Here is a 57,671-nt window from a genome sequence, read left to right on the forward strand (position 1 = left end):
TGGAAGAGACCATCTCCCGCATGGCCGGCTCCCAACACGGCTCCGCCAAGACCATCGACGAACTCACCACCATCGCCCACGGCATCAACCGACCCGTCCACCAACGCACCACCCTCTACCAACCCACCTGACACACCCACCGGCCCCTCGACGGATGGCCCTCGTGCGGTAGGTAAAGCCTTCCCCGAACGCACCGGGCCGGGCCGCGCGGGCCCCTATCCTCGTCGCGGCGAACGGAGCATCTTCATCAAGCCCAAGCTCGTCATCGGCAGCGAGGTCGACGGCTGGCTCAACCGCGTCATGCGCCGGCAGCACGTCGGCGATCCCGCGCTCGGCGGCGCCGCGCCCGCTCCCCCCGCGCTGGATCAGCGCACCGACGACGACCCAGGTGGCGACCCCGGCGGCGCCCTGGCGGGACCGACGGCGGACGTCCTCAGCCTCGACGTCGACCGGGTCCGCGTCGACGAGACGACTCGCGACTGAGCCGCCTCACTCGACACCGACACGCCCGCCGGCGCGGCGCTCCCGCCACGCGCGGAACCGGGCCCAGCCGCGACGCACCGTGCGCCAGGCGAGCCAGAGCAGCACCAGCCCCGCGACCAGCAGGACCGCGGCGATCGACGCGGCGGCGTACGGGTGCTCGATCGCGAACCAGACCACCGCGAGCACCGCGACGTCCTCGCCGAGACTGATGCCGATGTTGCTGAACGGCTCGGGCACGGTGTTGACCGCCATCCGGGTGCCGGTCTTGACCGAGTGCGACGCGAGGGCGCTGCCTCCTCCCACGACACCGCCGACGAGCTCGTCCAGCGACGTCGAGTCGCCGGCGACCAGCACGCCGACGACGCCGCCCACCAGCGGGCGGATCGCGGTGGAGACGACGTCCCATGCGGAGTCGACGTACGGGATCTTGTCGGCGACGAACTCGAAGGCGTACATCACCGCGGCGACGGCGAGCACCTCCCAGCGGCCGAGCACATCGGGGATCGACGCGAACGAGCCGACCCGGTCGGCCAGGCCGAGCACCAGCACGACCAGGTAGCTGTTGATCCCGCTGGCCCAGCCCGAGGAGAACGCCAGAGCGAGTGATTCCACGACGTCAGCGTAGGTCCCCGCGGCCTCCGGGTACCGCACCTCGCATGAGCACCAACGATCCCGAGCAGTACGAGGGCTACAGCGTCGACGACGAGGACCAGCTCCAGCCCGAGGACACCCTCGCCGACGGGGATGTCGAGGACGAGCTGGACCGGGGCTACTCACCGCCCGAGAAGTACTCCGCGGCCCAGCGCTACGGCAACACCCCGTGGGAGCAGGCACACGACCGGCCGCTCGAGGACCGGCTGGCCGAGGAGGAGCCGGAGCCGGACCCCGACGCGGAGCGGTCGGCGGTCTCGGATCCGGAGGACCCGGAGGCGGAGGTCGGCGACGAGCGGGCCGGACGCCTCCTGGAGCCCGACGAGGGCGCCGGCGACGACGTCGAGAAGGACCTGGTCGCCGAGGACGTCGGCATCGACGGGGCGGGGGCGAGCGCCGAGGAGGCGGCCATGCACGTCATCTCCGAGGACGCGGACGACCTGCGCCCGTAGCGGCCGCACCGTCTGCCTCCCCCGCCGCGGGGTACCTCAGGTCCGGGCCGTGAGGCCCCTGACGAAGGAGGCAACTGTGGCACTCATCTTGTGGATCCTGGCCGTGATCCTGGTGGTTTCGGGCATCTTCAGCCTCTTCCGGGGTGAGATGCTCTGGGGGATCGTGCTGATCGTCGTGGGCCTGTTGGTCGGTCCGGGAGGCGTCAGCCTCTTCACCTGACCGCTCCCCCTCGAGCGAGATGTGCCGAGCCCGGGCCGTCCGGCCCGGGCTCGGCGCTGCCCTCCCAGGTCTCCGACGTCACGGCGCGCGCACGCCGCGGTAGATCCCTCGGCGCACGACCCATGGCTGGAGCACCTGCCGCACCGACCACGCGGGGAAGCGGAAGGGACGACCGGACGGCGCGAACACCCGCAGGCCGTCCGCCTCCGGTCCCAGCACGGATCCCCAGCGCCGGCCGGACGGCCGGAACGCGTGCAGCGGTCGGCCGGCCAGCTCCGCGCGGATGTTGCGCGCCAGCAGCGTGTCGGCCCGGTTGCGGGCGGACGAGCGGAGCGGGTCGGTCGCGGCGACGTCGCCGATCGCGAACACCCCCGGCACCCCCGGCACCCGCAGCGTCGGCTCGACCCGGACGAAGCCGTCCTCGTCGAGGACCTCCGCGGGGAGCCACCCGGTGTTGGGCCGCACGCGGCCGATCGCCCAGACGACCGTGTCGGCCGACGTCGCGGGCTGCCCGGTCGTCCAGGCCACCGGGCCGTGGGTGATCTCGTCGACCGCGAAGCCCGCGGGTACGACGGCCCGGTGCCGCGGGAGCAGAGCGACTCCCGCGCCCAGCAGCCGACGACGGGCGACGTCCCAGACCCGGGGATGGTGCTGCGGCAGCGCCCGCTCCCCCGGGAACGCCAGCCGCACCGTCGTACCGGGCCACCGGGTGGCGGTCTGCAGAGCGGTGCTCACCGCCGCGGCTCCTCCGCCGATCACGAGGAGGTCCGTGGCCGCGGCGACCCGGGCGTGGGCCCGTGCCAGCGCGGCGGCGACATCGGCGTCGGTCTCGAAGCCGGGCCGGCGCCAGAAGCCGTTGCTCACGCCGGTGGCGATGACGAGCACGTCGTAGCCGATCCGTCGCTCGCCGACGGCCACGGCGCGCGCCGTGGCGTCGAGGCCGGTCAGCTCCCCGTGCACGATCTCGGCGCCGTCGAGACGGCGGAACCGGGGGAAGCCGATCCGGTAGTCCCGCGCCCACGCGTCCGGACGCGCCAGGCGCAGGCCGAGCTCCTGCCCGCTGACGAGTCCCGGCTTGCTGGAGACGCCGACCACGTCGACGTCGGCCCGCGCGAGGTGGATCGCGGTCAGCAGGCCGCTGTCGCCGAGGCCCGCGACGACGACCCGGGGCCGGCTCACGAGGCGCGGGTCCGACGGGGTGGCCGCGGGACCAGCATCGGCACCCGCTCGACGACCTCCTGGTACGCCGGTCGCCGATCGAGGCTGCGCCGCTCCATCATCGGGATGCTGGCGCCGAGGAACATCGCGATCATGGCCAGGCCGCCGACGCACAGCCACCACCAGTCCCCGGGCGCGGCGGCGATGCCGAACAGCGCCAGGCTCCACCAGAAGCCGATCTCGCCGAAGTAGTTGGGATGACGGGACCAGGCCCACAGCCCCTGGTCCATGACCTGGCCGGGAGCCCGCCGGGCGACGAAGTCGCGCAGCTGGGCGTCGGCGACGAGCGCCAGGAGCACCGCCGCCAGGCCGACCACCAGCGCGACGCCGTCGAGCCAGCCGAGATCCCGGCCCGGGCGGGTGAGCACGGCATAGGCCGGGACCAGACCGAGGAAGACCTGGAGGGTCGGCACCAGGTGGATGCCGACGAGGTCGGCCAGCAGCTCCCAGCGCCCCGCTCGCTCGCGCACCATCGGGTAGCGCCAGTCCTCGTGGTGCAGGCCGGGGAAGGTGCGCACCCAGTTGGCGGTCAGCCGCACCGCCCACACGACGATCACGCCGAGCACCAGCCAGGCACGCGGGTCGTCGAGGGCGACGTCCGCCGCGAGCCACCAGTAGACGGCGAGGTACGGCGGCAGCACGCTCCAGTACGCGTCGTAGAAGCTGGAGTTGTGGTGCAGCCGACTCGCGCCGAACACCACGAGCGTGGCCAGCACGTCGGCGATCAGCCCGTCGAGCCACAGCCACCGGGTGTCGGGTCCCCACCACAGCCAGGCGGTCGCGACGGCGAACGCGAGGACATAGACCAGCCCGACGCGGCTCAACGACGCGGTCCTGCTCACCCCGCGATGCTACTAGAACAGGTTCTAGCCCGGCAGGCCTCTCATCGCTCCGCCGACGTCACTCCCACTCGATGGTGCCCGGCGGCTTCGACGTGATGTCGACGGTGACCCGGTTGACCTCGGCCACCTCGTTGGTGATCCGGGTCGAGATCCGCTCCAGCACCTCGTAGGGCAGCCGCGCCCAGTCGGCGGTCATGGCGTCCTCGGAGGTGACCGGGCGCAGCACGACCGGGTGGCCGTAGGTGCGGCCGTCGCCCTGGACGCCGACCGAGCGGACGTCGGCGAGGAGCACGACGGGCATCTGCCAGATGTCGCCGTCCAGGCCGGCGGCGGTCATCTCCTCGCGGGCGATGGCGTCGGCCTCCCGCAGGACGTCGAGCCGCTCGCGGGTGACCTCGCCGATGATCCGGATGCCGAGGCCGGGCCCCGGGAACGGCTGGCGCTGGACGATGACGCTCGGCAGGCCGAGCTGGGCGCCGACGGCGCGGACCTCGTCCTTGAACAGCTCGCGCAGCGGCTCGACGAGCTCGAACTCGAGGTCCTCGGGCAGGCCACCGACGTTGTGGTGGGACTTGATGGTCGAGGTGCCGGCGCCGTGGCCGGACTCGACGATGTCGGGGTAGAGCGTGCCCTGGACCAGGAAGCCGACCGCTGCGCCCTCGGGGGCGTCCTTGATGACCTCCAGCTCGGCACCCTCGAAGGCCCGGATGAACTCGCGGCCGATGATCTTGCGCTTGGCCTCCGGCTCGCTGACGCCGGCGAGGGCCTCGAGGAACTGCTTCTCGGCGTCGACGATGACCAGCTTGGCGCCGGTGGCGGCGACGAAGTCGCGCTCGATCTGCTCGGTCTCGCCCTTGCGCATGAGCCCGTGGTCGACGTACACGCAGGTGAGCCGGTCGCCGATCGCCTTCTGCACGATGGCCGCGGCGACGGCGGAGTCGACGCCGCCGGACAGGCCGCAGATGGCGCGGCCGTCGGGCCCGATCTGATCGCGGATCCGGGCGATCTGCTCCTCGGCGATGTTGCCGATCGTCCAGGTCTGGCGACATCCGGCGATGTCCCACAGGAAGTGCTCGAGGACCTTCTGGCCGTGCTCGGAGTGCAGCACCTCGGGGTGCCACTGCACCCCGGCCAGGCCACGGTCGACGTCCTCGAAGGCGGCGACCGGGGTGACCTCGGTCGAGGCCAGGACGGCGAAGCCCGCGGGCGCGGCGGTCACGGAGTCGCCGTGCGACATCCATGCGTTGTGCTCGGCCGGGAGGCCGGCGAGAAGCGTGCCGGGCAGGCTGGTGATGACCCGGGTGCGGCCGTACTCGCGGGCGCCCGTCGCCGAGACGGTGCCGCCGAGGCCCTGGGCCATGAGCTGGAAGCCGTAGCACATGCCGAACACGGCGGGACCGGACGTGAAGACGGCCGGGTCGATCGCCGGAGCGCCCTCCGCGTAGACCGACGACGGGCCGCCGGACAGGATGATCGCCTTGGGCTTGCGGGCGACCATCTCGGCCACGGGCATCGTGTGCGGGACGATCTCGGAGTAGACCCGCGCCTCGCGCACCCGGCGGGCGATCAGCTGGGCGTACTGCGCCCCGAAGTCCACCACCAGGACCAGGTCGTGCTCGGGCTGCGTCTCCTCGTCCGTCATGTGCGAATCGTATCGGCGGGGTGCCTGGGGTCCCGAACTCGCGTCGCACCCGGAAAACGCACCAGGGCCCGGCCGGGGAGGGAGGGTGGCCGGGCCCTGATTGTCCACGCAGCTGATGGACAGTGCCTGGACCGAGCCCGGACTTCGGGAGGGAGCGTGAATACCCGGGCTCGCTCGTTCAACGACCCCCCGCAGGGTGGGTTACGCCGGCTCCGAACAAGTTCGGGGGAAAATTCCGGGAGCGGTCCAGGCGGGGCCTAGCTGACCCCGACGATCGGCAGCCGCAGCGCCGCGGGGGCGTCCGCGGGGACGACCGGCGCCTTGGGCGCGACCGGCTCGATCTGGCGGTAGGCCTCCCCCAGCTCCGGGCGGGTGTCGTGCTCGCCCTTGTTGGGCCAGTAGGCCATCGCCCGCTCGGCCTGCGCAGTGATCGTCAGCGACGGGTTCACCCCCAGGTTCGCCGAGATCGTCGAGCCGTCCACGATGTGGAGGCCCGGGTGGCCGTAGACCCGCTGGTAGCCGTCGACGACGCCGGTCGCCGGGCTGTCGCCGATCGTGCAGCCGCCGATGAAGTGGGCCGTCAGCGGCCGGTTGAACGGCTCACCGATCGTGCCGCCGGCGGTGCCCCCGCCCATCACCCGGGCCATGCGGCGTACTGCGTCGTTGGCGGCGGGGATCCACGTGGGGTTGGGCTCGCCGTGGCCCTGCCTCGACGACAGGATCCACTTCCCGGCGACCCGCTTGGGGAAGGTGGTGATGGAGTTGTCGACCGACTGCATGACGAGCGCGATGACGACCCGCTCGGACCAGTGCTTGACGTCGTAGAGGTCGCGCACGCGCGTGCGCTCCTTCCACAGCTCCTTGAGCCAGACCCTCCACCGCGGGTCGGGACCGTCACCGTCGGTGAGCACGGTCTGCATCAGCGACATGGCGTTGCTGCCCCTGCCGTAGCGCACCGGCTCGATGTGGGTGTGCTCGTCGGGGTGCCACGAGGAGGTGATCGCGACACCCTCGGTGTAGTCGACGTCGGCCCCCTGCGGGGCGATGGCGCCGAGGATCGACTCGGAGTTCGTGCGGGTCAGGTGGCCCAGACGGTCGGACACGTGGGGCAGGTCCCCGGTCGACTTGAGCCGGTGGAGCAGCTTCTGCGTGCCGAGCGCGGCGGCGGAGAAGACGACCTGCTCCGCGGTGAACGTCTTCGTCGCGGTACGACGCGACAGCTTCGCCTTGGTCCACCGGGTGTCGACGCGGTAGCCGCCCCCGGCCAGCGGCCGGACCCGGGTCACCGTGGTGAGCGGGTGCACCTCGGCGCCGTACTGCTCGGCGAGGTAGAGGTAGTTCTTGACCAGGGTGTTCTTGGCGTTGTGCCGACACCCGGTCATGCACTCGCCGCAGTCGCGACAGGTGTTGCGGGTCGGGCCGACCCCGCCGAAGTACGGGTCCGCGACCGGGGTGCCGGCGTCCTGCCCCGGCCCCCCGAAGAACACCCCGACCGGGGTGGCGTGGAAGCTGTCGCCGACGCCCATCTCCTCGGCGACCTTCTTCATCACCTCGTCCGAGGGCGTCATCCGCGGGTACTCGACGACGCCCAGCATCCGCTTGGCCTGGTCGTAGTAGGGCGCGAGCTCCGCCTTCCAGTCCGTGATGTGCGACCACGACGGGTCCCTGTAGAACGGCTCGAGCGGCTCGTAGAGCGTGTTGGCGTAGACCAGCGACCCGCCGCCGACGCCGGCGCCGGCCAGGATCAGGCAGTCCTTGACCATGTCGATGCGCTGGATGCCGTAGCAGCCGGCGGCCGGGGCGTAGAGGTACTTCTTCAGGTCCCAGGAGGTCTCGGCGAAGTCGGCGTCGGTGAACCGTGCGCCGGCCTCGAGCACGCCGACCCGGTAGCCCTTCTCGGTCAACCGCAGCGCGGTGACCGAGCCGCCGAAGCCGGATCCGATGACGAGGACGTCGTAGTCGAAGGTCATCGCTCAGGCCCTTCCCAGCTTGTCCATGATCCGCAGCGAGGCGGACATGAATCGCGCGTAGCCCTCGTCGGACATGCCGAGCATCGGACCGAACCGGATCAGCCGCTGGGTGGCGACCGACTGCGTCTCGGTGTAGCGGTGGATGCCCTCGCCGCCCTGGCGCCGACCCATCCCGGACTCGCGCATGCCGCCCATGGGTGCGTCGATGCTGGCGAAGGTCGCTCCGAACGCCTCGTTGACGTTGACCGTGCCGCACTTGATCTGCCGGGCGATCGCGCGGCCCCGCGCGGTGTCGCGGGTGTAGACCGAGCCGTTGAGGCCGTACTCACCGTCGTTGGCCCGGGCGATCGCGTCGGCCTCGTCGTGGAATCGGTAGACCGAGACGACCGGCCCGAAGGTCTCGTTGCCGAAGCAGGTCATCTCCGGGGTGACGCCCTCCAGGATGGTCGGCTCGTAGTAGTACGGCGCGAGGTCGGGCCGCGCCCTCCCGCCGGCGAGGACCCGCGCCCCCTTGGCGACCGCGTCGTCGACGTGGGCGGTGACGGTCTCGAGCTGGTCGGCCGAGATCAGGGTGCCCATGTCGGCGTCCCAGCTCATCGTCGCGCCGAGGCTCATCGCCTTGGTGCGGGCCACGAAGCGCTCGACGAAGCGGTCGTAGACCGCGTCCGCGACGAACATCCGCTCGGTGGAGACGCACAGCTGGCCGGCGTTGGAGAAGCAGGCGCGCACGGCCCCCTCGGCGGCGCGCTCGATGTCGGCGTCGCGGAGCACGAGGATCGGGTTCTTGCCGCCGAGCTCGAGCGAGCAGCCGATCAGCCGCTCGGCCGCCTGCCGGGCGATGATCCGACCGGTGGCGGTGGAGCCGGTGAAGCAGATGTAGTCGGAGCGCTCGATGATCGGCGTACCGAGCTCCCGCCCCGGGCCGGCGACGACCTGCCACAGGTCGCGCGGGAACCCGGCCTCCTCCAGCAGCTGGGCGCCGAGCAGCGCCGACAGCATGGTCTGCGCGTCGGGCTTGGCGACCACGGCGTTGCCCGCGAGCAGCGCCGGGAGCCCGTCGCACAGCGCCATCGTGAACGGGTAGTTCCACGGCGAGATGATCCCGACGACGCCCTTGGGCACGCGGTTGAGCTCGACCTTGGTGAGCACGGGGACCACTCCCGGCCGCCGCTGCGTGTCGAGGTGCCGGTGGGCGGTGCGCGCGTAGTAGCGCGCGGTCAGCGCGATGTGCAGCGGCTCGTCGAAGGCGTGCTTGCGCGCCTTGCCGGACTCGAGCTGGATGAGGTCCATGATCTCGTCCTGCCGGTCGAGCACGATGTCGTGCAGCCGGTGCAGGATCCGGGCCCGCTCGTCGATCGACACCCGCGCCCACGCCGCCTGCGCCACCCGCGCGCGCCGGAACGCCTCGGCGACGTCGTCGGTGCTGGACTGCGGGATGTTGGCCACCGGCGCGCCGTCGATCGGCGAGTGGACCTGGGTGGTGCGGCCGGTCGTGGCCAGGATCCGGTCGGTCAGCCGGGCGACGTGCTCCGGCTCGAGGGCGTAGGACGCCCGCGGGTCGTGCTCGGGGTCGTGCGGGCCGTCGAACGACTGCCCGCCCGGACCATCGGAGGACGCGCCGGAACCGGAGATCGCTTCGCTCATGTGACGAGAGTAGGTGAGCGGGGTCACCCGCGGCTACCGATCGGTAACGGATGTGTGGCTTTACACATCACGTCTTGATGTCAAGGGATCCGCGAGGACAGTTTCACCGGCCGGCCGGTGAAACTGTCGGGGTTGGACGACAAAACTCACGCTTGGACGAGGAAACTTCTTCGTCCCAGCGTGAGTTTCACCGGCCGGCCGGTGAAACTGGCGCCGATATATCGCGCTACATCGGCGGCGCCGACAGGTACACCGACTTCAGCTCCGTGTACTGCGCCAGCCCCTCGGGACCGAACTCCCGACCGAGCCCGGAGGCCTTGAAGCCACCGAACGGAGCGGCGAAGTCCATCGTGTAGGTGTTGACGCCGTAGGTGCCCGTGCGCACCGCCCGGGCCACCTCCAGGCCGGCGTCCTGGTCGGCGGTCCACACGGTGCCGGCCAGGCCGTACTCGGAGTCGTTGGCGATCCGCACGGCGTCGGCCACGTCGTCGTACGCGATGACCGAGAGGACGGGGCCGAAGATCTCCTCCTGGGCGATGCGCATCTTGTTGTCGACCCCGGCGAAGACGGTGGGGCGGACGTACCAGCCGCGGTCGAGCCCCTCGGGGCGACCCTCGCCGCCGACGAGCAGCTGGGCGCCCTCCTCCTGCCCGATCCGGATGTACGACGCGACGCGCTCCTGCTGGCGCCGCGCGACCATCGGCCCGATCTCGGTGGCCGGGTCGAGCGGGTCGCCGACCTTCATCCCGCCGATCGCGGCGGCCAGGGAGGCGGCGAAGGAGTCGTGCCGCTCGCGGCTGACGAGGACCCGGCTCTGCGCGACGCAGGCCTGGCCGGAGTTCATCACGCCGAGGAACTTCAGGCCCTCGATCGCGGCGGCCTCGTCGGCGTCGTCGAGGATGATCGCGGCGGACTTGCCGCCGAGCTCGAGCGAGACCCGCTTGAGCTGCTCGCCGCAGATCGCGCCGATCGTGCGGCCCGCGGCGGTGGAGCCGGTGAAGGCGACCTTGTCGACGCCGGGGTGGCGGACCAGGTGCTCCCCCACCTCCCGACCGCCGGCGACGATCGACACCACGCCCTCGGGCACCCCCGCCTCGACCAGCAGCTCGGCGAGCAGATAGCCGTCGAGCGGGGTCTCCGGCGCCGGCTTCACCACGACGGTGCAGCCGGCGAGCAGGGCCGGGATCACCTTGGACAGGATGGTGAACTGCGGGACGTTCCACGGCGGGATCGCCGCCACGACGCCGACCGGCTCGTGACGGACGACGACGTCCGCACCGAGCGCGCCGGGCCGGGTCGACTCCCACGGGAACTCTCGCGCGATCGCGAGGAACGCCTCGATCTGCATCCACGGCGCCGGCGCCTGGGCCAGCGAGCTGAACGAGATCGGCGAGCCCATCTCGGTCGAGATGATCGTGGCCATCTCCTCCAGCCTCGCGGCGTACAGCCCGGACAGGGCCTGCACGACGTCGATCCGCTCGGCCGGGCTCATCCGCGGCCACGGCCCCTCGTCGAAGGCCCGGCGGGCGGCGGCCACGGCGGCGTCGATGTCGGCCGCGCTGCCCTCGGGGACCCGCGCGACGACCTCCTCGGAGTGCGGCGAGACCACCTCCAGCACGGCGTCGGTGGCGGGCGTGGCCCAGGTGCCGCCGATGAAGAGGGCATCACGGTCGAGGGTCATGGGGTCTCCTTAGCTAGATCGAACCAGTCGTTGAATCCCGAGGGGTCGTGCCGACCCAGCGCGCCGTGCTCGAAGAGGCCCCAGCCCTCGGCGCCGTCGGGTACGCCGGCCCCGGGGCCGTGCACGGTGGCCCGGCCGACGTGGTCGATCACGCCGAACATCACCCGCCCTGCCACGGCGGGGTCCGCCAGGTCGTAGGTGAGCCGCTCGGTGAACGCCGGCCCCTTCCACATGCCGTGCGTCCAGTCCGAGTCGCCGCCGTAGCCACCGCCGACGTGGATCGGCACGGGCAGCTTGGAGGACACCTCGAGCACGAGCTCCTCGCCGCGGGGCGTCGTGCAGACGATGGTGGCCCCGGTGGGCACCCGGGTGCCCGGCGTGTAGCGGATCGAGACCCGCGGCCAGCCGAGCTGCTCGACCCGGCCGTCGCGCCAGACGCGGGTGCAGTCGTTGAGCGTGCGGAAGCCGTCGGGCGTCTCCTGGATGATGATGACGACGCAGAAGTCGTCGAAGCGCAGCGGCACGTAGAGCCACCACATGCCCTCGAACGCCGGGTCGGCCGGCTTGCCCGCGGGGGCGGCCTCGCCGACCGGACGGATGCCCCACGACCGGTCCCGCGATCCGAGCCAGCGATCGGGCGTGACCGTGATGTCGGTGCCGTCGACACTGAGCACGCCCTCCCAGGTGCCGAGCTGGGCGAAGCGCTGCGCGTCGAGCGTCGTACCGCTGCCTTGGCGCATCACGTGCGACAGCTCCTGGACGACCGGGAAGGAGCCCTCCCAGATCAGGTCCATCGCCACGCCCTCGGTCTCCTCGAGGACCAGCCGCAGCCGGTGCAGCGGCTCGATGATCTCGACGCGGTAGTTGCCGACCCGCTGCTCCATCCGGTCGGCGCCCCGCGGGTCGGCGGCATCGCCGAGGTGGACGGCGGTCTGCTCGCGGCGTCCCTCGACCTCACGGCTCAGCAGCACGAAGGCGTCCTTGGTGCCGAGGTTGGGATAGAACCCGAGGCCGGTGATCAGGAACAGGTCCCCGGTGCGGTCGTGGGCGTTGAGGTAGCAGCGGTCGTAGAAGTTGCGGTCGCTGCTGCCCGCCCACGCGACGGGGCGGGGCAGCTGGTGGATCGGGTACTCGTCGAGCGGACCGAGGCCGTGGTACTCGCCGTGCAGGCCGTGGTCGTGGTTCATGCGCCGACCTCCTCGAGCAGCCGCTCGAAGAGCGGACGGTGATGGAAGACCGACTCCGGGTCGTCGGGGCGCTCGATCTCGCCGAAGTGGATCTGCCGGGCGCTGGTGCGCAGGAAGACGCAGCCCCAGTTGACCGCCGCGTGCACGAGGTGCCAGGTCAGGTCGCCCGGCTCGACGCCGCTGATCTCCCGGTACGTCGCCACGACGTCGTCGGCGGCGAGGAAGTCGGGCATCCCGGGGAGCCCCAGCATCGTCGCGATCTCCTGGAAGACCTGGTGGGCGAAGACCAGCCAGGCCAGGTCCATCTCGCGCGGGCCGAGCGTGGCCATCTCCCAGTCGAGGACGGCGACCGGCTCGAAGTCGCGGAACATCATGTTGCCGATCCGGGCGTCGCCCCAGACCAGCACCGGCTCCCCCTCGTCGACCGGCAGGTTCGCCTCGAGCCAGGCGAGGCCGCGTTCGATGAGCGGCGAGCGGGGGCTGGCCGGCCGGCTCTCGCCGACGCCGTCCGCCTGCCGCGCGTCGGTGGCCGCGATCGCGTAGTCGTACCAGGCGCGGGTCTTCGCGAGGTTGCGGGCCAGCGGGGTCGCCCCGTCGTGCCCCGTGACCGCGGGGTCGAGGAAGGCGAATCTCGCCGCGGCGTCGGGGATGCCGTGCAGCCGCGCCAGGACCTCGACCGTGCTGCGCTGCAGGCGCGCCTGCTGCTCGGGCGAGGCGTCGAAGAGCCAGTTGTCGCCGAAGGGATAGGGCAGCACGTCGGGCGGCACGGCGCCGTCGAGGCGCGTCATCAGGAAGAACGGGGTGCCGAGCACGTCACCGGTCGGCTCGTTGAGGCCCACCGGCGGGACGGGGACGCCGGCGAGCTCGCCCGCGAGGCGCATCGCGTCGTACTGGTCGGTGAGGCGGTACTCCGGGAAGACGGGCACGTCGCCCGGCGCCGGGGCCACGCGCGCGACGTACTCCCGGGTGGCGCGCTCGCCGTCCTCGCTCGCGGTGATCGCGAGCAGCACGGTCTCGCTCGACATGCCGTTGGCCTGGATCCCGTCGTGGACGGTCACCGCGGGCCGGCTGTCCTCGGGCAGCACCTCGCCGAGCCAGGCGGTGAGCCGCGCCTGCAGGTCGTCGGCGTCGCGGCTCGACCGCTGCAGGGTCATCTCTGCCATCTCTGCGGGCAACGACTCGGTCACGGGGGCCTCCTGCCTGACACGCTACTAGAACGTGTTCTATGTCACGACGGGCGTTACGGTACCCTCGGTATCGAAACCAGGGAAGAGGCCATGGGGACGGACATCGCCGCCACGCCGACGGGACGGCCGCGGGACCCGCGGATCGAGCGGGCGGCCCTCGCGGCGGTCCGCGCCCTCCTGAGCGAGGGCGGCTACGCCGCCGTGACGGTCGCGGCGGTGGCCGAGCGCGCCGGGACCACGAAGGCGGCGCTCTACCGGCGCTGGCCCGCTCTCCCCCACCTCGTGCACGAGGCCGCCTTCCCCGGCGAGCTGGCCCTCGAGATGCACCTCGGCGCCGACCTCGCCACCGATCTGGCGGGCGTCGTCCGCGGCACGCGCGACGCGCTCTGCACGCCCGTCGCCGCGGCCGCCCTGCCCGCGCTCCTCGCCGAGGTGCAGACCTGGCCGGACCTGCACGCCGCGATGATCCAACGCTTCGCAGGCGTCTTCCGCGCGCTGGACGAGCGGATCCGGGTCGCCGTCGACGCCGGCGAGGCGCACCCCGACACCCGCGCGTACGACCTGCTCCAGCTGGTCCTCGGCGCGGTCATCACCGGCGTCATGCTGACACCCGGACAGCTCGACGACGCGTGGGCCGACCGCCTCACCGCCGCCCTGTGCCGGGGACTGCGGCCCTGACCGGCCCGGCGGGAGCGGCCCGGGGCCGCGGGTGGCCGCGGGTGGGTGGGGGTCAGGCGGGTGTGGGGTCGACGATGACGACGTGGAGTCGGCGGGGGCCGTGGACGCCTTCGACGCGGTCGAGCTCGATGTCGCTGGTGGCGCTGGGGCCGCTGATCCAGGTGAGGGGGCGGTGGGGGTCGAGGAGCGCGAAGGCGTCGGGTACGTCGGGCACCACCTGGCCGGCGTCGACCACGCACACGTGGTGGTCGGGGACCAGGGTGATCGCGCGGCGGCCCTGGTCCGGCTCGTGGTCGAGCACGATGGTGCCGGTCTCGGCGATGCCGACACGGCAGCGGGTGACGACCGCGTCGACGGCGTCCAGCTCGCTCGCGGAGAGGCCGGTGTCGGTGAGCGGGTCGGCGATGCCGGCGCCGACGTCGTCGGGCAGCCCCGGAGGCACGACCACCCGCGCACCCGCGGGGAGCGCGGCCGCGACCGCGGCGGCCAGGTCGTCGGGCGAGCAGCGCACCACGGTCGCGCGATAGTCGGCGACCCGCTCGGCGAAGAGAGCCACGAGCTCGTCGGCGCCGGCGTCCGCGCCGGCGCCCGGGGGCGCGGGGATGGGCGCGGTCGCACTCTCGGCGTCCCTGTCGACGTCCAGCAGCGCGGCGCGGACCCGGCCGAGGATCTCGCTCCGGGCGCTGCTGCGGGCTCGCGCGCTGGTCACGGGCGCTCCCCTCCGTCGGTGCGTTGCCACCAGTCGCGGAAGGACTCGGTGGGTGGGAGGGGCAGGTCGCGGGCGTCGGTCCAGGCCGCGGCGGGGCCGGGGAGCCGGCCTGTGGTGGTACGGCCGCGGCGGCGCAGCAGCCGGCCGGCGGTGGCGGCGAGCCGTTGGGCGCGGTCGAGGCGCTTGGCGTCGGCGAAGGCCCAGCCGGCGCCGCGGAAGGCGAGGGCCTCGGGCTTGGGGAGCCGGTCGTCGCGGTGGGCGTCGACGACCCGGGAGCGCAGGTGGACCAGGACCTCGGGGATGTCGATGCGGACCGGGCAGGCCTCGAAGCACGCCCCGCACAGTGTCGAGGCGTAGGGCAGCGAGTCGGTCTGGTCGTCACCGGTCCCCTTGAGGAGGGGGTTGAGGATCGCTCCGATCGGACCGGGGTAGACCGACCCGTAGGCGTGGCCGCCGACCCGTTCGTAGACCGGGCAGACGTTGAGGCAGGCCGAGCAGCGGATGCAGCGCAGCGCCTGGCGGCCGACCTCGTCGGCCAGGGCACGGGTGCGGCCGTTGTCGAGCAGGACGACGTGGACCTCCTGGGGTCCGTCGCCAGGCGTGATGCCGGACCAGGTCGAGGTGTAGGGGTTCATCCGCTCCCCGGTCGAGGAGCGCGGCAGCAGCCGCAGCAGCGGGTCGAGCTCGGCCCAGGTCGGCACGACCTTCTCGATCCCCACGATGCTGACCAGCACCTGCGGCAGGGTCAGGCACATCCGCCCGTTGCCCTCGGACTCCACCACGACCAGGGTGCCGGACTCGGCGACCGCGAAGTTCGCCCCCGAGACCGCCATCCGGGCGCGCAGGAACTTCTCCCGCAGGTGCTCGCGTGCCGCGGCCGCCAGCACCGCCGGCTCGTCGCCGAGCTCACCAGCCAGATCCGCGGGGGCGGGGCGGCCGACCTCGCCCATCCGCCGGGCGAAGATCTCCCGGATCTCGGCACGGTTGCGGTGGATCGCCGGGACCAGGATGTGACTGGGCAGGTCACCCCCGAGCTGGACGATCAACTCGGCCAGATCGGTCTCCCACGCGGCGATCCCCTCGGCGGCGAGCGCCTCGTTCAACCCGATCTCCTGGGTGAGCATCGACTTGACCTTGACGACCTCGTCGACCTCGTGGGCCCGGGCGACCTCGATCACGATCCGGTTGGCCTCCTCGGCGTCACGCGCCCAGTGCACCACCGCACCCCGCGCGGACAGCGACTCCTCGAGCCGGACCAGCTGGGTGTCGAGCGAACGCAGCGCGCGGTCCTTGACCGCCGCACCGGCCAGCCGCAGCTCCTCCCAGTTCTCCACCTCGCCGACCACCGCGGCCCGCTTGCCCCGGATCACACCCGTGGCGTGGGCCAGGTTGTGCCGCAACTGCGTGTCTCCCAACGCGCCGCGCGCCGCGACCGGGAACGCAGGCATCCCCACAAACGTGCCGGTCATGCGATCGGCCCCGAGCCGGCGGGCACGGACTCCTCGGTGGCGGCCAGGACCTCGGCCAGGTGCATCACCCGCACCCCTGAGCGACCACGACCCAGCACCCCACCGATGTGCATCAGGCACGAGTTGTCGCCCGCGACCAGCACCTCCGCACCCGTCTCCCGGACGTGGCGGGCCTTGTCGGAGCCCATCGCCACCGAGGTGTCGGCGTTCTTCACCGCGAACGTGCCACCGAACCCGCAGCACTCCTCCGCCTTGGGCAGATCCACCAGCCGCAGCCCGCGAACCGACTCGAGCAGCCGCCGCGGCCGATCCCCCACCCCCACCATCCGCAACGAGTGACACGTCGGGTGATAGGTCACCGTGTGCGGGAAGTACGCCCCCACATCGGTCCTCCCGAGCACATCGACGAGGAACTCGCTCAACTCGTAGGTCCGTGGCGACGTCGCCGCGACCGCAGCCACCAGCCCCGCATCACCCGACCGCTCCGCGACCAACCGATGCTGATGCCGCACCGACCCCGCACACGACCCCGACGGCGTGACCACCGCGTCGTACCCCTCGAACGCAGCCACGAACGAACGCACCGCCGGGACCGCCTCGTCCAGGTAACCGGTGTTGACCATCGGCTGCCCACAACACGTCTGCGCCCCCGGGAAGTCGACCTCCACGCCCAGCCGGCGCAGCAGACGGACCACCGCCCGCCCCGTCCCGGGGAACATGACGTCATTGACACAGGTGACCATCAGCGCGACCCGCATAGCGCACACTCTCCCACCATTGACACGATGAAACGATTCACACCGTACGCCGGAAACGGCCCCACCGCGAGTCACGGTGGGGCCGTTCCGGCGTCACTCCGACCGGGCCGTCAGCGCCGCCTGACCTTCGTGGCCGCGCTGGTGGCCGTGGCACTCTGGTGGCCGGCGAGCGAGACGGTGACCCGCACGCGGACCTTCTTGCCCTGCCACTTCCCCTTCAGCCGCAGCGTGGCCTTCGTGCCCTTCTTGATCGCCTTGCCACCGACGAGCCACTGGTAGGACACCGTGGCACCCGCGGGCACCGCGAGGGTCGCGGTCAGCTTCTTGCCGACACGCGCCTTCCCGGTGACGACCGGGACACCCACGGCGAGGTCGGCGGCGGTCACCGGGGCGGTCGCCGCCGAGTCCGCGACCCCGCTGGCATCCGCCTTCGTCGCCGTGACCCGCACCGAGAGCCGGGCGCCGAGGTCGGCCACGCCGACGACGTACGTCGCCCCGGTGGCGCCGGCGATCGGCGTCCCGTCCCGCAGCCACTGTCGGGTGAAGGACAGCCCCTTGGTGTTCCACGAGCCGTCGGTCGCGGTCAGGGTGGAGCCGTACTGCGCGACGCCGGTCACCTGGGGTGCCACGATCGCGGCCACCTGGTCGACGTCGGCCAGCGTCACCGTGGTGCGGTGCACCGCCTCGGTGTTGCCCGCGAGGTCGGTCGACAGGTACTCGACGACGTGGTCGCCGTAGCCCTCGACCTGGACCGGGCTGCCGTCGGCGCGCTGCCACGCTCCCCCGTCGATCCGGTAGCGGGTCTCCGCGACGCCGGAGAGGCCGTCCTCGGCGGAGAACTCCACCTGCGCGCGGTCGGAGCCCTCCACCCCGCTGTCCCGCTTCGCGGTGACCACGGTGACGGGCGGCGTCAGGTCGATGCCGACCGTCAGCTCCCCCGCCGCCGACCGGTTGCCCGCGGCGTCGGTCGCGCGGTAGGAGACGACGTGCTCGCCCTCCTCCGCGATGGCGACCGGGCCGGAGTAGTCCTGCCACCCCGAGGAGCGGCCGACCTGCACGACCGGTGCCGGGTCACGACCGTCCGCGGCCGTCACCTCGACGCTGACGGGCGAGGAGTACCAGCCCCCCGTGCCCGGCACACCGCCGGTGACACCGGCGGACACGTCCGGTGCCCGCGTGTCGTCGCTCAGCGGCAGCACCCACATGTCGGCGATCGACGGGTCGAAGTAGCCGGAGGCGTCGAGCGGGTACTCGTACTTGATCCGCGCCGTGCCGTCCGCGGGCCGCACCGCCGGGTCGTCGACGACGAGGTCGTAGACCTTGATGCCCGCACCGGTCGCGGTCCGCGGGACCAGCTGGGTCCGCACCAGGACGTCGTCGACGTAGACGTTGTACTTCTTGGTGCGCGGACCGTCGTAGGTCTCGACGTTGCGGATCAGGAACGGCTCCCCGGCGGGGACGTCCACCTCGACCGAGTACCACGAGCCCGGGTACGCCGAGTGCGCGTAGCGCCGCGTGTAGCCCGCCTCGGTGTTGGTGCCGCTGCTCGCCGACGCTTGCAGGCCGTGGGCCTGCTCCGACGCGGAGGCGCCGAAGTCGACGTGGTCGACGGCCTCGACCGTGGGCGGGTGCGGCAGGTCGACGGTCACGCTCGCGGCCTTGGACACGCTCACCCGGCCGGCCTGCCGGACGTCGACCGTCAGGTCCACCGCACCGCCGACCAGGTCGAGCGGCACGGACAGGGGCACGGTCGCGGTGACCGTCTCACCAGCAGGCACGAGGGTCTCGGTCGAGGGGACCGCTCGCCACCCCGCGGGAAGCCCGCGGACCGCCACGGACACCCGGGTGTCGCGGTCGCCGTCGTTGGTGACCGGGACGTCGAGGACCACGCGCTCGACCGGGTCCTCGTCGGCCGGCTCGGCGGTCACGTCGCCGATCGCGAGGCCGGAGTCGACCTGCACCCAGTCGGTGGTCGCGTCACTGATCTCGTAGGCCTTACCACCGAGGGTGAACGTGACGTCGAGCGTGGCGTCGTAGTCGCCGGCGGCCGCGTTCACCGGCACCGCCAAGGTCACCGGGACCTGGGCGTCCTCACCGGGAGCGAGGTCGGGCACGGGGACCGTGACCGGCGTCCAGCCGGCCACGCCGACGGTGGCCGCGACGTCGGTGACGTCGCCCTCTCCGTCGTTCGCGACGACGACGGTGCCTGTCGCCTCCGCGCCGGCGGACACCGGAGCGCCCACGGGCGGCAGGCTCACCGTGACGCCCTCGGTGGTCATCACGACCCGGGCCAGCGCCTGCTCGACGGCGGCCAGCCTGCTGTCGACGGCGCCGCGGACGGGGGCGTCCACCTCGCTGTCGCCGAGCCACGTGCGCAGCCCGCGGATCGCGTCGAGCGCGGCCACCAGGTGCTCCGTGACGGCCTCGTCCTCGGCGGTGCGGGCCGCGAGCACGGCGTCGCGGGCGTCATCGAGCCCGGCGGTCAGGTGCGTCCCGGCCTCCGCCGCCAGGTCCCCGCCGGCGACGGTGTCGCTCACGTGGTCACGGGCCGCGGCGATCAGGTCGAGGATCGTGCCGAGAGGCGCGTCGGCCGCGGTCACGAGGAACTCGTAGCTGCCGGAGCCGACGGTCACGACCACGTCACCGTCGGCGCTGGTCACGTCCTGGATGCCCTCGACGTCGGCGAGGAGCTCGCCGCCCTCGGTCACCGCCCAGACGTTGGCCGCCGGGAGCACCACCTCGGCGGTGGTGTTGACCGGTACGTCGACCGCGAGCCTCAGGTCGTCGCCCTGCCGCTCCCAGTCGGTCGCGATCGTGCCGTAGACCGAGTCCAGCTCGCCGCGGGCGTCGGTCAGCGCGCCGTCGACGGCCGGCGCCACGCGGAACCTGCGGTAGCCGGGCTCCAGTGCGCTGATGCCGCCGATGTGCTGGTACATCCAGTCACCGACCGCTCCGTAGGCGTAGTGGTTGAAGGAGTTCATCCCGACGTCGCCGAAGGAGCCGTCCGGCTTGATGGAGTCCCACCGCTCCCACATCGTGGTGGCACCCATCGCGACCTCGTAGCCCCACGACGGGTAGTCCTCGTGCAGGAGCAGCTCGTAGGCGAGGTCGTCACGGTCGATCGAGGTGAGGGCCGGCAGCAGCCAAGGCGTGCCGAGGAAGCCGGTCGTGAGGTGGTTGTTGCTCGCGGCGAGCTTGGCCACGAACTTCGCGGCGACCTTGTCCCGCATCTCGTCGGGCACCAGGTCCATGCCCAGCGCCATGGCGTAGGCGGTCTGGCTGTTGCCGGTGACGGTGCCGTCGGCGGCGACGTACTCCTCCGCGAAGGCCGCTCGGACGTCGGCCGAGCGCTGCGCGAAGGCGGCGGCGTCGGCGTCCTCGCCGATCGCGGCGGCCATCTCGGCCAGCATCCGGGCGTCCTCGGCGTAGTACGCCGTGCCGAGCACGCCGACCGGGGTGTCGTCGTTGAGGTTGAGCCAGTCGTTCCAGTTGCCGCGCGCCGTGTCGATCAGGTCGGGTCCCGCTCCGGCGACGACGAAGTCGAAGTACTTCGTCATCAGGTCGTAGTACTGCCGCACGATCGCGGTGTCGCCGAGCGCCCGGAAGACGGCGTACGGCACGGTGATGCCGGCGTCGGACCAGCCCAGGCCGGCGCCGAGGTCGATGCCCGGCGGCACCGGGGCGATGCCGGGCAGGTTGCCGTTGGCGTAGGCCGCGTCGCTCAGGTCGCGCATCCACTTCCCCAGGAACGACCGCGTGTCGCGCAGGTAGCTCGCGGTGGGGGCGAAGACGTTGATGTCGCCGGTCCAGCCGAGTCGCTCGTCGCGGGCCGGGGTGTCGGTGGGGATCGAGAGGAAGTTGCCGCGCTGACCCCACGAGATGTTGCTCTGCAACTGGTTGAGCATCGCGCTCGAGGTCTCGAGGTCGCCGATCGCGGGCAGGTCCGAGCCCCACACCACCCCGGTGACGTCACCCGCGGCGGGCGGCGTGCTGGCGCCGGTGATCTCGACGTAGCGGAAGCCGTGCTGGGTCAGGGTCGGCTCGTAGGTGACCGTGCCGGCGGCTCCGAAGGTGTAGTAGTCGGTCACCTTCGCCGCCCGGAGATTGGCGGTGTAGAGCGTGCCATCGGGGTTGAGCATCTCGCCGTAGCGCACGCGCACCGTAGTGCCGGCCTGGCCGGTCAGCACCATCCGGGCCACACCGACCATGTTCTGCCCGAGGTCGTAGACGAACGCGCCCGGCGTGGGCTCGGTGCGCTCGACGACGTCGATCTCCTCGGTCGTGCGGACCGGCTCGTCGGGCTGGGGTACGACGAGCTCGGTCGCGGACTCCCGCACCACGGCGGGCGTCCAGCCGCTGTCGTCGTAGCCGGGCTGGTCCCAGCCGGCCTGGGCCAGCCGGGCGTCGAAGGTCTCGCCGTCGATGTTGTCGGCGGCGAGGTAGGGGCCGGCGTGGGTGGTCCAGTCGTCGCCGGTGTCGACCCACTGCGTGCTGCCGTCGGTGTAGTCGATCCGCAGCCGGGCCAGCAGCGAGAGCCGGTTGCCGTAGACACCGGGTCCCCACATGCCGACCTTGCCACCCCACCAGCCGTTGCCCATGGTCGCGCCGAGGCCGTTGTCGCCGGCGCGGACCTGGTCGGTGACGTCGTAGGTCTGGTGCTGGAAGCGGGTGTTGTAGTCGGTCCAGCCGGGCGCGAGATGCTGGTCGCCGACGGGCTCACCGTTGAGGGTCAGCTCGTAGATGCCGCGTGCCGTCGCGTAGATCCGGGCCCGCTCGACGCTCTTGCCGCTCTCCGTGGCGAAGTCGGTGCGCAGCAGCGGCAGGTTGTCGTCGGGCGAGTGCCACAGGAACTCCTGGTTGCCCTTCACCTCCAGCCCGCCGGCGACCAGGGTTCCGCCACGGAACGGGTTGCCGTCGGAGAAGTCGGTGTCGAGCAGCACGTCGCCGTTCTCGGCCTCGACGCGGACGGCGTGGACGGTGAACGCCTCGGTGCCCTCGGTGGCCACGGAGGTGCGGAAGCCGACGTAGCCCTTGCCGAAGTTCGTCCGGGTCCGGCTGTCGATCTGCTCGCCGTCGATCGAGGTGGTGATCGTGTCACCGTCGACGGTCACGCTCATGCGGTGCTGCCCGGTCCGCAGCTCGTCGGCTGTGATGACCGAGCTGATGTCCACGTCGCCGAGCGAGGCGTAGTTGCCGTTGATCTTGGTGTGCGGGCGGAACAGGGCCTGGTTGCCCACGGCCTTGACCTGCCACATGTAGCCGTTGCTCGTGTTGGCGCTGCGGATCATCGCGGCGAAGACGAGGTTGTCGAGGGTGAAGTCGAAGTCCGCGGTGTAGTCGGTCCACCGGTTGACCTCGGTGTCGGCCGGTGCGCCGACCCACTCCGCGCCGCCCCAGTCGCTCGGGTCCAGCAGACCGGTCTCGAACCACGTCGGGTCGCTCCATGCGCTCGGCACGCCCGCGCCGTCCCAGACCCGGACCCGCCACGAGTAGCGGGTCTGCGATGCGAGCGCCGGCCCGGCGTACGCGATGTTCAGCTGCTCGGACGACTCCACCCGGCCCGAGGACCAGACCGCCGCTCCGCCGTCGGCCTCCGCGACCTCGAGCTCGTAGGCGCTCTGCACGGCACCGCGACCGCCGCCGGTCGACCTCCAGCCGAACACGACGTCGTCGGCACCGATGCCGAGCGGCGTGGTGCGCGCGTTGGTCTGCAGACCGGCGACGGCGAGCGGCTCACCGGCGGCGGCCGCGGCCGCGGCGGGCGGTGCGCCGCCCAGCAGCGGCCCTCCCGTCAGCATGCCGAGGGCCAGCGTGGCGGCCGCGACCGTGGAGGTCAGGTACCGGCGGCGTGGGGTCATGGATGCCTCCTGATTGAAACGTTGCAACAGCAACCTAGGAGTTCTGTGACGACCACCACAAGGAGGTTGTCCGGATCCGGCCTCGACCGATGCCGCAGCGTCCGGGGGAGACGGCCCGGTCAGATGAGGCCGGTACGGACGGCGTGGACGACCACCTCGATCGAGGAGTCGACGCCGAGCTCGTCCGCGATCGTGCGCAGCCGCCGCCGCACGGTCCGGTCCGACACGCCGATCCGGCGGCCGATCGCGTCGATCGTCAGCCCGCGGGCGAGCAGGCTCAGGATCTCGAGGTCGAGGCGGGTGGGTGCCCACTCCTCGTCCTGGCGGTCCGTCGGCCGCTCGTGGACCACCGTCATCCGACGCGCCGCTCGGCCGCCGCCCAGTCGGCCCCGTCGCGCGGCTCGAACCGGCGGACGTCGTACGAGCGTGCGACGAGGTCGCGCATCGCGGGCAGTCCGGGCAGGTCCGCACCGAGCGCCCGGCCCTGGACGAGGACGTTCCCGAGCGCCGCCGCCTCGACGGGGCCGGCCAGCACGGGAAGACCGCAGGCGTCGGCCGTCATCTGGCAGAGCAGCTCGTTCTGCGACCCGCCTCCGACGACGTGGACGACCTCCACCGGCACCCCGGCGAGCTCGGCGGCGGTGCGCACGTGACGGCGGTAGGCGACGGCGAGGCTGTCGACGATGCAGCGGGTCACCGCGACCGGGGAGTGGGGCACGACCTCCCCCGCCTCCGCAGCCAGGGACGCGATCCGCTCGGGCATCGGGTCCGTCGCCGTGCTCGGCGCGAGCAGGCGGGGGTCGTTGATATCGACCACCGTGCGCAGCGGCTCGAAGTCCGTGGCGGCCGCGACCAGCGAGCGCAGCCCGACGTCGGCGTAGCGCCGCTCCGACCACGAGCGCAACGACTCGGAGAGGACCCACAGGCCCATCACGTTCTTGAGGAAGCGGACCGTGCCGTCGATGCCCAGCTCATTGGTGAAGTCGGCCGCCCGGGCGTCCTCGGTGAGCACCGGGGCATCGAGCTCCAGGCCGACCAGGGACCACGTGCCCGACGAGATGTAGGCGAAGTCGCCGGTGGTGGCCGGCACGCCCACCACCGCCGAGGCGGTGTCGTGGGAGCCGACGGCGACGACGGGTACGTCGGGAGCGGCACCGATCTCGTGGGCGACGTCCGGGAGCAGCGGCCCCAGCACGGAGCCCGGGTCGCGCAGCGGCGGGAGGATCCCCCACGGGAGGCCGAGCCTGCGGCACAGCTCGATCGCCCAGTCGTCGGTGCGCAGGTCGTAGAGCTGCGTGGTGGAGGCGTTCGTGCGCTCGGCGCCGGGGACCCCCGTCAGCCAGTAGCCGAGCAGATCCGGCAGGAGGAGGAGCGTGTCGGCCGCCTCCAGCGCCGCGGTGCCGCGCGCCGCGGCCAGCTGGTAGAGCGTGTTGAACGGCAGCTGCTGGATCCCGGTGGTCGCGTAGAGCTCGCGCGCACCGAGCTCGGCGACCACCTTCTCCGCGACGCCGTCCGTGCGGGAGTCACGATGACTGAAGACCGACCCGAGGAGCTGGCCGTCGCGGTCGAGCAGTCCGTAGTCGATCGCCCAGGAGTCGATGCCGATGCCGTGCAGGGGCCCGGTCCGGGCCACCTCCCGGATCCCCGACAGGGTCTCGCGGTGGATGCCGAGCACGTCCCAGAACAGCGCGCCCCGTGCCCGCACCGCCCCGTTGGGGAAGCGGTGCATCTCGTTGATCTCGACGCGCTCGGTCGTGATCCGGCCGGACATCACCCGGCCGGAGGTGGCACCGAGGTCGACCGCGGCGACCCGGACCGCCCCGCTCATCGCGCCGGCCTCATCGCGGGCTCATCGGAGGAAGGCGGCCGCGACCCCGGCGTCGACCGGGATGTGCAGGCCCGTGGTGTGGGTGAGCTCGGGACCGCAGAGCACGAAGACCGCGTTGGCGATGTGGTCGGGCAGCACCTCGCGCTTGAGGATCGTGCGCTGGGCGTAGAACTTGCCCAGGTCCTTCTCCTCGACGCCGTAGACCGCGGCGCGGTTGGCGCCCCAGCCGCTGGCGAAGATGCCGGAGCCCTGGACCACGCCGTCGGGGTTGACGCCGTTGACCTTGATGCCGTGCTCGCCGAGCTCGGCGGCCAGGAGCCGGACCTGGTGGGCCTGGTCGGCCTTGGCGGCGCCGTAGGCGACGTTGTTGGGGCCGGCGAAGATCGAGTTCTTGCTGGAGATGTAGACGATGTCGCCGCCCAGCCGCTGCTCGATCATGACCTTCGCTGCCGCCTGGGCGACCAGGAAGGACCCCTTCGCCATCACGTCGTGCTGGAGGTCCCAGTCCTTCTCGGTGGTCTCGAGCAGGGAGCGCGAGAGTGAGAGGCCGGCGTTGTTGACGACGAGGTCGACGCCGCCGAAGGCCAGCACCGCGGCATCGACGGCGGCCTGGACGGCGGCCGCGTCGCTCACGTCGACCTGGACGCCGACCGCGACGTCGGCGCCGCCCAGCTCCGCGGCGGCGTCCTGCGCCTTCTCCAGGCTGAGATCGGCGATCACCACGCAGGCACCCTCGGCGGCCAGCTTGGCCGCGGTGGCCCTGCCGATGCCGGAGGCGGCGCCGGTCACGAACGCGACCCGGGTGGCGAGCGGCTTGGGCTTCGGCATCCGCTGGAGCTTGGCCTCCTCGAGCGCCCAGTACTCGATGCGGAACTTCTCCGCCTCGTCGATCGGCGCGTACGTCGACAGCCCCTCGGCGCCGCGCATCACGTTGATCGCGTTGACGTAGAACTCCCCCGCCACGCGGGCGGTCTGCTTGTCCTTGCCGAAGCTGAACATGCCGACCCCGGGCACCAGCACGATGAGCGGGTCCTTGCCGCGGATGGCCGGCGAGTCCGCCGTCGCGTGGCGGTCGTAGTAGCCCTGGTAGTCCTCGCGATAGGCCGCCGCGAGCTCGTGCAGGCGGGCGATGCTGTCCTCGACGCTCGCGCTCGGCGGGAGGTCGAGGACGAGCGGCTTCACCTTGGTGCGCAGGAAGTGGTCGGGGCAGGACGTGCCGAGCGCGGCGAGGCGGGGGTGCTCGGACGCGGCGAGGAAGTCGAGGACCACGTCGGCGTCGGTGAAGTGGCCGACCATCGGCCGGTCGGCGCCGGCGATGCCCCGGATCGTGGGGGCCAGCGCCGCCGCACGCGCCCTGCGCTCGGCGACCGGGAGGGCGGCGTACCCCTCGAGGACGGGGCCGAACGGCTCCGCCTTGCTGTGCTCGGCGATGTACGCCGCCGCCGTGTCGATGATCCACAGCGAGTTGGCCTCGGCCTCCTCGCTGGTGTCACCCCACGCGGTGATGCCGTGGCCGCCGAGGATGCAGCCGACCGCCTGGGGGTTCTTCTCCTTGATCTCGGCGATGTCGAGGCCGAGCTGGAAGCCGGGCCGGCGCCACGGCACCCAGACCACCTTGTCGCCGAAGATCGTCGCGGTCAGCTCAGGGCCGTCGGCGGCGGTCGCGATCGCGATGCCGGAGTCCGGGTGGAGGTGGTCGACATGCGCGGCGTCGACGAGGCCGTGCATGGCGGTGTCGATCGAGGGGGCGGCGCCGCCCTTGCCGTGCAGGCAGTAGTCGAACGCCGCGACCATCTCGTCCTCGCGCTCGGTGCCCGGATAGACGTCGACGAGGCTGCGCATCCGGTCGAGGCGGAGTACGGCGAGGCCGGACTCCTCGAGGGTGCCGAGGTCGCCCCCGGAGCCCTTCACCCAGAGCAGCTCGACGGGCTCGCCGGTGACCGGGTCGGTCTCCGTGCCCTTGGCCGAGGTGTTGCCGCCCGCGTAGTTGGTGTTCTTGGGGTCGGCGCCGAGGCGGTTGGAGCGCGCGATCAGCGCGGCCGCTGCGGGGTTGGTCATGGTGCCCTTCGTTCGGGTGGGTGGGTCAGGTCCAGGACAGCTGGGTGCCGCCGACGCGGTCCGCCTCGATCGCGGCCTGGTAGCCGGACTCGGCGTACGCCCGCATCGGGTCGCCCGGCAGCCCGCGCTCCTCGCGCCAGGCGGCGAGGTCGGCGCGGACGTCGGTGTAGAACGCGTCCATCAGCACGCCGTGCGCGCCGAGCACGTCGCCGGCGGACTGCGCGGCCGCCAGCGCGTCCCGGTCCACGAGCAGCGCCCGGGCGGTCATCTCCTGCACGTTGAGGACCGACCGGATCTGGCCGGGGATCTTGTCCTCGACGTTGTGGCACTGGTCGAGCATGAAGGCGACCTCGCTGTGCCCGTCGGGGTTGGCCGGGCCGTAGCCGCCGCCGCGCACCACCTCGAAGAGGATCCGGAACAGCTGGAACGGGTCCGCCGCCCCGACGATCAGATCGTCGTCGGCGTAGAAGCGGGAGTTGAAGTCGAAGGAGCCGAGCTTGCCGAGCCGCAGCAGCTGCATCACGATGAACTCGATGTTGGTGCCCGGCGCGTGATGGCCGGTGTCGAGGCAGACGACGGCCCGCTCGCCGAGCGCGGTCACCTGGGCGTAGGACGTGCCCCAGTCCGGGACGTCGGTGTGGTAGAACGCCGGCTCGAAGAGCTTGTACTCCAGCACCAGCCGCTGGTCGTCGCCGAGCCGGTCGTAGATCGCCGCCAGCGACTCCGCCAGCCGGTCCTGGCGGCCACGGAGGTCGGCCTGGCCCGGATAGTTGCTGCCGTCGGCGAGCCAGATCTTCAGGTCGCGCGAGCCGGTCGCGTCCATCACGTCGATGCACTCGAAGTGATGGTCGATCGCCTTCTGCCGGATCTTCGGGTCGACGTGGACCAGCGAGCCCAGCTTGTAGTCGTCGTCCTGGAAGGTGTTGGAGTTGATCGTGCCGAGGCCCACGCCCTGCTCCGCGGCGTAGGCCGCGAGCGCGGCGTAGTCGTCGACCCGGTCCCACGGAATGTGCAGCGCGACCTTCGGCGCCAGCCCGGTGAGCCGGTGCACGGTCGCCGCGTCCGCGATCTTCTCCTCGACGCTGCGCGGGGTCCCCGCGGTGCCGAAGACCTTGAAGCGGGTGCCGGAGTTGCCGAACGCCCAGGAGGGAAGCTCGATGGCCTGGCCCTCGAGCTGGGCGGCGATGGCGGCGAAGCCACCTTGACTGGTCATGATCGGTTGCCTTCGTTGAGATCGGGTCGGCGGGTGTGCTGGGCGAGCTGCTCGTCGAGGTTGAAGACCTCACGCAGCAGCACGAAGCCCTCGTCGGGCGCGCCCTCGAGCTGGGTGAAGTACGGCGCCATCTCGGCCTGCCAGCGGGCGTTGACGTCCGTGGCGGCCATGGCGGCCTGGGCGGCGGTCAGGTCGTCGGCCTCGACGTACCCGATCAGCAGCCCGTCCTCCCGCAGGAACAGGGAGTAGTCGCGCCAGCCGGTCGCGGCGAGTGCGGCGAGCATGTCCGGCCAGACGGCACGGTGGCGCTCGGCGTACTCCTCCGTCCGGTCAGGACGGACCTGGAGGCTGAAGCAGTAGCGGGGCATGGTGTTCCCTCCTCCCTGTTCCTGCGGAGTGACCTGGTGAGCGGTCGGCTCAGAAGTGGAACTCGTCGATGTTGTCGGCGTTGAAGCGGAACGGGTCGCCGAGCAGCACGGTGCTGTCCGCGCCGACGGTGAACTCGCCCAGGTCGCCGGCCTCGAAGGTGTCGCCCTCGGCGCCGGTGATGTCGCCGTCGGCGAGCGCCTTGCCGGCGTACGCCGAGAGGTAGCCGAGCTCCTCGGGGTTCCACAGCGCGAACTCGGTGACCGTGCCGTCCTTGACGTAGTCACGCATCTGGTCCGGCGTGCCGAGCCCGGTCAGCGCGACCTTGCCCTTCGACGCGGACGTCGACAGGTAGCGCGCTGCCGCGGAGATGCCGACCGTGGTCGGCGAGATGATCCCCTTGAGGTTCGGGTGGTCGGCGAGCAGGGCCGCGGTCTTGTCGAACGACGTCTGGTCGTCGTCGTCGCCGTAGACGGTGTCGACGAGCTTGATGTTCGGGTGGTTCGCGGCCAGGTCCTCCTTGATGAGGTCGATCCACGCGTTCTGGTTGGTGGCGTTCGCCGCCGCCGAGAGGATCGCGATCTCGCCGGCGTCGCCGATCTGCTCGGCGATCATGTCGACCTGGACCTTCGCGATGCCCTCCGCCGTGGCCTGGTTGATGAACAGGTCGCGGCACTCCGGGTCGGTGTCGGAGTCGAACGTGACGACCTTGGTGCCGGCGTCACGGGCGGCGTTGAGCGAGTCGCACAGCGCGGTCGGGTCGTTCGCCGAGACGATCAGCGCGTTGACGCCCTGCGCGGCCGCCGTGTCGATGTAGGACACCTGGGCGTCCGGGCCGGCGGTGTCGGGACCGACCTCGGCGAAGGTGCCACCGAACTCCTCGACGGCCTTCTTGCCACCGGCGTCGCTGGTCTCGAAGTAGGGGTTGCCGAGGTTCTTGGGCAGGAAGGTGACGGTCGTCTTGTCGCCGCCGCCCCCGCCTCCGTCCGAGCCACCGTCGTCGTCGCTGCCGCAGGCGGCCAGGCCCAGGGTGGCGACCAGCGCCAGTGCTGCACCGGCAGCGAACCGCTTGGAGTTGATCCTCATTGAGCTACCTTTCGGGTGTGGTCGCCGTTGACCGGCGTCTTCGACGTGACCTCGGGGAGGTCACTGAGCAATGCCGCCGTCGCGAGCGTCGCGAGGCGCGTGCGAGGGCAAGGCGTCGGAGTGAGGCGGCCTGGTTGGCCGTCGATCGACGACAACGCAGCCATCGTGCGTGCGTCGCGGCGCGGAGCAGGCGTCATTGTTCAGTGACCTCCCTTGGGGGTCACGGCCCGCCGCGGAAGCAGAGCCCGGATGCGCGGCAGGAAGTTGGAGGCGATCACCGACCCGACGAGCAGCAGGCCGATGATGATCTGGATGACCTCGGAGCCCTGCCCGTCGAGCTGCAGCGCCGAGTTGAGGACGGCGATGAGGAGCACGCCGGCGATCACGCCGTGCAGCGCCCCGCGGCCGCCGAAGATGGACACCCCGCCGAGGAGGACGCCGGCGATCACCTTGAGCTCGAAGCCCGCGCCGGTGTCGGTGGCGACGGAGTTGGCCTTGAGGGCGACGTACACACCGGCGAGGGCGGCCACGGCGCCGCTGAGGGTGAACAGGATCAGCTTGGTGCGCGCGACGTTGACGCCGGAGAAGTGCGCCGCCTCGTCGCTCAGCCCGATCTCGAAGACGCTGCGGCCGAAGCTGGTGAAGTGCAGCAGCAGGCCGAAGAGCACGGCCAGCACGATGATCGGGATGATGATGTTGGGGTACTGCGTGTCGCCGATCCGCTCGGTCGGCCAGGTGCGCAGGGCACCGGGGAAGCCGGAGATCCGCTTGTCCTGGATCAGGCCCTCGGCGAGACCGCGGTAGAGCGCCAGGCTGCCGATCGTGACCGCCAGCGAGGGCAGGCCGACGTAGGCGACGAAGAAGCCGTTGAGGGCCCCGAGCAGCGCGCCGACGAGGATCGCGACGACCGCCGCGGACGCCACGGACAGGTCGTGGTCCACGACCAGGACGCCCGTGATCGCGGCGCTGGCGCCGAGGGTGCTGGCCACCGACAGGTCGATCTCGCCGGTGACGATGATCAGCGTCATCGGCAGCGCCATCAACAGGATCGGCGCGTACTCCTTGAGCAGGTTGTAGATCGTCAGCGGGCCGTCGAAGTACTGCACGTTGCCCAGGGCGTAGAGGAACACCACGACCAGGGCCGCGATCACCGCGGCCTCGCGGTTGAGCAGCAGGCGGGCGAGCAGGTTGCGGGAGTAGGCCGGGTACGTGCGCGTCGGCGCCGAGGCGGGCGCGACGGGCGTGGCGGTGCTCATGCGTGGTCCCTCGCTTCCACGAGCTGGTGGGTACGGCGGATGCTGAGCACCCGGTCCAGGACGATCGAGCCGATGATGAGGGCGCCGACGACCGCGCCCTGCCAGAACTCGCTGATGCCCAGGATCGGGAGCGCCCGGTTGATGGTGACCAGGAGGAAGGCGCCGATGGCCGCGCCCCAGACGGTGCCGCTGCCGCCGAAGATCGCCACCCCGCCGATGACCACGGCCGCGACGGCCTGGAGCTCGATGCCGCTGCCGGTGCCGGAGAAGGCGGTGGCGTAGCGGGCGGCGGAGAAGACCCCCGCCAGGCCGGCCAGCGCGCCACAGAGCACGAAGGCGCCGAGCACGCGGCGTCCCGCGGGCAGGCCGTAGAGGTCGGCGGCGTCGGGGTCGGAGCCGATCGCGTAGAGCTCGCGGCCTCCGCGCGCGGTGTGGAGGTAGTAGCCGACGGCGGCGACCACGACGAGCGCGATGATCGTGAGCACCGGGATCGTCAGCACCTGCTGGGTGCCGAGCCGCTCGAAGTGCGCCGGGTAGTCCTGGGCGTTCAGCCGGTCGCTGCCGACCTCGTGCGTCAGCGCGCCGCGCAGGACGTACATCGTGCCCAGCGTGATCACCAGTGCCGGCACCTTGAAGAGGGTGACGAGGACGCCGTTGATCGCGCCGATCACGGCGCCGACGGCGAGGCCCGCGAGGAACACCACGACGACCGAGGTGTCGGGGTTCGCGACGAAGATCTTGCCGGTCACGTAGGCGGTGATGCCGAGCGTGGAGCCCACGGAGAGGTCGACGTTGCGGGTCACCACCACGACCATCTGGCCGACGGCGAGCAGCAGCAGGATCGACGGCGCCAGCAGGGTGTCGCGCCAACCGTCCGCGCTCAGCACGAAGGAGCTGCGCCGCGCGGTGGCGAGCAGGATGATCAGGCCGAGCACGATCACGATCGCCAGCTCCCGCGAGCGCAGCACGGTGTGCAGCGCGCGGGCGGCCGGGCTCTCCTGCGACGGGGCCAGGGTGGACGTGCTCATACCGGCTCCTTGGTCGCGGTCGCGGTGGACCGGGTGGCGGCGGCCATGACGTTCTCGGGCGTGGCGTCGGCGCGCGCGATGTCGGCGGTGATCCGGCCCTCGCAGACCACGAGCACCCGGTCGGCCATGCCGAGCACCTCGGGCAGCTCGGAGGAGATCATCACGATCGCGAGCCCCTGTCCGGCGAGGTCGGACAGCAGGCGGTGGACCTCGGCCTTCGTGCCGACGTCGATGCCGCGGGTGGGCTCGTCGATGATGAGCAGCCGCGGCCCGGTGGCGAGCCACTTCGCGATGACGACCTTCTGCTGGTTGCCGCCGCTCATCGTGGCCGCGCGCATGTCGAGCGCGCTGGTCTTCACCTGCAGCCGCGCCGCCCAGGGACCGGCCGCCCGGTTCTCGGCGCGAGCCGTGAGCAGGCCGGCCCGGGCGAGGCCGCCGCGGATCACCGCCCCGATGTTGCGGGCGACCGAGCTCTCGATCACCAGCCCCTGCTGCCGACGGTCCTCGGGGACGAACGCCATGCCGGCGCGGATCGCTCGGCGGGGACTGCCCTTGGGCACGGTCCTGCCGTCGAGGGTGACCGTCCCCTCGTCGTACCCGTCGACGCCGAAGACGGCCCGGGCGATCTCGCTGCGGCCGGCCCCGACGAGACCGGCGAGGCCGACGATCTCTCCCGCGTGGACCTGGAAGGACACGTCGTGGAACTCGCCGGCGCTGCTCAGGCCCTGCACGTCGAGCACGACGTCGCCGATCGGCGCGGGCGTCTTGGGGAACAGCTCGGCGACCTCGCGACCCACCATCTTGGCGACGATCTCCGCCTCGGTGGTCTCCGCGACGCGGGCGGTGGAGACGTAGGCCCCGTCCCGCATCACGGTGACGGTGTCGCACAGGTCGAAGACCTCGTCGAAGCGGTGGGAGATGAACACCAGGGCGCGGCCCTCGTCGCGCAGGCTGCGGGCAACCGCGAAGAGGCGGGCGACCTCGTTGCCGCTGAGCGCCGCGGTCGGCTCGTCCATCACCAGCAGCTTCGCGTCGAGCGAGATGGCCTTGGCGATCTCGATCAGCTGCTGGTCGGCGATGGAGAGGCCGTTGGCGACCCGGCGCGGGTCGATGCTGACACCGAGCCGGGCGAAGAGGGCGTGCGACTCGGCGTACATCCGGGACCGGTCGATGCGGCGGCCGCGGCCGCGCGGGTGGCGGCCCATGAAGATGTTCTCGGCGACCGACAGGTCGGGGAAGAGCGTCGGCTCCTGGTAGATCACCGCCACGCCGGCGGCCTTCGACTCGGCCGTCGAGCCGAAGTCGACCGGCTCGCCGAGGAGCCGGAACTCGCCCGCGTCGCGGCGGTGCACGCCGGCGACGATCTTCACCAGGGTGGACTTGCCCGCGCCGTTCTCGCCGACCAGGGCGTGGATCGAGCCGGGCCACACCTCGAGCGTTCCCGAGCGCAGCGCGGCCACGGCACCGAACGACTTCGCCACGTCGCGCAGCTGGAGGGTCGGCATCCGCTCCTCGCGGCGCTCCTCGTGGTCCGGCATCGCACTCCCTCGGTTCTCGACATCCGCACATTGAAAGGTTTCAATAGGGGATGCAACGGACACTAGGTGACCACGGTCACAGGCGTCAAGGCGTTCCGTGGAACTTTTTGAAACGAATCAAATGCGGCGGTCCGCCGCTGGGGTGGGCCTAGGGTGAGCCTCACACGACAGGAGGAAGCGTGACCACGAGCGAGGTGGCGAGGAGCGGCGACACGAGCCGCAGCGTCTCCGTCAAGGACGTCGCCGCGGCGGCAGGGGTCTCGGTGGGGACGGTCTCCAACGTCCTCAACCGGCCGGAGAAGGTCTCCCCCGCCACCCTCGAGCACGTCCAAGCGGTCATCGAGCAGCTCGGCTTCGTCCGCAACGACGCGGCCCGTCAGCTGCGGGCCGGCACCAACCGCGCGATCGGCATGGTCGTCCTCGACGTCCGCAACCCGTTCTTCACCGACATCGCCCGCGGGGTCGAGCTGCGCCTCGCCGAGCACCGCCGTCCCCTCATCCTCGGCAGCTCCGACCAGGACGCCGAGCGCGAGTCGACCTACCTCGACCTGTTCGAGGAGCAGCGGGTCAGCGGCCTGCTCATCACCCCCGTCGGCAAGGTGCTCCCCCGCCTGCGCCGGCTGCGGGAGCGGGGCACCGCCGTCGTGGTGGTCGACCGGCGCACCGGCAGCCGCGAGTTCTCCTCCGTCGCCGTCGACGACGTGCGCGGTGGCCGCCTCGCGGCGCAGCACCTGCTGGAGTCCGGTCGCCGCAGGATCGCGTTCATCGGCGGTCCGCGCGGCCTCACCCAGATCAAGCACCGGCTCCACGCGGCCCAGGAGGAGGTCGACGCGGTCGACGGCGCCCGGCTGCGCTTCGTCGAGACCGGCACCATGGACGCCGACGCCGGACGACGCGGCGCGGAGGACCTCCTCGCCGGGCCCGACCGACCCGACGCCATCTTCGCGGCCAACGACCTCGTCGCCCTGGGCGTGCTCCAGGCGTTGACGCTGGCGGGGGTGCGCGTCCCCGAGGACGTCGCCATCATCGGCTTCGACGACATCGACTTCGCGGCCTCCGCCGCCATCCCCCTCAGCTCGGTGCGACAGCCGCGGGCCGAGATGGGCCGGGCCGCGATCGACCTGCTGCTCGCCGCCATCGACGACCCCGCCGCACAGGTCCGCGACATCGTGCTCGAGCCCGAGCTCGTGGTCCGCCGCTCGACCGGCTGACCCGTCCCCGCCCGGAGCGCGACTCAGCCGATCCGGGCGAGCGCCAGGCCCTCCTCGTCGCCCAGTCGGGCCAGCGCCTCGGCATCGGGCGCGTAGACCGCCGAGCCGCCGACGAAGGCGTGCGCGCCGCACCGCCCGGTCAGGCCGGCGACGACCACGTGCAGACCGTGGTCGAGCGCGCGGGCGGCGTAGGTCACGTCGAGCCGGCGGGCGCCGCCGGCGAAGTAGGCGACCGAGGCCAGGTAGACCTGTGCCCCGGCCGCCGCGGCCGCCGCGGCGTGCGCGGGGACGCTGCCGTCGCGGCAGATCGAGAGCGCGAGCACGATCCCGTCGACGGTGATCGACGCCGCGTGGTCGCCGGCGACGAACCAGGTCGACTCGTCACCGTCGAGATGCTGCTTGTCGTACGGCGCCGTGGTGCTCCCGTCCGGTTCGACGACCACCGACGACAGGGTCCGCCCGTGGTCGCGGCGGAGGGCGGTGGAGGCGACCACCGTGGCACCCGCCGCGGCCGCCGCCTCCCGGAGCGGGTCCAGCACCGGCCCCACCAGGTCGGCGAGCGTCGGCAGGCCGCCGGAGAACGCGCCGGCGTCGTACCCGGACAGGAAGGCCTCGGGCAGCACCACCACCCGCGCCCCGGCCTCGCCCGCCGCGTGGACGAGGCGGGCGGCGGTCGCCACGTTGTGGGGCAGCGCACCGGCGCGCGCCTCGGCCTGCGCGGCGGCGACGATCATCGGCCGGCGGGCCTCAGTGGGCGACGACCTCGACGCGCTGGAACTCCTTGAGCTCGGTGTAGCCCGTGGTCGCCATCGAGCGCTTGAGCGCACCGACGAGGTTCATGGTGCCGTCGGCGACCCGCGAGGGGCCGAAGAGGATCTCCTCGATGGTGCCGATCTGGTCGAACTGCACCCGCTGGCCGCGCGGCAGGTCGGCGTGGTGCGCCTCGGCGCCCCAGTGGAAGCCGCGGCCCGGCGCGTCGGTGGCGCGCGCGAACGGCGAGCCCACCATGACCGCGTCGGCGCCGCAGGCGATCGCCTTGGCGAGGTCGCCCGACGTGCCGATCGAGCCGTCGGCGATCACGTGGACGTAGCGGCCGCCCGACTCGTCGAGGTAGTCGCGGCGGGCGGCGGCGACGTCGGCCACCGCGCTCGCCATCGGGACGGCGACGCCGAGCACGGTGCGCGTCGTGTGGGCCGCTCCCCCGCCGAAGCCGACCAGGACACCGGCGGCGCCGGTGCGCATGAGGTGCAGGGCGGCCTGGTGGGTCGCGCAGCCGCCGACGATGACCGGGACGTCGAGCTCGTAGATGAACTCCTTGAGGTTCAGCGGCTCGGCCTGGCTGGAGACGTGCTCGGCCGACACCGTCGTGCCGCGGATGACGAACAGGTCGACGCCCGCGTCGGTCACCGTCTTCGCGAACTCCTTGGTCCGCTGCGGCGAGAGCGAGCCCGCGACCGTGACGCCCGCGTCGCGCATCTCGCGCAGCCGCTCCGCGATCAGCTCGGCCTTGATCGGCTCGGTGTAGATCTCCTGCAGCCGGCGGGTCGCCTCCTCGCCCTGGAGGCCGGCGACCTCGTCGAGCAGCGGCTCGGGGTCGTCGTACCGCGTCCACAGGCCCTCGAGGTTGAGCACCCCCAGCCCGCCGTAGCGCCCGAACTCGACCGCGGTCTTCGGCGACATGACCGAGTCCATCGGCGCGGCCAGGATCGGCAGCGAGAAGCGGTAGGCGTCGATCTGCCAGTCGACGCTGACCTCCTCGGGGTCGCGCGTGCGCCGGGACGGCACGATCGCGATGTCGTCGAAGGAGTACGCCGTCCGGGCTCGCTTGGCGCGGCCGATCTCGATGTCGCTCACGCCGACGAGGATATCGGGGCGGGCCGTCAGGGCCGCATGCCGGCGAGGTCGAGGAACATGACATGCAGCCCGACGCAGCTGCCGTCGGGGCGCCGGAAGGCGCCGGGAACGGTGCCGATCACCTCGAAGCCGAGACTGCGCCACAGCGCGACGGCCACCATGTTGGTCGCGACCACGGCGTTGAACTGGATGCCGGCGAACCCCTGCGCACGGTGCCACGCGACGACGTGCTCGCCCAGCGCCCGGCCGACGCCCGTTCCCCGGGCGGCGCTCGCCACCATGAAGGACGCCGTACCGATGTGGCTGCCCTGGGCGGGCCGGTTCGGGCCCATCTTCGCCGTGCCGACCACGACGCCGTCGACCTCGGCCACCGCGACCGCACCGGGCTGGCCGAGCCAGAAGTCGCGGGCGTCCGCGTCGTCGAGCACGGGCAGGGCGTAGGTCTCCCCCGCCGCCAGCACCTCGCGGATGATCGCGGACACGGCGGGCCAGTCGGCGTCGCGGTAGGCGCGGAGGGCAGGGTCGCTCACCCGGCCCAGGCTAGTGCCGCGTCTCGGACCCGGCACGAGACCAGGCCCGGGGACCTCAGCGATCGTCCTGGTGCCGTCCCCGGGCCGGCGGGTCGAGCTCGTCGGCCTCTCTCAGCCGGGCCTGCTGCTCGGCGCGCTCGCGCTCGAAGAGGTCGCGCCTCTCCTGCGCCTCGGCCTCGAGCCGGTCGGCCTCGGCCCGCGCCTGCTCCGACTCCGCCGCGACGTGGCGCGCCTCGGCGTCGTGCCGGCGCAGCCGGCCCTCGCGCTCCCGCACCTGCGTGCGCAGCTCGTGCGCGCGGTGGCGGCTGCGCTCGCGCCGCTGCCTCATCGCGACCAGGACGAGCGCCCCCAGCACCACCAGCGCCACGACCACGTAGACGGCGATCCACCCGGGATCGCCCGCTTCCCCGAACCACTCCTCGGCGTCCATCTCGGCTCCCTCCTGCCCCTTCCGATGCGGTACCGCCGCATCGGCGCGGCATACCCGCGAGCGGGGACGCCGACGGGACTACCGGTGGTAGTTGGGCGCCTCGACGGTCATCTCGATGTCGTGGGGGTGGCTCTCCTTGAGCGAGGCGGACGTGATCCGGATGAACCGGCCCTTGTCCTGCAGCTCGGGGATGGTGCGGGCGCCGACGTAGAACATCGACTGCGACAGTCCACCGAGGAGCTGGTGGGCGACGCCGGCGAGGGGACCCTTGTAGGCGACCCGACCCTCGATGCCCTCGGGGACGATCTTGTCGTCGCTGGTGACCTCGGCCTGGAAGTAGCGGTCCTTGGAGTAGGACTTCTTGCCGCGCGAGGACATGGCGCCGAGCGAGCCCATGCCGCGGTACGCCTTGTACTGCTTGCCCTGGTGGAAGACGACCTCGCCGGGCGACTCCTCGCAGCCCGCGAGCATCGAGCCGATCATCACGGACTCGGCACCGGCGACGATGGCCTTCGCGATGTCGCCGGACTGCTGGAGACCGCCGTCGGCGATGACGGGGACGCCGGCGGGGCGGGCCGCGAGGGAGGCCTCGTAGACGGCGGTGACCTGCGGGACGCCGCAGCCGGTGACCACGCGCGTGGTGCAGATCGAGCCGGGTCCGAAGCCGACCTTGACCGCGTCGGCGCCCGCGTCGACGAACGCCTGCGCGCCCTCGCGCGTGGCGACGTTGCCGCCGATGACCTGGACGTGGCGGGTGGCCGGGTCGGACTTGAGCCGGCGGACCATGTCGAGCAGCAGGGTGACGTGACCGTGGGCGGTGTCGGCGACGAGCACGTCGACGCCGGCCTCGATCAGCGCGGTCGCCCGCTCCCAGGCGTCGCCGAAGTAGCCGATGGCCGCACCGACCATGAGCCGGCCGTCGGCGTCCTTGGAGGCCAGCGGGAACTGCTCGGACTTCACGAAGTCCTTGACGGTGATCAGCCCACCGAGGCGGCCCTCGTCGTCCACCAGCGGGAGCCGCTCGCGCTTGTGCTTGCGCAGCAGGGCGGTCGCGTCGTCGCGGGAGATGCCGACCTTGCCGGTGAACAGCGGCATCGGCGTCATCACCTCGTCGACCTTGGTGGTGGCCCACTCCGCGACGGGCGTGAACCGCAGGTCGCGGTTGGTGCAGATGCCGAGGAGGCGGTTGTCGGCGTCGACGACGGGCAGGCCGGAGACGCGGTACTCGCCGCAGATCCGGTCGAGCTCCTCGAGCGTCGCGTCGGGGCCGATGGTCACCGGGTTGGAGATGATGCCGGTCTGGGTCCGCTTGACGAGGTCGACCTGGTAGGCCTGCTCCTCCGCGGACAGGTTGCGGTGCAGGATGCCGATGCCGCCCTGGCGCGCCATCGCGATGGCCATCCGCGACTCCGTCACGGTGTCCATCGCGGCGCTGATCAGCGGCGACTTCAACGAGATCTCGCGGGTCAGCCGCGAGGTGGTGTCGATGTCGTCCGGCGCCAGGTCGGAATGACCCGGCAGCAGCAGGACGTCGTCGTAGGTGAGACCGAGTGCGGCGAACTTGTCCGGGACCTCCACCACACCATCGTAGTGCGTGACACCGGTCACCCCCTTGACGGGCCGGAGAGGCTGGAGGCATGAGCACCCCACGCCGCTCGTCGCCTCCGCTGCGCGCCGCCGCACGACGTCCCGAGGCCTCCGCGTGAGCTCGGACCTGGACCCCCACGTGCTGGTGCTCTTCGGGGCGACCGGCGACCTCGCCGCGCGCAAGCTCTTCCCCGGGCTCTACCGGCTGGCCGCGGCCGGACGCCTGCCGGAGCACTTCGAGGTGATCGGCAGTGGTCGCCACTCCCCCGGCGGCGACGACGAGTTCCGCGCACAGATCCGGGACGCGCTGGTCGAGTTCGTCGGCGACGTCGACGACGCCGTCGCCCGGCCACTGCTCGAGCGCACCCGGTTCGTCGCGTCCTCCGCGGACGACGGCGCCGCACTCGCCCGCGCCGTCGCGGACGCCGAGGACCGGATCCTCGCCTCGTGCGGCTGCCTGCTGGGCGACGTACGACGCCTGCTCTACCTCTCCGTGCCGCCCGGGGCGGTCAAGGGCATGGTCGGCATGCTCGACCGGGAGGACCTCGTGGACCGGTCGCGCCTGGTGGCCGAGAAGCCGTTCGGCACCGACCTCGCCACCGCTCGGGAGCTGCACGACGTGCTCTGCTCGGCCTTCGCCGAGGACCAGGTGTTCCGCATCGACCACTTCCTCGGCAAGGAGGCGGTGCAGAACATCCTCGCGCTGCGCTTCGCGAACGGCCTGTTCGAGCCGGCATGGAACCGCCACTCGATCGAGTCCGTGCAGATCGACGTGCCGGAGAAGCTCACGGTCGAGGGCCGCGGCAGCTTCTACGAGGGCACCGGCGGCCTGCGCGACATGGTCACCACCCACCTCGCACAGCTGCTGGGCTTCGTCGCCCTGGAGGACCCGCACGCGTTCCGGGCGTCCGCGATCCGCGCCGCGAAGGCCGCGACCTTCTCGGCCGTCCGACCGGTCGACCCCGAGCGCGTCGTCTTCGGCCAGTACGACGGCTACCGCTCCGAGCCGGACGTCGCGGAGGACTCCGACGTCGAGACCTTCGTGGCGGCCGAGATGTGGATCGACAACGACCGGTGGCGCGACGTCCCGTTCTACCTGCGCACCGGCAAGGCGCTCGCCGAGGGCAACCGCACCATCACCGTCCGCTTCCGCGACCCGCGGCACCGGTGGCTGAAGCCCGAGGGCGGCGGGGTGCCCGAGCCCAACGAGCTGATCATCGAGCTGGCCGACCAGCCGCGGGTCGCGATCGACGTGCGCGCCAAGCGCCCCGGGCCCGACATGGCCCTGGTCGAGGGCGTGTTCCGGCTCGACCTCGTCGGCGACGTACCGGGCGCCGATCCGCTGGAGGCCTACGAACGCCTGCTGCTCGACGTGATGCGCGGCGACCGGACCCTGTTCATCAGCTCCGAGGAGGTCGACCGGCTCTGGGAGATCTTCCAGCCGGTGCTGGACCGGCGCCCGCCCGTGGAGGCCTACGCTCCGGGGACCTGGGGCCCCGCCTCGGCGCTCGAGCTGCCGCTCGGCGGCTGGCGGCTCGGCAACCACCCCGCGGCCCCGAACGGTCAGTGACCGGGGCGGGACCACTCCTCGGACTGGGTGAGCCGGAAGAGATACGCCAGCGGCGGTACGACGACCACGACAGCCAGCCCGACCGCGACGAGCAGCCCCTGCAGGGTCGCGGTGGCACCGGCCGCGTCGGCGATGGTGACCTCGTCGACCAGCAGCCACGGGTACTGGCCCACGCCCCACCCGGAGACGACGGCGGCGACGGCGAGGACCGCCGTGATGCGCGCGACGGCGTACCGGCGAGTCCACAGCAGCGCCATGGTGGCGGCGCCCGCCAGGCCCGCGAGCGCCACGAGCGGCGCCGCCCGGCCCTCGAGCCCGGCGGCGAGCGTGGGCGCGTCGCGGTCGATCGGCACCAGGGCCGCGAAGACGATCGCGCCGGTGACCGCACCGACGGCGAGGGCCCGGACGCGCAGCTCCTCGGCCAGCCGGTCCTGCCCGCTGCGCCGCGCGTCGGCCACCAGGAAGACGCCGGCCAGGAAGGCGCAGGTGCCGACGGCGATCACGCCTCCGAACAGCGAGGTCGCGTTGACCCAGGACGACCAGCGGTCGCCCGTCCCGTCGAGCGGCACCCGGCCGGAGGCGATGCCGCCGGCGACCGTGCCGAGGAAGAACGGCGTGATGATCGAGGAGGTCGCGAAGACGATGCCGAACAGGCGGGCCTGGGCCAGCGTGGCGGCGTACTTGCGGAAGGCGAAGCTGGCGCCGCGCAGCACGATCCCGAGCAGGGCCAGCAGGAGGGGCAGCACGAGCGTCGACATCGCGGCCGCGAAGGACTCCGGGAAGCCGGTCCACCAGATCACCAGCACGTAGATCAGCCAGACGTGGTTGGCCTCCCAGACCGGTCCGATGCTGTGGTCGACCAGGGTCCTCAGCTCCGCGCCGCGGCGGCTGCTGCCGGCGGTGAGATCGAAGAAGCCGGAGCCGAAGTCGGCGCCGCCGAGCACGGCGTAGGCGATGACACCGACGAAGAGCGCAGCCGCGACGGCCAGCTCGAGGCTCATGCCCTCACCTCCGGGACCTCCGGGGCGTAGGGACTGGGCAGGTCCGCGTCGCCCGCGCGCCACCGGCGGGCCATCGAGCGGAGGACGACGACCGCGCCGACGGTCATCGCCGTGTAGACCACGGTGCTGATGCCGAGCAGCCACCACAGGCTCGCGGAGTAGTCCCCCACCGCCTCGGGCGTGCGCATGACGCCGTAGACGATCCAGGGCTGACGGCCGACCTCCGTGGCGACCCAACCGGCCTCGAGCGCGATCACCGCGAGCGGTCCGGCCGTCGCGGCGAACCGCAGGAACCACCGCCTCTCCAGCAGGTCGCGCCCTCGTCGGCGCTGGAACCAGAACCACACCACGGCCGCCGCCAGCAGCGTCCCGATGCCGACCATGGTCTGGAAGGCCAGGTGGGTCAGGTTGACCGGCGGATGGTCCTCCTCGGGGATGGTGTCGAGGCCGGGCACCGGCTCGTCGGGCGAGTTCATCGCGATGAGAGACCCCAGGTAGGGGATGTCGATCGAGTACCTCACCTCGCCGTCGACCAGGATCCCGCCCAACCGCAGGGGCGAGGGGCTCTCCGTCGTCTCGGCCAGCTCGAAGGCGGCGAGCTTGGCGGGCTGGCGCTCGTCGAGGCCGAAACCGAGGACGTGTCCCACGAACGGCTGGCTCACCGCGGCGATCGAGGCGAAGACGAAGGGCACCATGAATCCCAGGCGGTGGTGGGCGTCGCGGCGGCCGCGGAGCATGCCGACGGCGTACACGCCGGCGATGGTGAAGCCGGCCAGCATGTAGGCGCCGACCCACATGTGGGCGAACTGCACGAAGGTCTGCAGGTTGAACAGCACCGCCCAGGGCTGGACGTCGGTCACCTCGCCGTCGACGAGCCGGAAGCCGGTGGGCGCGTTCATCCAGGCGTTGACCGCGAGGACGCAGTAGGCGCCGACGACCCCGGTGATCGCCATGGGCAGGACCATCAGCACGTGTCGCTTCGGTGGCATCCGGCCCCAGCCGTAGAGGTAGATGCCGAGGAAGATCGCCTCGAGGAAGAAGGCGAGTCCCTCGAACGCGAAGGGCAGGCCGAGCACGTCGCCGTAGGTGCCCATCAGGCCGGGCCAGAGCAGGCCCATCTCGAAGCTGAGGACCGTGCCGGACACCGCGCCGATCGCGAAGAGCACGGCCGACACCTTCGCCCAGCGCTTCGCGAGCTCGAGCGCGACCGGGTCCTTGCGGCGGATGCCGATCAGGTGCATCGTGAAGATCATCGCGGGGAACGCGACGCCGAAGCAGGCCAGCACGATGTGCCAGCCGAGCGAGAGCGCCATCTGCTGCCGGGCGGGCAGCAGGCCCGCGGGTTCGGCCTCGGCGGCGAGGTGGGTGAGGGCGGTGACGACGTCGGGGGCCAGCACTCTTCGACCGTAACCCTTGTGAATGCGTTCACAAAGTCGCCGCAGGTGTCACTTCCGCCACACCGACCGAGATAGGGGTACGCCGACGGGCGGGTCAGCGGCGCAGGTCGGTGAGCGCGATCCGCACGGTCAGCGACTCCCCCGCCATCCGGATCCGGCCCCGCATGCCCGCGGCGAGCACCATCGGCAGGACCGCCTTGGTGTCCGACGGCGCGGTCAGCACGATCTCCTCCGCCCCCGCCGAGCGGGCCGCGCGCGCGACCTCGGCGAGCAGCCGGGTGCCCACGCCGCGCCGGTGCCAGGCGGGGTCGACCCACAGGTCGACCGGCCACGGGGCGTCGCCGTCGGCGGGCGTGTACTCCGCCCGGCCCGCGACCTTGCCGGCGGCGAGCGCGGACACGACCTCCCCCGCGGTCACGAAGTCCGGGTCGCCCGCCCCGGGCTGGTGCGGCGCCGGCGGGGTCTGGGCGTCGAGGACCTCGCCGACGAGCTCCGCCAACGCGTGGGCGCGCGCCCGCTCGGTCGGGGTGAAGGGGGTGTCGCGCCGGATCTGGATGGTGGCCGAGCCGCCGACCACCATCTCCAGCACGTCGTCCGCACCGGTGCTGGGGGCGATGTCGGCGTCGAACAGCCGGGCGGCCACGTCCGGGAAGCTCGCCGGCTGGGCGATGATCGCGCGCACCGCCTGGACGTAGCGGGTCGGCTGGTCCTCGAGGGCCGCGGTCGTGACGGGGTCGGCGGACACCGCCTCGCCGCCGGCGCGGGTCACCAGCTCACGGAGCTGGTCGCGGGTCCAGTCCTGGGGGACCTGGAGCACCAGCTCGTCGGTCACCGAGGGGCCCGCCGGGAACACCTGGACGGTGACGATGTTGACCCCCGCCCGCCCGCAGGCCGCGGCCAGCTCGGCCAGCGCTCCGGGGCGGTCGGCGAGTCCGGCTCGCACGCGCCACAGCATGTCGCCCACTATGCCGGACGAAGGTCACGCCGCGCGATCATCGATGTTTCATCGACCCGTCGCATCTAAACCCCAAAAACACGCCGACCCGTCGCGTTCGAACGCGACGGGTCGGTGTGGAGTGGATCAGTGGCCGTGGCCGTGCCCGTGGCCGTGACCGGCCGCCTCGGGCTCCTCCTCGACCGGCTTGTCGACGACCAGGGTTTCGGTCGTCAGCAGCATGCCCGCGACGGAGACCGCGTTGGCCAGCGCCGAGCGGGTCACCTTGACCGGGTCGATGACGCCCTGGGCGAGCAGGTCGCCGTACTCGCCGGTGGCGGCGTTGTAGCCGTTGCCGACGCCGAGCTCGCGAACCTTGTGGGTCACGACGTAGCCGTTCTCGCCACCGTTCTCGGCGATCCAGCGCAGCGGCTCCTCGACGGCCTTGCGGACGATCCGCACGCCGATCGCCTCGTCGCCGGTCAGGCCGAGCTCGTCGTCGAGCGACGCGGAGGCGTGGATGATCGCGGAGCCGCCGCCGGGGACGATGCCCTCCTCGATCGCGGCGCGCGTCGCGGAGACGGCGTCCTCGATCCGGTGCTTCTTCTCCTTGAGCTCCACCTCGGTGTGGGCGCCGACCTTGATCACCACGACGCCGCCGGAGAGCTTGGCCAGCCGCTCCTGGAGCTTCTCGGTGTCCCAGTCGGAGTCCGAGGCCTCGATCTCCTTCTTGATCTGCTCGACGCGGCCCGCGACCTCGCTCTCGGCGCCGGCCCCGTCGATGATCGTGGTGTTGTCCTTGGTGACCACGATGCGGCGGGCCTGGCCGAGCACGTCGAGGCCGACCTGGTCGAGCTTGAGGCCGACCTCGGGCGAGATGACCTGGCCACCGGTCAGGATCGCGATGTCCTGCAGCATCGCCTTGCGGCGGTCGCCGAACGCGGGCGCCTTGACCGCGACGGCGTTGAACGTGCCGCGGATCTTGTTGACGACCAGCGTCGAGAGCGCCTCGCCCTCGACGTCCTCGGAGAGGATGAAGAGCGGCTTGCCCGCGGCGATGACCTTCTCCAGCAGCGGCAGCAGGTCCGCGATGGCGCTGATCTTGCCCTGGTGGATGAGGAGGTACGGGTCGTCGAGGACCGCCTCCTGGCGCTCCGCGTCGGTGACGAAGTACGCCGAGATGTAGCCCTTGTCGAACTGCATGCCCTCGGTGAACTCGAGCTCGGTCGAGGGGGTGTTGGACTCCTCGACCGTGATGACGCCGTCCTTGCCGACCTTGCCGAAGGCCTCGGCGAGCAGCTCGCCGATGTGGCTGTCGCGCGAGGAGACGGTCGCCACCGAGGCGATGTCCTTCTCGTCGTCGACGTCGCGGGCCGCGGCCTTGAGGGCGTCGGCGACCGCGCCGGCGGCGGCGTCCATGCCCCGCTTGAGGCCCATCGGGTTGGCGCCGGCGGCGACGGCGCGCAGGCCCTCGTGGACCAGCGCCTGGGCGAGGACGGTCGCGGTGGTGGTGCCGTCACCGGCGACGTCGTTGGTCTTGGTGGCGACCTCCTTGGTGAGCTGGGCACCGAGGTTCTCGAAGGGGTCGTCCAGCTCGACGTCGCGCGCGACGGTCACACCGTCGTTGGTGATCGTCGGGGCGCCCCACTTCTTGTCGAGCACGACGTAGCGGCCCTTGGGGCCGAGGGTGACCTTGACGGTGTTGGCGAGGGCGTCGACACCGCGCTCGAGCGCGCGCCGGGCGTTCTCGTCGAACTCCAGGATCTTGGGCACTGCTTACTCCTTGGGTGTGGAAAGCCGAACGCCCGGGACGTCGAGCACCGGATCACTGGTGCGGGACGTCCCGGGCGGCGTGAGGCTTCGGGATCAGGCCAGGACCGCGAGGACGTCGCGGGCCGAGAGGATGAGGTACTCCTGGCCGGAGTACTTGACCTCGGTGCCGCCGTACTTGCTGTAGATGACCTTGTCACCCACGGCCACGTCGAGCGGAACGCGGTTGCCGTTGTCGTCGATGCGACCGGGACCAATGGCCAGGACCTCGCCCTCCTGGGGCTTCTCCTTCGCCGTGTCGGGGATGACCAGACCAGAGGCGGTGGTCTGCTCGGCCTCGAGGGGCTTGACGACGATCCGGTCCTCGAGCGGCTTGATGTTGACCGACACGATGTCGACCTCCACTTTCTAAGACGTCTGTGTGTCCTGCAGGGCGTCCTGCAGCTGTCCTGCACTGGCACACTCGCGGTGAGAGTGCCAGAAACGAAACTAGCACTCTCCGCAAGGGAGTGCCAGAGCACGCCCGCAGGAGGGCGCGATCACGACCAAAGTCGGTTGACCTGACGTCGGGGCAGGCCACTAGCGTTCTCGACATGTTTGCTGCGCTGGGCCGCTTCGTGACCCGTTTCCGTTGGTATGTGATCGGCGCGTGGGTGCTCCTCGCCGTGATCGTGGGCGCCACCGCGCCCGCCCTCGAGTCCACCCAGGACAACTCCGAGTTCCTTCCCGACCACTACGAGTCGATCCAGGCGCTGAAGCTGCAGGAGGACAAGTTCTCCGACGCCTTCTCCCCGGGCGCGATCCTCGTCATCGAGCGCGAGGACGGTGGCGCGCTCACCTCGGACGACCAGACCGCCGTCGCCGACCTCACCCAGGAGCTCGCGCCGACCCTCGGCACGAAGACCTTCCAGCAGATGGTCATCGCGCAGAACGAGGTCGGCGAGCCCAACCTGTCCGAGGACGGCACGGTCATGTTCGCGATCATCCCGCTCGCGGACGGCGCCACCGGCTTCGACCCGCAGGCGTTCGACGACGCCGAGCAGCTCCGCGACGACATCGACGAGCTGACCGAGGGCTCGGACCTCGAGGTCCGCGCGACCGGCGCCGTGCCCCAGGGCCTCGACTCCCAGGAGTCGAGTGAGAGCACGCTGCTCATCGTCGGCGTCGCGACCGTCGTGCTCATCGTCGGCCTGCTCGCCCTCATCTTCCGCAGCGTGCTGATCTGCCTCCTGCCGATCGTCGTGGTCGGGCTCGTGTCGTCCATCGCCACCGGCGCCATCGCCTGGGCCAACGACATCTTCGGGCTCAAGGCCGACGCCTCGGTGCAGCAGATCCTCATCGTCGTCCTCTACGGCGTCGGCACCGACTACATCCTGTTCTTCCTGTTCCGGCACCGCGAGCGGATGCGCCAGGGCGCGCCTGTCAAGGACTCGGTCGTGCACAGCCTCGACCGGGCCGGCGAGGCCATCGCCTCCGCCGGCGGCGCCGTGATCGTGGCGTTCATGGCGCTGATCCTCAGCTCGCTCAGCATCTTCCGGGCCATCGGCCCCGCGCTGGCGATCGCCGTGTTCGTGACCCTGCTGGCGGCACTCACCCTGGTGCCCGCCGTGGTCTCGCTGCTCGGCAAGGCGCTGTTCTGGCCGTCGAAGTCGTGGCAGAAGGAGCCCAAGCACGGCACCTTCATCAAGCTGGGCAACACCGTGGGCCGGCGCCCCGGCCTCACCGCGCTGGTGTCGGGCGGTGCGATGACGATCCTCGCGATCTTCGCCCTCAGCTTCAGCCCGTCCTTCGACTTCAACTCCAGCCTGCCCGAGGGCGTCGAGTCGACCGAGGCGATGGAGACGTTCCAGGAGCACTTCTCCGCGGGCGCCGCCGAGCCGGTGCCGGTGCTCGTCGACGCCGAGGGCGCCGAGGTGACCCCCGCCCAGCTCGAGTCGTTCAAGAGCGCGCTCGGCGAGGCCAAGGGCGTCGACCAGGTGACCGGCCCCGTCCCCTCCTCGGACGGCTCCGCCTACCAGTACTACCTGACCCTGCACGACGACCCCGTCTCGGACGCGGCCCAGGACAACGTCGACGGCCCGATCCGCGACGCCGCCCACGCCGCCGCCCCCGAGGGCACCGAGGCGTACGTCGGCGGCACGCCGGGCATCTTCGCCGACATGTCCGCGGCGATGGCCCGCGACTACAAGGTCGTCTTCCCCGTCGCCGCGGCCGTCATCCTGCTGATCCTGGCGCTCCTGCTGCGCAGCCTGGTCGCGCCGTGGTTCCTCATGGCGGCGGTCGGCCTCGGCTTCGCGGCCACCCTGGGCATCACCGTGATCGCCTTCCAGCACATCGGCGGCGAGTCCGGCCTGATCTTCATGCTGCCGATCTACATCTACCTGTTCGTCACGGCGCTCGGCACGGACTACAACATCTTGATGATCGCGCGCCTGCGCGAGGAAGCGCGCGAGGGCCGTGACCCGCACGGCGCGGCGGCCCAGGCCGTCACGCACGCCGGGCCGACGATCGCCGCGGCCGGCGTGATCCTCGCCGGGACGTTCGCGTCGCTGATGCTGGGTGGCAACACGCTGATCGTGTCCATGGGCTTCGCGCTCGCCGTCGGCATCCTCATCGTGTCGTTCGTGATGTCGATGTTCTTCACCCCGGCGCTGACGTCGCTGCTGGGCCACGCCGCCTGGTGGCCCGGCCACGGTGACGAGAAGCGCGACGACGAGCCGGAGAAGGAGCTCACGCCCACGGCCTGACAGGATCGGGGTGTGGACCTCGACGACTTCCGGTGGCTGCTGACCGATGAGGGCCAGGCCCTGCTCGCCGAGGCCACGGCCCTGGTCGCCGCGGGCACCGCGCCGCTCGCCGCCGGCTCCGCGCTGCGTCGTACGACGACGCCGGAGCGGGCGGCGACGGCGCTCACCCAAGTGGAGCTGCGTGGGCGAGCGATCGCGAAGTTCGGGGACCGCGCGCCGCGGATGTACTTCACGCCGGACGGGCTCGAGCAGGCGACCCGGCTCCGGGTCGCCGAGCACCGGGCGGGCCGCGCGGCGGCGTTCGGGGCACGCACCCTGGTCGACCTCGGCTGCGGGATCGGCGGCGACCTGGTCGCGGCCGCCGCGGCGGGCCTGGTGTGCGCCGGCGTCGACCTCGACCCGGTGCGGGTGGCGGTCGCCCAGGCCAACCTGGACGCCCTGGGCCTGCCCGGCGCCGTCCAGGTCGCCGACGCGACGACGGTCGACCACCGCGGCTTCGACCTCGCGTTCGCCGACCCGGCACGCCGTTCGGGGTCCGGCCGCACCTTCCGGGTCGAGGACTGGACCCCGCCGTGGTCGTGGGTCGAGGGACTGCTCGACCGGGACGCCTGCGTCAAGGTGGCGCCCGGCATCCCGCACGCGCTGGTGCCCGACGACGTCGAGGCCGAGTGGGTGAGCGACGACGGCGAGGTCAAGGAGGCCGCCCTGTGGGCCGGGCGGACCGCCACGGTCGCGCGCCGCGCCACCGTGATCGGCACCGGCGGCCTGGCGACGCTCACCGACGAGGACGACCCGGGCATCGACGCGGTCGGGGTGCGGGCGGTCGGCGACTTTCTCTACGAGCCCGACGGAGCCGTGATCCGCGCCGGGCTGGTGACCGGGGTCGCGGCGGGGGTCGGCGGCGGCCTGGTCGACCCGAAGATCGCCTATGTCACCGCCGACCAGCCGTTCCGGACGCCGTTCGCCCGCAGCTATCGCGTCCTCGAGACCCTCCCCTACCGGGAGAAGCAGCTCAAGGCGGCCCTGCGCGAGCGCGGCATCGGCCGGCTGACCATCAAGAAGCGCGGCGTCGAGGTCTCCCCGGAGGCGCTGCGCAAACGGCTCTCGCTGCACGGCGACGCCGAGGCGACCGTGGTGCTGACCCGCGTGGCCGGCGAGGGCACCGCCCTGCTCGTCGAGCCCTTGTGAGCCGGCCTCACCGACCCTGGCCGGGGAGGTCCATGGTGCGCCCGCCGCGCGCCAGCACGGCCCGCTCGCTGCGGATGACCGTCTTGTGCAGGTCCGCGTTGTCGCCGCGGCGCACCCACGCCGGCAGGGCGTGCCGCGAGGTCCGCGCGAAGGTCGTGGCCCCCCGCCAGGCCAGTGCGTGGGCCGCGGTCCAGCGCAGGCCGTAGAGGCGGCGCACCGGCGGCGGCAGCATCCCGACGACGAGCAGGTTGGTCACCGTGACGCCCGGTCGGGCGAGCAGCGGGACCGGCATGTCGCGGGCGATGGCCCGGCCCACCACGCGGGCCTCCTCGGTCAGGTGCATGCGGCCGGAGGCGAACCAGTCCGCCATCCAGCGCTCGAACTCCGCGGCCGTCGCCGGCGCCACCGACCTCGGCATGCCGAACAGCTCGCCGAAGCGGACCCAGTCGGCCCACAGGTCCTCCTTCTCCCCCGCGCTCAACGGACGCACCAGCGTCTCGAAGGCGACCCGGGAGGAGTCCGCCAGCATCGCCATCGTCCAGAGCATCAGCTCGGGGTCGAAGGCGTCGTACGGCGTGCCGCGGGCGAAGGAGCCCTCGTCGCGGGCGAGCTCGCCGCGGACCCGGGTGTGCAGGTCGTGGACGGCGGCGAGCAGCCGGTCGGCCTCGGCGCGCGGGGCGAAGAAGATGGTCTCGAAGGCCAGCGCGGTGCGGGCCAGCCGCTCGAACGGGCGCTCCTTGGCGAGCGTCGACTGGGAGGTCCCGACGTAGGGCACCGGGTGGGTGGCGCCGATGATCAGCGCCCGCTGGCCGTAGGTCTGCCCGACCGCGCGGTGCGACTGCACGAAGCGCAGCATCGACCCCTCGGGGAAGTACCCGTCGTCGCCGCGCGCCTCGTCCATCGCCTCAGCCTGCCAGGACCTCGGTCACCGGGAGGCTGGAATCGGCAGGAAGGTCGAGCGGCGAGGGCGCCCGCCCCCTCTCCACCATGGTCGCGCCGAGGGCGGCGACCATCGCCCCGTTGTCGGTGCACAGGCCGGGGCGCGGCACCCGGACCCGGATCCCGAGGCAACCCGCGCGCTCCTCCGCGAGCGCGCGCAGCCGGGAGTTCGCGGCGACACCGCCGCCGATCATCAGGTCCTCGATGCCCTCGGCACGCGCGGCGTCGAGCGCCTTGCGCACCAGGACGTCGCAGACCGCCTCCTGGAAGGACGCGGCGACGTCGGCGACCGGCACCGGCTCGCCGGAGCGCTCCCGCGCCTCGACCCAGCGGGCGACAGCGGTCTTGAGGCCCGAGAAGGAGAAGTCGAAGCGGTGCCGCTCCAGGTCGCGGCGGCTGGTGAGCCCGCGGGGGAAGTCGATCGCGACCTGGTCGCCCTCGCGGGCGGCGCGGTCGATGTGGGGACCGCCGGGGAACGGCAGCCCGAGCAGCCGCGCGACCTTGTCGAAGGCCTCGCCGGCCGCGTCGTCGATGGTCGCGCCCATCGGGGCCACGCCGTCGTCGTGCCCGGTGATGTCGGTGACCTTGAGCAGGCTCGAGTGCCCCCCGGAGACCAGCAGCGCCAGACACGGCTCGGGCAGCGGCCCGTGCTCGAGCTGGTCGACGGCGACATGCGCCGCGAGGTGGTTGACCCCGTAGATCGGCGTGCCGAGCGAGAGCGCGAGCGCCTTGGCGGAGGCGACGCCGACGAGCAGGGCGCCGGCGAGGCCGGGCCCGTGGGTCACCGCGATCGCGTCGACGTCGCTCAGCGCCACACCGGCGGTGTCGCAGGCCCGCTGGATGGTCGGGACCATCGCCTCGAGGTGGGCCCGGCTCGCCACCTCGGGTACGACGCCGCCGAAGCGCGCGTGCTCCTCGACGCTGCTCGCGACGGCGTCGGCGAGCAGGGTGCGGCCGCGGACGATGCCGACGCCGGTCTCGTCGCACGAGGTCTCGATGCCGAGCACCAGGGGTTCGTCGCGGGTCACGGCACCATTGTGACGGGTCTCGCCAGCACGACCGCGGTGGTGCCGTCCCGGTAGTAGCGGGCCCGCCTCCCCAGCTCGCCGAATCCGTGACGCTCGTAGAACAGCCGCGCCGGCGTGTTGTCCTCGCGCACCTCCAGCAGCAGCCGGGAGGCCCCGCCCCGGGCCGCGACGGCGTGGACGCCGCCCAGGAGCGCCGTCGCCACGCCGGCGCGGCGCAGCGGCACCGGGACCGCGATCCGCTGCAGCTCCGCGTCCACGTCCACCACGCTGACGACGGCATAGCCGGCGAAGGAGGCGTCGTGCTCGGCGACGACGACGGTGACCGTCGGGACCCGGCCGGCGACGCCCTCGTCGATCAGGTACGCCGACCACGGGTCGAGCGGGAACGCCTCGGCCTCGAGCGCGGCGATCACGGCGACGTCGGCAGGCGTCGCGGTCCGGACGGTGGTGGACCCGGTCATCCCAGGACGCTCATCGGGCCCGCTCGACCGCGTCGGGGCGACGCAGGTAGAGCGGCTCGGGCGCCAGCACCGCGACCCGGCCCTCGACGACGCCGCGCGCCAGCCAGGCGGCGGCCGGGCGCTCCGGACCGCGGGCGTCGGGGAACGCGTCGGGGTACAGGCGCGCGCCCTCCCCGACGGCGGGTCCGTCGGTGGCGAGCGCCGCCGGCCGGTCGACGACCGGCTCGTCGAGGCGCACGCCCCGGGCGTCGTACGACGCGCGGTAGACCTCCTTGCGCCGGGCGTCCGTCGCGACGACGAAGTCCCCCGAGACCGCGCCGTCGGCGACCGCCTCCAGGGCGAGCGCGTCGAGCGAGCACACCCCGTGGACGGGTACGCCGAGCACGTGGGCCATCGTGCGGGCGGTCACCAACCCGACCCGGAGTCCGGTGAACGGGCCGGGCCCGACGCCGACCGCGAGGGCGCTGAGGTCGGCCGGTCGCACGCCGGCCTCGGCGAGGACCCGCTCGATCAGGGGCGCCAGCTGCTCGCCGTGGCGCATGCCCCGGTCGGAGGTCGCCGTGGCGGCGATGCCGGTGCCGTCGTGGAGCGCGACGGTCACCGTCGGCGAGGCGGTGTCGAAGGCGAGCAGCACGCCCCGAGGCTACCGTCGCGGTCGCTACTTCCAGACCTTGACGTAGTCGACCTCGAGGGTCGTCGGGGTCCGGGCGCCGCCGAGGAAGGTGTTGACGCCGGTCCCGCTCAGCAGCTGGGAGAAGCTCATGATGAAGCGCTTGCGGAAGCTGGCGGCGCCGGCGGTGTTGGTCAGGCACGTCCGGCCGTCGACCGAGATCGTGAGCCGCTCGGCGCTCCACTCCAGCGCATAGGTGTGCCACTGCCCGCGCGGGGCCAGGCAGTTCCAGGCCGTGTTGAGTCCCGGGACCGGGCCACCGTTGTCGTTCCACGTGTAGTGCAGGAAGGGGATGGCGAGCTGCGGGTAGGCCGCGTAGGTCTCGACGATGTCGATCTCGCCGGAGGCGGGCCAGGTCGCGTCCGAGCTGTAGCGGGTGTCGGGCCACAGCCAGAAGGCCTCCTGGGGGCCGGCGAAGGAGACCGCCTGCGACCTCATCCGGGCCTCGAACCGGCCGTACTGCTGGCTCCACTTCCAGAACGTGTTGACCGAGCCGGTCACGTAGGAGGCACGAGTGCCGTCCTTGCGCAGCGGGCACTGGTCGGCACGCGCGGCCGGGCGCGCGGTGAGCCGCAGCGAGCCGCCGCTCACCTCGACCGTCTCGGGTGTGTCGACCATGCATGCGGCGCCGCTGGTGGTGCCGTCCATGACGTGCCAGGAGCGCAGGTCGAGGGCCGATCCGTCGAACTGGTCGACGAAGGAGCACTGGTAGGTGCCCCCGCCGGCCCAGCCGGGCCGGTCGAGCAGCGTCCCGCAGGCGTCGCTCGGCTTCGGCTTGGCGGTGGCGACGGGCCCCGCGGTCGGCCCCGCGGTCGGCTCGGTGGCGGCGACCGGCGCGACCGTGCGGGCCCGGCTGGTCCGGCCCTCGGAGACGACGCGATAGTCGCGCGCTCGGTCCACGGGCCGCGCGGTGCCCCGCACGGCGATCCGGAAGGTGCCCCGCCGCGAGGCGCGATCACGCCCGACCGCCTTCCAGCCGCCCCGGGCCCGCACCTGGAGCCGCACGTTCGCGCGCGGGCGGGCCTTGCCGGTGAACACGATGCCGGCCCCGCCCTGTCGCGGCTTGTCGAGAGCAGGCGCCTGGCGCCCACCGGCCGCGGCGGCGGGCGTCGCCAGGCCCCAGGCCACCAGGCACATCATCACCAGCACTGCCAGTGTCCTCGCGCGCACCATCACCATCGGTCCCCCAGTCGAGTGGTCTCGCGGACGACGCTAGGAAAACAGCGCCCCCGCGCGGCACCACCGTGAAGCCGGGATTCGTGGCCCCAAACGACGAGTGGTCCCGGGACGTTCGTCCCGGGACCACGCTGGCCGATCGGTCATCCGCCGGCCATCACCCAATTCGGTGAAGGGCGGCTCAGCGCGCTGTGCTCACTGCCACACGCTCACTGCCACACCTTCACGTAGTCGACCTCGAGGGAGGAGGGCAGGACGGAGGAGCTGGTGATCCGGTTGACGCCGGAGTCGCTGACCAGCTGCGAGAACGCCATGATGAAGCGCTTGCGGAAGCTCGCCGCGCCGTCGGTGTTGACCAGGCAGGTCCGGCCGTCGACCTTGATGATCAGCTTGTACGCCGTCCACTCCAGGGCGTAGGTGTGCCACTGCCCGCGGGTCGCGGCGCAGTTCCAGGCCGTGTTGAGGCCGTGGATCGGACCGCCGTTGTCGTTCCACGAGTAGTGCAGGTAGGGGATCGCCAGATCCGGGTAGGCGGCGTAGGTCTCGACGATGTCGATCTCCCCGGAGGCGGGCCAGAAGGCGTCGCTGCTGTGGCGGGTGTCGGGCCACAGCCAGAACGCCTCCTGCGCGCCGGGCCCGCGGGCGACGTCGGACTTCATCCGGGCCTCGAACCGGCCGTACTGCTGGCTCCACTTCCAGAAGGTGTTGACCGCGCCGGTCGCGTACGGCGCCCGGGTGCCGTCGGCCCGTTGCGGGCAGGTGGCGCTGCCGCCGGAGGGTCGCGCGGTGAGCCGGAGGATCCCCGAGCCGACCGACACGGTCTGCGGGTTGTCGAGGTTGCAGGCCAGGCTGCCGCTCGGACCGTCCATGACGTGCCAGTACTGGCTGTTGAGCGAGGTGCCGTCGAAGTGGTCGACGAAGGTGCACTTGTAGTAGCCGATCAGGTTCGGGCGACGCACCCGCTGCCCGCAGGCGTCGCCCGAGCCGGCCGCCGCCGCGACCGTCGCGGCCGCGACGGTCGCGGCCGGTGCGCCCGCCCGGGCCTGCGGCATCGCCTGCACCTGGAGGCCGAGCACCAGCAGCAGCAGTGCTCCGGCCAGTGACAGCACACGTGTGAACCCCATGATCCCCATGTCCCTCTGCTCCCCCTGAGCGTCGTCCACAGCGCTCGTCGCATGTGGGCTAACCCGGACCCTAGGGGAAAGGCACCGTCGACTGGAACCGGTTCCAGGCGCGATTGAGATGCCGGGTGGGCGCACGGACAGCGGGACGGGCGGCTCCGGCGGGCCTACAGGGCGAGGTCGGCGTCCAGCCATCGGGCGCCGACGGCGTCGATCTCGACGACGCGTGGATCGGCCTCCGGATCAGCCTCCCGATCGGCCCCCCGGTCGGTGGCGGGGCCCGCCTGCCCGGTCGCGCGGGTGATCCGGACCTCGAGCCGGGCGTCGGCCAGCCCCTCGGCCAGCCCGGTGCCCCACTCGACGACGGTCACGGCCTCGTCGAGGTCCGTGTCGAGGTCCAGGTCGTCGAGCTCGGCGCGACCGCCGAGGCGGTAGGCGTCGACGTGGACCAGTGCCGGCCCATCGCCCAGCGACGGGTGCACCCGGGCGATGACGAACGTCGGCGACGTGACCCCGCCGCGGACGCCGAGCCCCTCCCCGAGTCCCTGCGTGAAGGTGGTCTTCCCGGCGCCGAGCTCGCCGCTGAGGACGAGGACGTCACCGCGCCGCAGCCGACGGGCGACGCGCCGGCCCAGGTCGCGCATCTCGTCGGCACTGGCCACGTCGAGCCGCACGGGCACCGGCCGCGCCATCTCGACGTACGGCGCGCGTCGGTCGGTCTCCGTGAAGCCCATGTCGCGCCAGAACCGCGCGGTGCGGGGCAGCTCCTCGCGGGCCAGGATCACCACCCGGCGGGCTCCGCGCCGCGCCGCCTCCCCCAACCCGGAGCGGACCAGGTCGCGGGCCAGACCGCGGCCCCGTGCGGCCGGGTCGATGCCGAAGCGGCGCAGGTAGACGGTGTCGTGCCGGTCGCCCGCCGGGTCGAGGATCACCGCTCCGACCGGCCGTCCGTCGTCGACCACCAGGAGGCCGCCGCCGGGCGCCAGCAGCGCGGCGACGGACTGCTCGGTCTCGGCGAGGGCATCGGCGGGCGGGTCGAGCGGCGGGCGGTCGGCGAAGGCGGCCTTGACGACGGCCAGCACGTCCGCGGCGGCCTCGGGGCCGACGCGCCGGGTCTCGAGGCTCATCGGGCGGCTGCCCTCGCGGAGGCGGCGGTGATGAGCTGGTCGAGCTCGGCGTTGACCAGCTCGTGGCGCTCCATGATCACCATGTGGCCCGCGCCCTCGCACTCGAGGAGGCGCGACCCCGGGATGCGGGACTGGAGCTTGCGGGAGTGACCGATCGAGGTCAGCCGATCAGCGGTGCCGCAGATGACCGAGGTCGGCACCCGACCGAGCGCCTCGACGAAGTCGAACTTGTCGAGGCCGGCGAAGTGCGGGAAGAAGTCGGCGACCACCTCGAACGGGGTGGCGGCGAGCATGGCGTCGACGAACTCGACGTACCCGTGGGGCACGTCGCTCCCGAAGGCGAAGCGGTCCGTGGCGACCGTCGCCACCGAGCCGCCGGCGCGACGCACCGAGTCGACGGCGCGATGGCCGAGGTGCAGCGTGCGGACGACGCCCCGGGCGACCGGTCCGGCCAGGCGGGCGGGGACCATGGGCAGCAGGATCCGCGTCGGGTCGAGGCCTCCGGCGGTGGTGGAGATCAGGCCGACCCCGACGACGCGCGGTCCGATCAGCTCGGGGAACTGCTCGGCGAAGGCGACGATCGACATCCCGCCCATCGAGTGCCCGACCAGGACCACGGGGCCGTCGGGCACCACCTCCTCGATCACCCGGTGGAGGTCGCGGCCGAGCTGCTCGATGGTCGAGTGGGCGCGGTCGGAGTCGCCGGAGCGGCCGTGGGAGCGCTGGTCGTAGTAGACGGCGCGGACCAGGCCGCGGTACGCCGCCCGCTGGAAGTGCCAGCAGTCGAGGTTGAGGCAGAAGCCGTGGACGAAGACGACGGTCACGGGGGGCGGGTCGCCCTTCGCGCGCCGCACCAGCCGCTCGACCGGCCCTCCCGCCGGGGCGGGCTCGAGCTCGTCGATCTCGACGTGCAGCGGCAGGCCGTCGTCGGCCACCACCGTGACCGGCGCCGAGCGCAGCGACCCGAACGGGATCTCCTCACCCGCCCGCCGGCTGATCGCCCGCTGCTGGCGCCGGATCCCGACGGCCGCCGTACCGGCCGCGGCGACGCCCAGGGCGCCGGCGAGCGACCCGACGATCCGACCTCGGCGGCTCACGCGCCCTGCTCGTCGCGCTCGTGGAGGTAGGTGCGCTCCATCCGGCCGCCGATCCGGGTCACGATCTCGTAGTTGATCGTGCCCGCCGCCTCCGCCCAGTCCTGGGCGGTCGGACCACCGGCGCCCGGCGGGCCGAGGACGACCACGTCGCTGCCCACCTCGGGCCGGTCGCCGCCGAGGTCGACGACGAACTGGTCCATGCAGATGGTGCCCCGGACCGGGCGGAGCTTGCCGCCCACGCCCACGGTGGCCTGCTGGGGGGCGCCCGGCGACGACGCGTGCCGGGGGATGCCCTCGCCGTAGCCGACGGGGACCAGGCCGACGGTCGTGGCCTGCTCGGCGACCCAGCGATGGCCGTAGGAGACGGCGTCGCCGGGGGCGAGGTCCTTGACCAGGACCAGCGGCGCGTGGACGGTCATCGCGGGCACCAGCCCGATGTCGGTGGCCTGCCCCGGCGCGGGGTCGAGGCCGTAGAGCGCGATGCCGCAGCGCACCGCGTCGAAGCGGGCGCTCGGGCGCAGCAACGCGGTCGCGGAGTTGGCGAAGTGCCGCAGCTCGGGCCGTAGGCCGTGCCCGTCGGCGAGCGCGAGCGCCTCGCGGAAGGCCTGCTCCTGCCGGTCGTTGGCCGGGTGCTCGGGCTCGTCGGCGCAGGCGGGATGGGTCCAGATCCCGGTGATCCGCCAGGTGCCGGCGGCCTCGCCCTCGGCGGCGCGGGCGAACAGCGCGGCCCACTCGCCGCGGGGGGCGCCGGCACGCGACATGCCGGTGTCGAGCTTGAGCTGGACCCGCGCCGGCTCGGTGCGGCCGGTGA

At 72.5% G+C, this 57,671-nt stretch carries 49 protein-coding genes (1 of these 49 running past the window's edge); 8 read left to right on the forward strand and 41 right to left on the reverse strand.

What is annotated here, in order from left to right:
* Window positions 1-300 precede the first annotated feature (300 nt).
* Window positions 301-483: a hypothetical protein gene (locus ACPZVR_RS23795; protein WP_436702169.1), complete on the forward strand. Its 183-nt coding sequence runs from the start codon at window positions 301-303 to the stop codon at window positions 481-483.
* Between the two features lie 6 nt (window positions 484-489).
* On the opposite strand, the gene ACPZVR_RS23800 is transcribed toward ACPZVR_RS23795, so the two are convergent.
* Entirely contained in the window at window positions 490-1,095 is a 606-nt protein-coding gene (locus ACPZVR_RS23800) for a DUF4126 domain-containing protein (protein WP_436702170.1), read from the reverse strand.
* A 44-nt stretch (window positions 1,096-1,139) separates the two neighbouring features.
* Between ACPZVR_RS23800 and ACPZVR_RS23805 the strand changes: the two genes are divergently transcribed.
* Window positions 1,140-1,586, forward strand: coding sequence for a DUF5709 domain-containing protein (locus ACPZVR_RS23805; protein WP_436702171.1), 447 nt, complete (start codon window positions 1,140-1,142; stop codon window positions 1,584-1,586).
* Between the two features lie 76 nt (window positions 1,587-1,662).
* Window positions 1,663-1,806 (forward strand): GPGG-motif small membrane protein, encoded by a 144-nt coding sequence (locus ACPZVR_RS23810; protein ID WP_408898372.1) that lies wholly within the window; start codon window positions 1,663-1,665, stop codon window positions 1,804-1,806.
* A 78-nt stretch (window positions 1,807-1,884) separates the two neighbouring features.
* Here ACPZVR_RS23810 and ACPZVR_RS23815 read toward each other — a convergent pair whose 3' ends face one another.
* The 8 genes from ACPZVR_RS23815 to ACPZVR_RS23850 form a co-directional block, all read right to left on the reverse strand.
* On the reverse strand, window positions 1,885-2,985 hold the full coding sequence (locus tag ACPZVR_RS23815; protein WP_436702172.1) for an FAD-dependent oxidoreductase: 1,101 nt from the start codon (window positions 2,983-2,985) through the stop codon (window positions 1,885-1,887).
* Window positions 2,982-3,866, reverse strand: coding sequence for a DUF1295 domain-containing protein (locus ACPZVR_RS23820; protein ID WP_436702173.1), 885 nt, complete (start codon window positions 3,864-3,866; stop codon window positions 2,982-2,984). Before ACPZVR_RS23820 ends, ACPZVR_RS23815 begins: the two co-directional genes overlap by 4 nt.
* 58 nt (window positions 3,867-3,924) lie before the next feature.
* Window positions 3,925-5,508, reverse strand: a complete 1,584-nt coding sequence (guaA, locus tag ACPZVR_RS23825) for a glutamine-hydrolyzing GMP synthase (protein ID WP_436702174.1) — start codon at window positions 5,506-5,508, stop codon at window positions 3,925-3,927.
* A 257-nt stretch (window positions 5,509-5,765) separates the two neighbouring features.
* Window positions 5,766-7,478 (reverse strand): GMC oxidoreductase, encoded by a 1,713-nt coding sequence (locus ACPZVR_RS23830; protein ID WP_436702175.1) that lies wholly within the window; start codon window positions 7,476-7,478, stop codon window positions 5,766-5,768.
* Between the two features lie 3 nt (window positions 7,479-7,481).
* Window positions 7,482-9,122, reverse strand: a complete 1,641-nt coding sequence (locus tag ACPZVR_RS23835) for a succinic semialdehyde dehydrogenase (RefSeq protein WP_436702176.1) — start codon at window positions 9,120-9,122, stop codon at window positions 7,482-7,484.
* Between the two features lie 226 nt (window positions 9,123-9,348).
* On the reverse strand, window positions 9,349-10,803 hold the full coding sequence (locus ACPZVR_RS23840; protein WP_436702177.1) for an aldehyde dehydrogenase: 1,455 nt from the start codon (window positions 10,801-10,803) through the stop codon (window positions 9,349-9,351).
* Window positions 10,800-11,990, reverse strand: a complete 1,191-nt coding sequence (locus ACPZVR_RS23845; protein WP_436702178.1) for an Rv3169 family protein — start codon at window positions 11,988-11,990, stop codon at window positions 10,800-10,802. Before ACPZVR_RS23845 ends, ACPZVR_RS23840 begins: the two co-directional genes overlap by 4 nt.
* Window positions 11,987-13,177: a phosphotransferase family protein gene (locus ACPZVR_RS23850; protein ID WP_436702179.1), complete on the reverse strand. Its 1,191-nt coding sequence runs from the start codon at window positions 13,175-13,177 to the stop codon at window positions 11,987-11,989. The genes ACPZVR_RS23845 and ACPZVR_RS23850 overlap by 4 nt, the downstream gene beginning before the upstream one ends.
* Window positions 13,178-13,267: 90 nt before the next feature.
* Here ACPZVR_RS23850 and ACPZVR_RS23855 point away from each other — a divergent pair, with 90 nt between their 5' ends.
* The gene (locus ACPZVR_RS23855; RefSeq protein ID WP_436702180.1) at window positions 13,268-13,855 is read left to right on the forward strand and encodes a TetR-like C-terminal domain-containing protein; all 588 of its coding nucleotides are present in this window, start codon (window positions 13,268-13,270) and stop codon (window positions 13,853-13,855) included.
* Window positions 13,856-13,907: 52 nt separating this feature from the next.
* Here the strand turns inward: ACPZVR_RS23855 and ACPZVR_RS23860 are convergent, their stop codons facing one another.
* From ACPZVR_RS23860 to ACPZVR_RS23920, 13 genes are all read right to left on the reverse strand, one after another.
* Window positions 13,908-14,564, reverse strand: a complete 657-nt coding sequence (locus ACPZVR_RS23860; RefSeq protein WP_436702181.1) for a LutC/YkgG family protein — start codon at window positions 14,562-14,564, stop codon at window positions 13,908-13,910.
* Complete coding sequence (locus ACPZVR_RS23865; RefSeq protein ID WP_436702182.1) at window positions 14,561-16,012, reverse strand: lactate utilization protein B; 1,452 nt, start codon at window positions 16,010-16,012, stop codon at window positions 14,561-14,563. Before ACPZVR_RS23865 ends, ACPZVR_RS23860 begins: the two co-directional genes overlap by 4 nt.
* 17 nt (window positions 16,013-16,029) lie before the next feature.
* Window positions 16,030-16,791: a (Fe-S)-binding protein gene (locus tag ACPZVR_RS23870; RefSeq protein ID WP_436702183.1), complete on the reverse strand. Its 762-nt coding sequence runs from the start codon at window positions 16,789-16,791 to the stop codon at window positions 16,030-16,032.
* Window positions 16,792-16,901: 110 nt separating this feature from the next.
* Window positions 16,902-22,649 (reverse strand): family 78 glycoside hydrolase catalytic domain, encoded by a 5,748-nt coding sequence (locus ACPZVR_RS23875; RefSeq protein WP_436702184.1) that lies wholly within the window; start codon window positions 22,647-22,649, stop codon window positions 16,902-16,904.
* Between the two features lie 119 nt (window positions 22,650-22,768).
* Entirely contained in the window at window positions 22,769-23,005 is a 237-nt protein-coding gene (locus ACPZVR_RS23880; protein ID WP_436702185.1) for a response regulator transcription factor, read from the reverse strand.
* Window positions 23,002-24,477, reverse strand: a complete 1,476-nt coding sequence (locus tag ACPZVR_RS23885; RefSeq protein WP_436702186.1) for a rhamnulokinase — start codon at window positions 24,475-24,477, stop codon at window positions 23,002-23,004. The genes ACPZVR_RS23880 and ACPZVR_RS23885 overlap by 4 nt, the downstream gene beginning before the upstream one ends.
* A 21-nt stretch (window positions 24,478-24,498) precedes the next feature.
* Window positions 24,499-26,535, reverse strand: coding sequence for a bifunctional aldolase/short-chain dehydrogenase (locus ACPZVR_RS23890; RefSeq protein ID WP_436702187.1), 2,037 nt, complete (start codon window positions 26,533-26,535; stop codon window positions 24,499-24,501).
* Between the two features lie 25 nt (window positions 26,536-26,560).
* Complete coding sequence (rhaI, locus tag ACPZVR_RS23895; protein ID WP_436702188.1) at window positions 26,561-27,748, reverse strand: L-rhamnose isomerase; 1,188 nt, start codon at window positions 27,746-27,748, stop codon at window positions 26,561-26,563.
* Window positions 27,745-28,116 (reverse strand): L-rhamnose mutarotase, encoded by a 372-nt coding sequence (locus tag ACPZVR_RS23900; RefSeq protein ID WP_436702189.1) that lies wholly within the window; start codon window positions 28,114-28,116, stop codon window positions 27,745-27,747. Before ACPZVR_RS23900 ends, rhaI begins: the two co-directional genes overlap by 4 nt.
* A gap of 49 nt (window positions 28,117-28,165) precedes the next feature.
* Window positions 28,166-29,200: a rhamnose ABC transporter substrate-binding protein gene (rhaS, locus tag ACPZVR_RS23905; protein ID WP_436702190.1), complete on the reverse strand. Its 1,035-nt coding sequence runs from the start codon at window positions 29,198-29,200 to the stop codon at window positions 28,166-28,168.
* A 200-nt stretch (window positions 29,201-29,400) separates the two neighbouring features.
* The gene (locus ACPZVR_RS23910) at window positions 29,401-30,456 is read right to left on the reverse strand and encodes an ABC transporter permease (RefSeq protein ID WP_436702191.1); all 1,056 of its coding nucleotides are present in this window, start codon (window positions 30,454-30,456) and stop codon (window positions 29,401-29,403) included.
* Window positions 30,453-31,484 carry an ABC transporter permease gene (locus tag ACPZVR_RS23915; RefSeq protein ID WP_436702192.1) on the reverse strand — a complete coding sequence of 344 codons (1,032 nt, stop codon included), beginning with the start codon at window positions 31,482-31,484 and terminating at the stop codon, window positions 30,453-30,455. Before ACPZVR_RS23915 ends, ACPZVR_RS23910 begins: the two co-directional genes overlap by 4 nt.
* Window positions 31,481-33,022, reverse strand: coding sequence for a sugar ABC transporter ATP-binding protein (locus ACPZVR_RS23920; protein WP_436702193.1), 1,542 nt, complete (start codon window positions 33,020-33,022; stop codon window positions 31,481-31,483). Before ACPZVR_RS23920 ends, ACPZVR_RS23915 begins: the two co-directional genes overlap by 4 nt.
* Before the next feature lie 179 nt (window positions 33,023-33,201).
* Between ACPZVR_RS23920 and ACPZVR_RS23925 the strand changes: the two genes are divergently transcribed.
* The gene (locus ACPZVR_RS23925) at window positions 33,202-34,233 is read left to right on the forward strand and encodes a LacI family DNA-binding transcriptional regulator (protein WP_436702194.1); all 1,032 of its coding nucleotides are present in this window, start codon (window positions 33,202-33,204) and stop codon (window positions 34,231-34,233) included.
* Between the two features lie 23 nt (window positions 34,234-34,256).
* Here ACPZVR_RS23925 and ACPZVR_RS23930 read toward each other — a convergent pair whose 3' ends face one another.
* The 5 genes from ACPZVR_RS23930 to guaB all read right to left on the reverse strand — a co-directional run bounded on the left by ACPZVR_RS23930 (window position 34,257) and on the right by guaB (window position 38,625).
* A complete protein-coding gene (locus tag ACPZVR_RS23930) occupies window positions 34,257-34,967 on the reverse strand; it encodes a carbon-nitrogen hydrolase family protein (RefSeq protein WP_436702195.1) in 711 nt (236 codons plus the stop codon).
* A gap of 13 nt (window positions 34,968-34,980) precedes the next feature.
* Window positions 34,981-36,087 carry a GuaB3 family IMP dehydrogenase-related protein gene (locus ACPZVR_RS23935; protein ID WP_436702196.1) on the reverse strand — a complete coding sequence of 369 codons (1,107 nt, stop codon included), beginning with the start codon at window positions 36,085-36,087 and terminating at the stop codon, window positions 34,981-34,983.
* 26 nt (window positions 36,088-36,113) lie between these two features.
* The gene (locus ACPZVR_RS23940; RefSeq protein WP_436702197.1) at window positions 36,114-36,617 is read right to left on the reverse strand and encodes a GNAT family N-acetyltransferase; all 504 of its coding nucleotides are present in this window, start codon (window positions 36,615-36,617) and stop codon (window positions 36,114-36,116) included.
* Between the two features lie 55 nt (window positions 36,618-36,672).
* Complete coding sequence (locus tag ACPZVR_RS23945; protein WP_436702198.1) at window positions 36,673-37,047, reverse strand: hypothetical protein; 375 nt, start codon at window positions 37,045-37,047, stop codon at window positions 36,673-36,675.
* 78 nt (window positions 37,048-37,125) lie between these two features.
* On the reverse strand, window positions 37,126-38,625 hold the full coding sequence (gene guaB, locus ACPZVR_RS23950; protein ID WP_436702199.1) for an IMP dehydrogenase: 1,500 nt from the start codon (window positions 38,623-38,625) through the stop codon (window positions 37,126-37,128).
* A gap of 124 nt (window positions 38,626-38,749) precedes the next feature.
* Between guaB and zwf the strand changes: the two genes are divergently transcribed.
* Complete coding sequence (zwf, locus tag ACPZVR_RS23955) at window positions 38,750-40,204, forward strand: glucose-6-phosphate dehydrogenase (protein WP_436702200.1); 1,455 nt, start codon at window positions 38,750-38,752, stop codon at window positions 40,202-40,204.
* Here the strand turns inward: zwf and ACPZVR_RS23960 are convergent.
* The 5 genes from ACPZVR_RS23960 to groES all read right to left on the reverse strand — a co-directional run bounded on the left by ACPZVR_RS23960 (window position 40,198) and on the right by groES (window position 45,696).
* Window positions 40,198-41,205 (reverse strand): cytochrome d ubiquinol oxidase subunit II, encoded by a 1,008-nt coding sequence (locus ACPZVR_RS23960; protein WP_436702201.1) that lies wholly within the window; start codon window positions 41,203-41,205, stop codon window positions 40,198-40,200. The genes zwf and ACPZVR_RS23960 overlap by 7 nt on opposite strands.
* Window positions 41,202-42,602 carry a cytochrome ubiquinol oxidase subunit I gene (locus ACPZVR_RS23965; protein ID WP_436702202.1) on the reverse strand — a complete coding sequence of 467 codons (1,401 nt, stop codon included), beginning with the start codon at window positions 42,600-42,602 and terminating at the stop codon, window positions 41,202-41,204. Before ACPZVR_RS23965 ends, ACPZVR_RS23960 begins: the two co-directional genes overlap by 4 nt.
* A gap of 94 nt (window positions 42,603-42,696) precedes the next feature.
* Window positions 42,697-43,545, reverse strand: a complete 849-nt coding sequence (locus ACPZVR_RS23970) for a GNAT family N-acetyltransferase (RefSeq protein WP_436702203.1) — start codon at window positions 43,543-43,545, stop codon at window positions 42,697-42,699.
* Between the two features lie 138 nt (window positions 43,546-43,683).
* Window positions 43,684-45,309 carry a chaperonin GroEL gene (groL, locus tag ACPZVR_RS23975; RefSeq protein ID WP_436702204.1) on the reverse strand — a complete coding sequence of 542 codons (1,626 nt, stop codon included), beginning with the start codon at window positions 45,307-45,309 and terminating at the stop codon, window positions 43,684-43,686.
* A gap of 93 nt (window positions 45,310-45,402) precedes the next feature.
* Window positions 45,403-45,696: a co-chaperone GroES gene (gene groES / locus ACPZVR_RS23980; protein ID WP_056710771.1), complete on the reverse strand. Its 294-nt coding sequence runs from the start codon at window positions 45,694-45,696 to the stop codon at window positions 45,403-45,405.
* 203 nt (window positions 45,697-45,899) lie between these two features.
* Here groES and ACPZVR_RS23985 point away from each other — a divergent pair, with 203 nt between their 5' ends.
* Both ACPZVR_RS23985 and ACPZVR_RS23990 read left to right on the forward strand, forming a co-directional pair.
* Window positions 45,900-48,053: an MMPL family transporter gene (locus tag ACPZVR_RS23985; protein ID WP_436702205.1), complete on the forward strand. Its 2,154-nt coding sequence runs from the start codon at window positions 45,900-45,902 to the stop codon at window positions 48,051-48,053.
* Window positions 48,054-48,065: 12 nt separating this feature from the next.
* Window positions 48,066-49,241 (forward strand): THUMP-like domain-containing protein, encoded by a 1,176-nt coding sequence (locus ACPZVR_RS23990; protein ID WP_436702206.1) that lies wholly within the window; start codon window positions 48,066-48,068, stop codon window positions 49,239-49,241.
* A 7-nt stretch (window positions 49,242-49,248) separates the two neighbouring features.
* Here ACPZVR_RS23990 and ACPZVR_RS23995 read toward each other — a convergent pair whose 3' ends face one another.
* From ACPZVR_RS23995 to alr, 9 genes are all read right to left on the reverse strand, one after another.
* Entirely contained in the window at window positions 49,249-50,142 is an 894-nt protein-coding gene (locus ACPZVR_RS23995; protein ID WP_436702207.1) for an oxygenase MpaB family protein, read from the reverse strand.
* Window positions 50,143-50,146: 4 nt separating this feature from the next.
* The gene (gene tsaD / locus ACPZVR_RS24000; protein WP_436702208.1) at window positions 50,147-51,208 is read right to left on the reverse strand and encodes a tRNA (adenosine(37)-N6)-threonylcarbamoyltransferase complex transferase subunit TsaD; all 1,062 of its coding nucleotides are present in this window, start codon (window positions 51,206-51,208) and stop codon (window positions 50,147-50,149) included.
* Window positions 51,205-51,669 (reverse strand): GNAT family N-acetyltransferase, encoded by a 465-nt coding sequence (locus ACPZVR_RS24005; protein WP_436702209.1) that lies wholly within the window; start codon window positions 51,667-51,669, stop codon window positions 51,205-51,207. Before ACPZVR_RS24005 ends, tsaD begins: the two co-directional genes overlap by 4 nt.
* Window positions 51,670-51,679: 10 nt before the next feature.
* Window positions 51,680-52,303 carry a tRNA (adenosine(37)-N6)-threonylcarbamoyltransferase complex dimerization subunit type 1 TsaB gene (gene tsaB, locus ACPZVR_RS24010; RefSeq protein ID WP_436702210.1) on the reverse strand — a complete coding sequence of 208 codons (624 nt, stop codon included), beginning with the start codon at window positions 52,301-52,303 and terminating at the stop codon, window positions 51,680-51,682.
* A 24-nt stretch (window positions 52,304-52,327) separates the two neighbouring features.
* Entirely contained in the window at window positions 52,328-53,518 is a 1,191-nt protein-coding gene (locus ACPZVR_RS24015) for a glycoside hydrolase family 16 protein (RefSeq protein ID WP_436702211.1), read from the reverse strand.
* 206 nt (window positions 53,519-53,724) lie between these two features.
* Entirely contained in the window at window positions 53,725-54,639 is a 915-nt protein-coding gene (locus ACPZVR_RS24020) for a glycoside hydrolase family 16 protein (RefSeq protein ID WP_436702212.1), read from the reverse strand.
* 164 nt (window positions 54,640-54,803) lie between these two features.
* On the reverse strand, window positions 54,804-55,763 hold the full coding sequence (gene tsaE, locus ACPZVR_RS24025; RefSeq protein WP_436702213.1) for a tRNA (adenosine(37)-N6)-threonylcarbamoyltransferase complex ATPase subunit type 1 TsaE: 960 nt from the start codon (window positions 55,761-55,763) through the stop codon (window positions 54,804-54,806).
* The gene (locus ACPZVR_RS24030; RefSeq protein ID WP_436702214.1) at window positions 55,760-56,860 is read right to left on the reverse strand and encodes an alpha/beta fold hydrolase; all 1,101 of its coding nucleotides are present in this window, start codon (window positions 56,858-56,860) and stop codon (window positions 55,760-55,762) included. The genes tsaE and ACPZVR_RS24030 overlap by 4 nt, the downstream gene beginning before the upstream one ends.
* Window positions 56,857-57,671, reverse strand: the 3' portion of a protein-coding gene (gene alr / locus ACPZVR_RS24035) for an alanine racemase (RefSeq protein ID WP_436702215.1). 349 nt of this gene lie beyond the right edge of the window; the window shows 815 of its 1,164 coding nt (coding positions 350-1,164); its start codon lies off the right edge, out of view — the gene reads right to left on this strand; its stop codon occupies window positions 56,857-56,859. The genes ACPZVR_RS24030 and alr overlap by 4 nt, the downstream gene beginning before the upstream one ends.

The organism is Nocardioides segetis (genome assembly GCF_051390595.1).
Lineage (GTDB): Bacteria > Actinomycetota > Actinomycetes > Propionibacteriales > Nocardioidaceae > Nocardioides.

Bases quoted from the DNA above. Each gene is read 5' to 3' on its own strand.
- ACPZVR_RS23885 (WP_436702186.1), bottom strand. From the start codon at position 24,477: ATGAGCGGGGCGGTCCGGGTCGCCGCGGTCGACCTCGGTGCCACCTCC.
- ACPZVR_RS23920 (WP_436702193.1), bottom strand. From the start codon at position 33,022: ATGCCGGACCACGAGGAGCGCCGCGAGGAGCGGATGCCGACCCTCCAG.
- ACPZVR_RS23855 (WP_436702180.1), top strand. From the start codon at position 13,268: ATGGGGACGGACATCGCCGCCACGCCGACGGGACGGCCGCGGGACCCG.
- ACPZVR_RS23880 (WP_436702185.1), bottom strand. From the start codon at position 23,005: ATGACGGTGGTCCACGAGCGGCCGACGGACCGCCAGGACGAGGAGTGG.
- ACPZVR_RS23900 (WP_436702189.1), bottom strand. From the start codon at position 28,116: ATGCCCCGCTACTGCTTCAGCCTCCAGGTCCGTCCTGACCGGACGGAG.
- ACPZVR_RS23795 (WP_436702169.1), top strand. From the start codon at position 301: ATGCGCCGGCAGCACGTCGGCGATCCCGCGCTCGGCGGCGCCGCGCCC.
- guaA (WP_436702174.1), bottom strand. From the start codon at position 5,508: ATGACGGACGAGGAGACGCAGCCCGAGCACGACCTGGTCCTGGTGGTG.
- ACPZVR_RS23830 (WP_436702175.1), bottom strand. From the start codon at position 7,478: ATGACCTTCGACTACGACGTCCTCGTCATCGGATCCGGCTTCGGCGGC.
- ACPZVR_RS23915 (WP_436702192.1), bottom strand. From the start codon at position 31,484: ATGAGCACGTCCACCCTGGCCCCGTCGCAGGAGAGCCCGGCCGCCCGC.
- ACPZVR_RS24015 (WP_436702211.1), bottom strand. From the start codon at position 53,518: ATGGTGATGGTGCGCGCGAGGACACTGGCAGTGCTGGTGATGATGTGC.
- ACPZVR_RS23875 (WP_436702184.1), bottom strand. From the start codon at position 22,649: ATGACCCCACGCCGCCGGTACCTGACCTCCACGGTCGCGGCCGCCACG.
- tsaE (WP_436702213.1), bottom strand. From the start codon at position 55,763: ATGAGCCTCGAGACCCGGCGCGTCGGCCCCGAGGCCGCCGCGGACGTG.
- ACPZVR_RS23985 (WP_436702205.1), top strand. From the start codon at position 45,900: ATGTTTGCTGCGCTGGGCCGCTTCGTGACCCGTTTCCGTTGGTATGTG.
- ACPZVR_RS23910 (WP_436702191.1), bottom strand. From the start codon at position 30,456: ATGAGCACCGCCACGCCCGTCGCGCCCGCCTCGGCGCCGACGCGCACG.
- ACPZVR_RS23835 (WP_436702176.1), bottom strand. From the start codon at position 9,122: ATGAGCGAAGCGATCTCCGGTTCCGGCGCGTCCTCCGATGGTCCGGGC.
- ACPZVR_RS23845 (WP_436702178.1), bottom strand. From the start codon at position 11,990: ATGAACCACGACCACGGCCTGCACGGCGAGTACCACGGCCTCGGTCCG.
- ACPZVR_RS23805 (WP_436702171.1), top strand. From the start codon at position 1,140: ATGAGCACCAACGATCCCGAGCAGTACGAGGGCTACAGCGTCGACGAC.
- rhaS (WP_436702190.1), bottom strand. From the start codon at position 29,200: ATGAGGATCAACTCCAAGCGGTTCGCTGCCGGTGCAGCACTGGCGCTG.
- ACPZVR_RS23890 (WP_436702187.1), bottom strand. From the start codon at position 26,535: ATGACCAACCCCGCAGCGGCCGCGCTGATCGCGCGCTCCAACCGCCTC.
- ACPZVR_RS24005 (WP_436702209.1), bottom strand. From the start codon at position 51,669: ATGACCGGGTCCACCACCGTCCGGACCGCGACGCCTGCCGACGTCGCC.
- ACPZVR_RS23840 (WP_436702177.1), bottom strand. From the start codon at position 10,803: ATGACCCTCGACCGTGATGCCCTCTTCATCGGCGGCACCTGGGCCACG.
- ACPZVR_RS23995 (WP_436702207.1), bottom strand. From the start codon at position 50,142: ATGGACGAGGCGCGCGGCGACGACGGGTACTTCCCCGAGGGGTCGATG.
- ACPZVR_RS24020 (WP_436702212.1), bottom strand. From the start codon at position 54,639: ATGGGGTTCACACGTGTGCTGTCACTGGCCGGAGCACTGCTGCTGCTG.
- ACPZVR_RS23960 (WP_436702201.1), bottom strand. From the start codon at position 41,205: ATGAGCCTCGAGCTGGCCGTCGCGGCTGCGCTCTTCGTCGGTGTCATC.
- ACPZVR_RS23865 (WP_436702182.1), bottom strand. From the start codon at position 16,012: ATGCCTGCGTTCCCGGTCGCGGCGCGCGGCGCGTTGGGAGACACGCAG.
- ACPZVR_RS23870 (WP_436702183.1), bottom strand. From the start codon at position 16,791: ATGCGGGTCGCGCTGATGGTCACCTGTGTCAATGACGTCATGTTCCCC.
- ACPZVR_RS23930 (WP_436702195.1), bottom strand. From the start codon at position 34,967: ATGATCGTCGCCGCCGCGCAGGCCGAGGCGCGCGCCGGTGCGCTGCCC.
- rhaI (WP_436702188.1), bottom strand. From the start codon at position 27,748: ATGACCAGTCAAGGTGGCTTCGCCGCCATCGCCGCCCAGCTCGAGGGC.
- ACPZVR_RS23945 (WP_436702198.1), bottom strand. From the start codon at position 37,047: ATGGACGCCGAGGAGTGGTTCGGGGAAGCGGGCGATCCCGGGTGGATC.